This window comes from Arthrobacter sp. fls2-241-R2A-172, assembly GCF_030208885.1.
GTDB lineage: Bacteria > Actinomycetota > Actinomycetes > Actinomycetales > Micrococcaceae > Arthrobacter.
Genome location: NZ_JARVTB010000017.1, coordinates 1 through 56,626, shown reverse-complemented (window position 1 = coordinate 56,626; position 56,626 = coordinate 1). Strand labels below are relative to the sequence as shown.

At 60.1% G+C, this 56,626-nt stretch carries 54 protein-coding genes and 3 pseudogenes (1 of these 57 cut by a window edge); 25 read left to right on the top strand and 32 right to left on the bottom strand.

The features are described from left to right. Nucleotides 1-223: the 3' end of a tyrosine-type recombinase/integrase gene (locus tag QRM57_RS19775; protein WP_284987875.1), read on the top strand. 914 nt of this gene lie to the left of the window's left edge; the window shows 223 of its 1,137 coding nt (coding positions 915-1,137); its start codon lies beyond the left edge, outside the window; it ends in the stop codon at nt 221-223. Between the two features lie 437 nt (nt 224-660). Here the strand turns inward: QRM57_RS19775 and QRM57_RS19770 are convergent, their stop codons facing one another. Further along, a complete protein-coding gene (locus tag QRM57_RS19770) occupies nt 661-4,086 on the bottom strand; it encodes a hypothetical protein (RefSeq protein WP_284987874.1) in 3,426 nt (1,141 codons plus the stop codon). A gap of 530 nt (nt 4,087-4,616) precedes the next feature. Between QRM57_RS19770 and QRM57_RS19765 the strand changes: the two genes are divergently transcribed. Next, nucleotides 4,617-5,996: a GmrSD restriction endonuclease domain-containing protein gene (locus QRM57_RS19765; protein WP_284987872.1), complete on the top strand. Its 1,380-nt coding sequence runs from the start codon at nt 4,617-4,619 to the stop codon at nt 5,994-5,996. A 366-nt stretch (nt 5,997-6,362) separates the two neighbouring features. Continuing rightward, entirely contained in the window at nt 6,363-6,740 is a 378-nt protein-coding gene (locus QRM57_RS19760) for a hypothetical protein (RefSeq protein ID WP_284987871.1), read from the top strand. A 272-nt stretch (nt 6,741-7,012) separates the two neighbouring features. On the opposite strand, the gene QRM57_RS19755 is transcribed toward QRM57_RS19760, so the two are convergent. The 3 genes from QRM57_RS19755 to QRM57_RS19745 are packed head-to-tail and all read right to left on the bottom strand — an operon-like array spanning nt 7,013 to nt 10,300. Further along, nucleotides 7,013-8,236, bottom strand: coding sequence for a hypothetical protein (locus QRM57_RS19755; protein ID WP_284987870.1), 1,224 nt, complete (start codon nt 8,234-8,236; stop codon nt 7,013-7,015). Between the two features lie 31 nt (nt 8,237-8,267). Further along, the gene (locus tag QRM57_RS19750) at nt 8,268-9,905 is read right to left on the bottom strand and encodes a relaxase/mobilization nuclease domain-containing protein (protein WP_284987869.1); all 1,638 of its coding nucleotides are present in this window, start codon (nt 9,903-9,905) and stop codon (nt 8,268-8,270) included. 2 nt (nt 9,906-9,907) lie between these two features. Beyond that, nucleotides 9,908-10,300 carry a plasmid mobilization protein gene (locus tag QRM57_RS19745; protein ID WP_284987868.1) on the bottom strand — a complete coding sequence of 131 codons (393 nt, stop codon included), beginning with the start codon at nt 10,298-10,300 and terminating at the stop codon, nt 9,908-9,910. A 223-nt stretch (nt 10,301-10,523) separates the two neighbouring features. On the opposite strand from QRM57_RS19745, the gene QRM57_RS19740 reads away from it, so the two are divergent. Next, complete coding sequence (locus QRM57_RS19740; RefSeq protein WP_284987867.1) at nt 10,524-10,826, top strand: hypothetical protein; 303 nt, start codon at nt 10,524-10,526, stop codon at nt 10,824-10,826. Nucleotides 10,827-11,283: 457 nt separating this feature from the next. Here the strand turns inward: QRM57_RS19740 and QRM57_RS19735 are convergent, their stop codons facing one another. The 7 genes from QRM57_RS19735 to QRM57_RS19705 all read right to left on the bottom strand — a co-directional run bounded on the left by QRM57_RS19735 (nt 11,284) and on the right by QRM57_RS19705 (nt 16,190). Next, on the bottom strand, nt 11,284-11,649 hold the full coding sequence (locus tag QRM57_RS19735) for a transcriptional regulator (protein ID WP_284987866.1): 366 nt from the start codon (nt 11,647-11,649) through the stop codon (nt 11,284-11,286). Next, nucleotides 11,650-11,904 (bottom strand): ParB family protein, encoded by a 255-nt coding sequence (locus QRM57_RS19730; RefSeq protein ID WP_284987865.1) that lies wholly within the window; start codon nt 11,902-11,904, stop codon nt 11,650-11,652. Between the two features lie 397 nt (nt 11,905-12,301). Beyond that, nucleotides 12,302-13,159: a single-stranded DNA-binding protein gene (locus tag QRM57_RS19725; RefSeq protein WP_284987864.1), complete on the bottom strand. Its 858-nt coding sequence runs from the start codon at nt 13,157-13,159 to the stop codon at nt 12,302-12,304. After that, complete coding sequence (locus tag QRM57_RS19720) at nt 13,156-13,476, bottom strand: hypothetical protein (RefSeq protein ID WP_284987863.1); 321 nt, start codon at nt 13,474-13,476, stop codon at nt 13,156-13,158. Before QRM57_RS19720 ends, QRM57_RS19725 begins: the two co-directional genes overlap by 4 nt. Before the next feature lie 8 nt (nt 13,477-13,484). Further along, nucleotides 13,485-13,751, bottom strand: coding sequence for a glutaredoxin family protein (locus tag QRM57_RS19715; RefSeq protein ID WP_284987862.1), 267 nt, complete (start codon nt 13,749-13,751; stop codon nt 13,485-13,487). Between the two features lie 451 nt (nt 13,752-14,202). After that, nucleotides 14,203-14,550 carry a hypothetical protein gene (locus QRM57_RS19710; RefSeq protein ID WP_284987861.1) on the bottom strand — a complete coding sequence of 116 codons (348 nt, stop codon included), beginning with the start codon at nt 14,548-14,550 and terminating at the stop codon, nt 14,203-14,205. A gap of 278 nt (nt 14,551-14,828) precedes the next feature. Next, nucleotides 14,829-16,190 carry a ParB/RepB/Spo0J family partition protein gene (locus QRM57_RS19705; protein WP_284987860.1) on the bottom strand — a complete coding sequence of 454 codons (1,362 nt, stop codon included), beginning with the start codon at nt 16,188-16,190 and terminating at the stop codon, nt 14,829-14,831. Nucleotides 16,191-16,865: 675 nt separating this feature from the next. On the opposite strand from QRM57_RS19705, the pseudogene QRM57_RS19700 reads away from it, so the two are divergent. The 5 genes and pseudogenes from QRM57_RS19700 to QRM57_RS19680 form a co-directional block, all read left to right on the top strand. After that, a pseudogene (locus tag QRM57_RS19700) lies at nt 16,866-17,204 on the top strand (IS110 family transposase); the annotation flags it as partial. A gap of 10 nt (nt 17,205-17,214) precedes the next feature. Continuing rightward, nucleotides 17,215-17,637 carry an ArsR/SmtB family transcription factor gene (locus QRM57_RS19695; protein ID WP_284987858.1) on the top strand — a complete coding sequence of 141 codons (423 nt, stop codon included), beginning with the start codon at nt 17,215-17,217 and terminating at the stop codon, nt 17,635-17,637. Continuing rightward, on the top strand, nt 17,630-18,103 hold the full coding sequence (locus QRM57_RS19690; RefSeq protein WP_284987857.1) for an SRPBCC family protein: 474 nt from the start codon (nt 17,630-17,632) through the stop codon (nt 18,101-18,103). The genes QRM57_RS19695 and QRM57_RS19690 overlap by 8 nt, the downstream gene beginning before the upstream one ends. Next, nucleotides 18,100-18,915: an alpha/beta fold hydrolase gene (locus tag QRM57_RS19685; RefSeq protein WP_284987856.1), complete on the top strand. Its 816-nt coding sequence runs from the start codon at nt 18,100-18,102 to the stop codon at nt 18,913-18,915. The genes QRM57_RS19690 and QRM57_RS19685 overlap by 4 nt, the downstream gene beginning before the upstream one ends. Before the next feature lie 51 nt (nt 18,916-18,966). Then, nucleotides 18,967-19,680 (top strand): DUF998 domain-containing protein, encoded by a 714-nt coding sequence (locus QRM57_RS19680; RefSeq protein WP_284987855.1) that lies wholly within the window; start codon nt 18,967-18,969, stop codon nt 19,678-19,680. Between the two features lie 346 nt (nt 19,681-20,026). Here QRM57_RS19680 and QRM57_RS19675 read toward each other — a convergent pair whose 3' ends face one another. The 4 genes from QRM57_RS19675 to QRM57_RS19660 form a co-directional block, all read right to left on the bottom strand. Continuing rightward, nucleotides 20,027-20,335 carry a hypothetical protein gene (locus QRM57_RS19675; RefSeq protein WP_284987854.1) on the bottom strand — a complete coding sequence of 103 codons (309 nt, stop codon included), beginning with the start codon at nt 20,333-20,335 and terminating at the stop codon, nt 20,027-20,029. A gap of 62 nt (nt 20,336-20,397) precedes the next feature. Beyond that, nucleotides 20,398-21,306 carry a DNA-processing protein DprA gene (dprA, locus tag QRM57_RS19670; RefSeq protein WP_284987853.1) on the bottom strand — a complete coding sequence of 303 codons (909 nt, stop codon included), beginning with the start codon at nt 21,304-21,306 and terminating at the stop codon, nt 20,398-20,400. Between the two features lie 427 nt (nt 21,307-21,733). Further along, nucleotides 21,734-22,330: a recombinase family protein gene (locus tag QRM57_RS19665; protein ID WP_284987852.1), complete on the bottom strand. Its 597-nt coding sequence runs from the start codon at nt 22,328-22,330 to the stop codon at nt 21,734-21,736. Nucleotides 22,331-22,584: 254 nt separating this feature from the next. Next, complete coding sequence (locus tag QRM57_RS19660; RefSeq protein WP_284987851.1) at nt 22,585-23,571, bottom strand: LacI family DNA-binding transcriptional regulator; 987 nt, start codon at nt 23,569-23,571, stop codon at nt 22,585-22,587. 245 nt (nt 23,572-23,816) lie between these two features. Between QRM57_RS19660 and QRM57_RS19655 the strand changes: the two genes are divergently transcribed. The 11 genes and pseudogenes from QRM57_RS19655 (at nt 23,817) to QRM57_RS19605 (ending at nt 33,956) form a co-directional block, all read left to right on the top strand. Beyond that, a complete protein-coding gene (locus QRM57_RS19655; RefSeq protein ID WP_284987850.1) occupies nt 23,817-25,208 on the top strand; it encodes an extracellular solute-binding protein in 1,392 nt (463 codons plus the stop codon). Then, entirely contained in the window at nt 25,205-26,203 is a 999-nt protein-coding gene (locus tag QRM57_RS19650; protein ID WP_284987849.1) for a carbohydrate ABC transporter permease, read from the top strand. The genes QRM57_RS19655 and QRM57_RS19650 overlap by 4 nt, the downstream gene beginning before the upstream one ends. Continuing rightward, nucleotides 26,200-27,084: a carbohydrate ABC transporter permease gene (locus QRM57_RS19645; RefSeq protein WP_284987848.1), complete on the top strand. Its 885-nt coding sequence runs from the start codon at nt 26,200-26,202 to the stop codon at nt 27,082-27,084. The genes QRM57_RS19650 and QRM57_RS19645 overlap by 4 nt, the downstream gene beginning before the upstream one ends. A 50-nt stretch (nt 27,085-27,134) precedes the next feature. Further along, nucleotides 27,135-28,760, top strand: coding sequence for an arylsulfatase (locus QRM57_RS19640; RefSeq protein WP_284987846.1), 1,626 nt, complete (start codon nt 27,135-27,137; stop codon nt 28,758-28,760). A gap of 133 nt (nt 28,761-28,893) precedes the next feature. Beyond that, a complete protein-coding gene (locus QRM57_RS19635; protein ID WP_284987845.1) occupies nt 28,894-29,181 on the top strand; it encodes a GntR family transcriptional regulator in 288 nt (95 codons plus the stop codon). Beyond that, nucleotides 29,178-30,170: a formylglycine-generating enzyme family protein gene (locus tag QRM57_RS19630; RefSeq protein ID WP_284987844.1), complete on the top strand. Its 993-nt coding sequence runs from the start codon at nt 29,178-29,180 to the stop codon at nt 30,168-30,170. Before QRM57_RS19635 ends, QRM57_RS19630 begins: the two co-directional genes overlap by 4 nt. 18 nt (nt 30,171-30,188) lie before the next feature. Beyond that, nucleotides 30,189-30,359: pseudogene (locus QRM57_RS19625) on the top strand (YidH family protein); the annotation flags it as partial. Between the two features lie 219 nt (nt 30,360-30,578). Beyond that, the gene (locus QRM57_RS19620; protein WP_284987843.1) at nt 30,579-31,940 is read left to right on the top strand and encodes a hemolysin family protein; all 1,362 of its coding nucleotides are present in this window, start codon (nt 30,579-30,581) and stop codon (nt 31,938-31,940) included. Beyond that, nucleotides 31,933-32,973 (top strand): hemolysin family protein, encoded by a 1,041-nt coding sequence (locus tag QRM57_RS19615; protein ID WP_284987842.1) that lies wholly within the window; start codon nt 31,933-31,935, stop codon nt 32,971-32,973. Before QRM57_RS19620 ends, QRM57_RS19615 begins: the two co-directional genes overlap by 8 nt. 287 nt (nt 32,974-33,260) lie before the next feature. Continuing rightward, nucleotides 33,261-33,721: pseudogene (locus QRM57_RS19610) on the top strand (Y-family DNA polymerase); the annotation flags it as partial. Between the two features lie 91 nt (nt 33,722-33,812). Next, on the top strand, nt 33,813-33,956 hold the full coding sequence (locus QRM57_RS19605; RefSeq protein WP_284987841.1) for a hypothetical protein: 144 nt from the start codon (nt 33,813-33,815) through the stop codon (nt 33,954-33,956). A 35-nt stretch (nt 33,957-33,991) separates the two neighbouring features. On the opposite strand, the gene QRM57_RS19600 is transcribed toward QRM57_RS19605, so the two are convergent. The 12 genes from QRM57_RS19600 to QRM57_RS19545 form a co-directional block, all read right to left on the bottom strand. Then, on the bottom strand, nt 33,992-34,249 hold the full coding sequence (locus QRM57_RS19600; protein WP_284987840.1) for a DUF2188 domain-containing protein: 258 nt from the start codon (nt 34,247-34,249) through the stop codon (nt 33,992-33,994). Nucleotides 34,250-34,391: 142 nt separating this feature from the next. Then, complete coding sequence (locus tag QRM57_RS19595; RefSeq protein WP_284987839.1) at nt 34,392-34,823, bottom strand: SOS response-associated peptidase; 432 nt, start codon at nt 34,821-34,823, stop codon at nt 34,392-34,394. A gap of 108 nt (nt 34,824-34,931) precedes the next feature. After that, nucleotides 34,932-35,564, bottom strand: coding sequence for a copper resistance CopC family protein (locus tag QRM57_RS19590; protein WP_284987838.1), 633 nt, complete (start codon nt 35,562-35,564; stop codon nt 34,932-34,934). A gap of 25 nt (nt 35,565-35,589) precedes the next feature. Then, nucleotides 35,590-36,288 carry a DsbA family protein gene (locus tag QRM57_RS19585; RefSeq protein WP_284987837.1) on the bottom strand — a complete coding sequence of 233 codons (699 nt, stop codon included), beginning with the start codon at nt 36,286-36,288 and terminating at the stop codon, nt 35,590-35,592. Then, the gene (locus QRM57_RS19580; RefSeq protein WP_284987836.1) at nt 36,288-37,208 is read right to left on the bottom strand and encodes a cation diffusion facilitator family transporter; all 921 of its coding nucleotides are present in this window, start codon (nt 37,206-37,208) and stop codon (nt 36,288-36,290) included. The genes QRM57_RS19585 and QRM57_RS19580 overlap by 1 nt, the downstream gene beginning before the upstream one ends. Nucleotides 37,209-37,284: 76 nt before the next feature. Beyond that, nucleotides 37,285-37,599 carry a hypothetical protein gene (locus QRM57_RS19575; protein ID WP_284987835.1) on the bottom strand — a complete coding sequence of 105 codons (315 nt, stop codon included), beginning with the start codon at nt 37,597-37,599 and terminating at the stop codon, nt 37,285-37,287. Between the two features lie 3 nt (nt 37,600-37,602). Further along, a complete protein-coding gene (locus QRM57_RS19570; RefSeq protein ID WP_284987834.1) occupies nt 37,603-38,451 on the bottom strand; it encodes a cation diffusion facilitator family transporter in 849 nt (282 codons plus the stop codon). Further along, the gene (locus tag QRM57_RS19565; RefSeq protein ID WP_284987833.1) at nt 38,448-38,774 is read right to left on the bottom strand and encodes an ArsR/SmtB family transcription factor; all 327 of its coding nucleotides are present in this window, start codon (nt 38,772-38,774) and stop codon (nt 38,448-38,450) included. Before QRM57_RS19565 ends, QRM57_RS19570 begins: the two co-directional genes overlap by 4 nt. Nucleotides 38,775-38,856: 82 nt before the next feature. Further along, the gene (locus tag QRM57_RS19560) at nt 38,857-39,297 is read right to left on the bottom strand and encodes a DUF6262 family protein (protein ID WP_284987832.1); all 441 of its coding nucleotides are present in this window, start codon (nt 39,295-39,297) and stop codon (nt 38,857-38,859) included. Continuing rightward, entirely contained in the window at nt 39,298-41,433 is a 2,136-nt protein-coding gene (locus tag QRM57_RS19555; protein WP_284987831.1) for a tyrosine-type recombinase/integrase, read from the bottom strand. It abuts the gene before it with no gap. Further along, nucleotides 41,420-42,607: a tyrosine-type recombinase/integrase gene (locus QRM57_RS21080; protein ID WP_502868671.1), complete on the bottom strand. Its 1,188-nt coding sequence runs from the start codon at nt 42,605-42,607 to the stop codon at nt 41,420-41,422. The genes QRM57_RS19555 and QRM57_RS21080 overlap by 14 nt, the downstream gene beginning before the upstream one ends. A 161-nt stretch (nt 42,608-42,768) precedes the next feature. Continuing rightward, complete coding sequence (locus tag QRM57_RS19545; protein ID WP_284987829.1) at nt 42,769-43,110, bottom strand: SOS response-associated peptidase; 342 nt, start codon at nt 43,108-43,110, stop codon at nt 42,769-42,771. A gap of 782 nt (nt 43,111-43,892) precedes the next feature. Between QRM57_RS19545 and QRM57_RS19540 the strand changes: the two genes are divergently transcribed. Next, the gene (locus QRM57_RS19540) at nt 43,893-44,195 is read left to right on the top strand and encodes a phosphatase PAP2 family protein (protein WP_284987828.1); all 303 of its coding nucleotides are present in this window, start codon (nt 43,893-43,895) and stop codon (nt 44,193-44,195) included. A 168-nt stretch (nt 44,196-44,363) separates the two neighbouring features. Here the strand turns inward: QRM57_RS19540 and QRM57_RS19535 are convergent, their stop codons facing one another. The 5 genes from QRM57_RS19535 to QRM57_RS19515 form a co-directional block, all read right to left on the bottom strand. Continuing rightward, nucleotides 44,364-44,549, bottom strand: coding sequence for a DUF6766 family protein (locus QRM57_RS19535; RefSeq protein WP_416405517.1), 186 nt, complete (start codon nt 44,547-44,549; stop codon nt 44,364-44,366). A 394-nt stretch (nt 44,550-44,943) separates the two neighbouring features. After that, the gene (locus tag QRM57_RS19530; protein WP_284987827.1) at nt 44,944-46,164 is read right to left on the bottom strand and encodes an SIR2 family protein; all 1,221 of its coding nucleotides are present in this window, start codon (nt 46,162-46,164) and stop codon (nt 44,944-44,946) included. A gap of 1,372 nt (nt 46,165-47,536) precedes the next feature. Then, the gene (locus QRM57_RS19525) at nt 47,537-48,307 is read right to left on the bottom strand and encodes a ParA family protein (RefSeq protein WP_284987826.1); all 771 of its coding nucleotides are present in this window, start codon (nt 48,305-48,307) and stop codon (nt 47,537-47,539) included. Nucleotides 48,308-49,601: 1,294 nt separating this feature from the next. Next, a complete protein-coding gene (locus tag QRM57_RS19520; protein WP_416405519.1) occupies nt 49,602-51,527 on the bottom strand; it encodes a MarR family transcriptional regulator in 1,926 nt (641 codons plus the stop codon). A 111-nt stretch (nt 51,528-51,638) separates the two neighbouring features. Next, nucleotides 51,639-51,872, bottom strand: coding sequence for a hypothetical protein (locus QRM57_RS19515; RefSeq protein ID WP_018779737.1), 234 nt, complete (start codon nt 51,870-51,872; stop codon nt 51,639-51,641). A 529-nt stretch (nt 51,873-52,401) separates the two neighbouring features. Here QRM57_RS19515 and QRM57_RS19510 point away from each other — a divergent pair. The 4 genes from QRM57_RS19510 to QRM57_RS19495 form a co-directional block, all read left to right on the top strand. Beyond that, nucleotides 52,402-52,818 (top strand): hypothetical protein, encoded by a 417-nt coding sequence (locus tag QRM57_RS19510; RefSeq protein ID WP_284987825.1) that lies wholly within the window; start codon nt 52,402-52,404, stop codon nt 52,816-52,818. 98 nt (nt 52,819-52,916) lie between these two features. Next, on the top strand, nt 52,917-53,810 hold the full coding sequence (locus QRM57_RS19505) for a hypothetical protein (RefSeq protein ID WP_284987824.1): 894 nt from the start codon (nt 52,917-52,919) through the stop codon (nt 53,808-53,810). A gap of 537 nt (nt 53,811-54,347) precedes the next feature. Next, nucleotides 54,348-54,779, top strand: coding sequence for a hypothetical protein (locus QRM57_RS19500; protein WP_231745629.1), 432 nt, complete (start codon nt 54,348-54,350; stop codon nt 54,777-54,779). Between the two features lie 960 nt (nt 54,780-55,739). Then, the coding region (locus QRM57_RS19495) for a CHAP domain-containing protein (protein ID WP_284987823.1) at nt 55,740-56,626 on the top strand (887 nt) is incomplete at its 3' end.

Here is a 56,626-nt window from a genome sequence, read left to right as displayed (position 1 = left end):
ACTAACCAAGTCACCACGAATCCACGACCTGCGACACACCCACGCCTCCTGGCTCATCCAAGACGGAGCAATGCCCCTGTTCTCAATCTCGCGCCGGCTTGGCCATGCCTCCGTGCGAACAACCGAACAGGTCTACGGGCACCTCATGCCACAAGCCCTTCAGGACGGCGCAGACGCCACCGAGCGCTCAATTCAAGGAATCATCTTTCGCAATGACAGTTGAAGGTCCGGGTGAAATGGCTAGGCAAAAACGTCCCTGCGAAGTCCCTCGTACAGATGGACACTCCCTCACGTGAACAGTCCTCCCAACGAACCTTGGGCCTCGCTCCCCCGTCGGCAGCGCAACCTCCGCATAACAAACGGTCCCGCTCGTTTGCTGGTGGCGGTAACTAAGCGAAGCATACTGCGCGGGTCCGACATTGAAATTAGGTCGTTTTCCACGCTTTCCGTCAGTCGAGCGAAGCTTTCCATTTGGGTTTGGGCTCCTCCACGAAGTCCAGGAAGTCCACAAAGTCCACAACGTTCTCATGAGCGCGGACTGCATTGAGCCGTTCTGCTTCTCCCTTTGACGACTTCCGTGTCGGCGTACCAACACATCAAGTCGATCCGTTCGGACAGTAACTTGTCTGGGAAATCCAAACATCGCCGAAATCGGTCCCTCTACAGATCATCCAAGTCATCTTGGGTGATTTCACCCGTCATGACCTTGATGACTTCATTCTCAAGTTCCGCGTAGCCGTCCTCGCCCAACGCGTTCATCAACAGGACTGCTTGGCGCTCAAGATCGGGGTCTCCGAGCTGGCGTGCCTTTGCAATGACCATTGGGACAGCGTTGCGTGACAGATCCCAGACTGGGAGACCTGCTTGAGACTTCTTGGCCAGGAGCAATTTTGTTGTCTCGAAGGCTCCACGGGGATCAAGTTTCGCTGAACTCGCGATCTGTTTACTAATCATGAAGCGTTCCTTTGCCAGTTCCGGACTCAATTCCAAGGCTTCCTTCAGTCGAGGTAGCCACCACATTGCCTCGTACTGGTTGCTCCGAACGAACCAGTGAAACTCATTCAGTTCCAAGCTGTCTTCCGGATTGGCCCGGACGTGTTCCACCCGTGAATCCCAAATTGCGGCCAGGCGATCCCTGATTCTTTCGTCTAGAGAATCAACGTCTGTCATCGACCAAGCGATGCGCCCCAATGCCTGTCCTCGCAACTTGGGCGTCACGCGGGTGAAAAAGGCTTCAGCTACCGGATTTTCCAGGGTTTGGTGCCCGAGGATCACGGCAGAGATGACCCACTCCCCCACTCGCTGCAAAGGGTCCGTTCCCGACTTCCACCCAGCGGCCAGAGGTACTTGTGTTCGTATGGCTCCGATCATGGAATGCTCTAGGAGGGTGTATAGCTTTTGGTGATATCCATGGACTGATAGTGCTGTTGTTAAGGCGATTTGCTGGTTGCGTGTCAGTCCATCAGCGGTTCCGAACAAGTCTGAAGATCTCGTTTGGATCCAGTCGGGTGCTGCCAAGAGCAAACGTCCAAGCCCTTCACCTAAAATAGCCCGCGAGGCGCCGTGGACATCGTGCACCGCAAGGGTTTTCTCGAAAGCAGTCAAGGCGCCTCGAAACCACGGAACGTCTTCGCCATGCGCTATCAGATTCAGCAGACCGTGAACCCTAATCGGCCATCGGAAGTTAAGGGACAACGTTAGCGCGTCCGTCTCGCCCTCATACGATTCGTATTCAGCCCAAGCTGTCGCATCCTCCGCTTCACTCATCAGGAGTGAAGCGAACTTTTGAAGCGCAGCTTCTGGGACGGCTGGCGCCTCCTTCTTCTTAACGAGCTCCTCGAGAAGCCGCACAGCAGACTTCTTAGCGCCTCGGAAGTCACTATCGTCATCAAAATCGTTGCCTTCTTGTGGAAACTTGGACGCGTCTTCGTGAGTGAGCACCTGCTCGATCAGGTTGGCGACTGACACCCAATCGAGTTGTAGGCCTGCTTTTAGGGCTGCTTCCCATCCTCGGAGAATCGCCCGAACGTAGGTGGGCCGGAGTCTCTCGGCCAATCCACCAACACCATCTAGTAAACGTGGGGCCATCGTGAGTAGCGCCGACAGCTCACTGCCCTGGCCCTCGTGAGAGGGTGCGGGACCCGATGCATTGGACGCATGCCAAGTTGCCAAATGAGCCACCAGCTCTTCCGCATCCATAACTGACATCTCGTCTTGTGAGAGGGGACTGTTGGGCCCACTCCAAACTGTTGCGCTGTCCGCCTCCGCTAGCGGGGATTCGATAGCGCCCCATTGATCATCAAGTTCTACCAGTAGAGGCAACAGCTCTATGGGGAGAGCATCACGGCCAATTGCAGAGAGCCAACGATGCTTCCAGGTCGCGATGAGATCCTGTATGCGACCCTCAATTTGCTCGGGCGATTCGCCTGTGTAGAAACCCGCTATCCGGGCGCGTATTTCCTCAAATTTCATTTGCGGCCCCGTCTCAATGAAGGCCACAAGAGGTGCAAGTGCAGAAGGAGAATGCTTGGCCGCTTCCCGCGCTAACTCACCGAATTCGATTCGACAGGTGTCGTCCCTGAATTCGTCGGCGGCGAGGAACTCCCTCGCTGTATCCAGATGGTTTGGATCAACGCCGTTATCGGACTCAGCAGCAATTTTTAGTGCCTCCGTGACAGCGTACAGCGTTATTCTGCGGGTTAGGAGCATAGGTGACTTGGACAGCATCAATTTCGTTGCGTTTGGGTCTGTATCCATGGCCGTGACTGCAGCGTCGCGAATTTGGTCAACGAGCGCATGTTCCACGGAGGACAACCGATCCGTGCTTCTACGAATCGACGGCCGTGAGATGTGCGTCATCTCGAAGTCTTCAGTTAGCCGGCCTGCGGCATGTTCGTATTCCTCAAGCCACGGTACTGCGATTTTGAGCGCATCGTCGCCGAGAGCTTCGAAGATGGTGGGCAGGCACTCCTCGTACCAGTACTCATCAAGGGCAACCTCCGGTCTATGACTCCCCTCAGCTCTTCGGGGGCGGAATAAGAGGTTGGCTACTGCGATCCCTGCCTTGCGTTGACCGCCTTTGAGCAGGTTGGCCGCAAAGCCCACCATTTCATGGGGATTCGAACGCAAGCCAATTCCTGCGTCCTTCCACCCCATGATCAGAGGCTTAAGCCTCGCCGCTTCAGAAGCTCGGATGGAAGCCCCAATCCTAAATGCTGACGCGTACACCCAGGCGTTAGTGCTTCCACTGAGCTTTAGCAAGACATCTACAACATCAGATGGAACAGCAGGCGCCACCCGTGTCAGGTAATCAATCTCCGGCCAATAGCGGTCGCGGACGAGTCCCTCACCTGTTATTTCTTGCTCTGGTGGGTCGGTGAACATACCCTCGTTCGCCAGGGGCACAACCCAGTGAGGGTTATTGAGCCCCTCGAAGAAAGCTCGCCGCAGAGAAAACGTAGGGATTCGACGTAGAACTTCTTTTAGTTGGGCAGGGGTTGGCTGCCGGAACTCCGATAGCACACCCCGCCCGTCAATCACTTCATTAATTTCCCCGAGAAGATCTTCCAAGGCATGGAGGTTTTCAAAGAACAAGCCCGCCCGAACCTCAATAACGTCCTCCACGACTACAAGATGGCCTACCAGCTCCTGGTCCGGCGGAAGGGCCGCGCTCCGGCCGCCATTTCTGTCGAGATGAGTCCATCTAAGAAAAAACTCATGAGCCCTGGCCCACTGCTCAATGATTGGGTGGCTTGCAGACGGAGAGCCGGTCAATAGGGCCGCAGCATTCTGTCGATTTCTGCTCTGCTCCCTCGCGACGGTACTGATGACATCAGACAGTGCGTGGGCAAGCGCCTTTGGTACCGGCACCAAGTCTTGGTCTAATTCCAAATTGATTCCAGATTCCTGCGACAACAACAAGGGAAGCTTCTGCAGGAGAGCTTGCGATGAAGGATTGGGCCGGGGGATCAAATCCTCCGATAAAACTGAAGGTAGACCATTCATCAACTCGCGCATGCAGTGGCAGATGACAGAGATCCGGGCGTTCTCGCCTGCGTCCGCCGGTGGCGCGGCCAGAACGTCCACCGCCGTTCGGTACATACCCGCCAATGTCGGGCTTCGATCCTTTAGGAAGTCAAACACGCGTTGTCGGCGGTCGTCGAACATCTCTCATCTCCGGAATAGGCCTGTACCTCGAGAGCCAAATCTAATGGCAACCGCGCAGGCACTCGTAAGCCACACCATGATGATGAGGGATTAGAGTGGCCCAAAATCTGAAGTTAATAGCAAACTCACAGCCCCGGCTGGCGCGCCATGAGAACAGTTTCACCGACAGCGCGTCCCACTTCCGTGCGCAGGCGGCCACGGCGGAACTATCTCCTAAGGCTCGGCAGCTTCAGACCAGGACATCCTGCCGAGTGCTGCAGAACACGTTTGAGCGCTCTGTTTCGGGATTGGAGGTGCATCACCCGAAGTCCCGTGTGACTTTCGGTCTGCGATCAGGCGTGTCATAGTCGCGCCGCAAATAACAAACTTGTAATTCAAATACTAGGATCCCCATTGGATGCGGACACAGCATCCAGCGCGGGCAGCGATGGACGCTATCCGATATCGAAATGGGGATCCTTCTTTTGTCCAACCACATACCGCCCGGAACAGGTTCATTGCGGCTGCCCAAGTCCACCATCATCGTGGGCATCCTTGCCCTGGTCTTCGCCGTCAGTGGGGCGTTCTCATCCGGCTTCGGCGGCGTCTTGATTGTGCTGGCGCTCTTTGGCCTGGCGACAGGACTGTATGTCGTAGCCACCGGCCGCCGTTCCTGGGCGATGCTACGCGGCGGCCGCAAGGCCGGTGCCTTCCTTCTCGCAGCCGCTCTCGTTCTCATGTTCGTCGGCGCAGCCATCACGCCACCGAAACCGAAAGAACCACTCGAAGCCTCACAAACCGCTGCGGAAGCGCAGAAACTCGTCGCAACCAGCGCGAGCCCCACAGCCACGCCCACTCCAACTCCATCGGACACGGGCGCGCCACTGGACCCTGAGACCACAACCGAGCTCGCGAAGACAGCCACTTACACGGCACCCCGTTCACAGCCCGCTTACGCGACCAAAGCACTGGACCTGCTGGCAACCCTTCCCATCAAAGGCAGGGCACCGAAGACCGGCTACGACCGCGACCAGTTCGGCCAGGCATGGGCTGATGTGGACCGGAACGGATGCGATACCCGTAACGACGCCCTCAAACGCGACCTAACACAGGTCACGTTCACGAACAGCGTCCACTGCAAGGTCCAATCCGGTTCCCTCGCCGACCCGTACACCGCGAAGAGCATCAGCTTCGTTCGCGGATCAACCACCAGCACGGCCGTTCAAATCGACCACATCGTTGCCCTCAGCGATGCCTGGCAAAAAGGCGCCCAGCAGCTGACACTCGAACAGCGCACCGCCTTCGCAAACGACCCGCTGAACCTGCAGGCCACCGACGGTCCGACCAACACCCAGAAGGGTGACGGGGACGCAGCGACATGGTTGCCGCCCAACAAGAGCTTCCGCTGCGACTACGTGGCCCGGCAGATCTCCGTCAAGGCCACCTACAACCTGTGGGTCACCCAGGCCGAACACGACGCCATGGCAAACGTGCTGGGCGACTGCAAGGACCAGCCCGCACCCACAAACGAGAAAGCCCCAGCAACCCCTGCCCCCGTTGCCTCAACACCAGCAGCCGTTGAACCTGCCCCGGCCCAGGCGGCGGTCCCGACGCCGGCAGATCCCGCGCCGGCGCAAGCTGTCGTTCCCGCACCCGTCGCGCCAGCACCCGTCGTTCCTGCACCCGTGGCGCCAGCACCCGTCGCTCCCGCGCCGGCAGCACCCGCAGCACCCGCGCCGGCCCCGGGTGGAGGGGCCACGGCCCTGTGCAACGACGGGACGCTTTCCTACTCAGCGACCCACCGCGGCACCTGCTCGCACCACGGCGGCGTGGCCGTCTGGTACAAGTAGCGCCGACGCGCACCCGGGACGGCGTTCAACTGCCGTTCATCGTCCTCGGAAATCGATCTGCAGTTCACGCTGCCGTTCGACAGGGCACGTCCCAGCGAAAGTAGCGCTTGTCTGAAAACGGGACGTCAAGGTGGCGGGCGCCCAATAGGGGTGTCCGCCACCGCATCCGAAAGATGTGGGGCGACATACAGGGGCTCCATGTTCGATGGAACGCTTTGATACATTTCAGGTAGTCAGAAAGGGTCGCCTATGGGCTTCATTACCCGCCGCCTCGTCCCGCGTAAGGTTCGCAGAGCAGTTCACCCCGTTAGAACTGCCAAGCGTGCCGTCTACCGCGCCACGGTTCCGCGTAGCGTTCGCCGTACCGTGAGTACAGCGCGCAAGGTGGCTCATCCCGTCAGCGCTGCCGGTTACGCGGCCGAGAAGGCTATTTTTGGATCCCACCGACGTCCATCACGCACCGGTACCTCCGCTGTCTACGGCACCTGCGGCGTTCGACACCGCAGTCCCCGAACTGCGGCCAACTGCCGTAAATGCCGTCAGATTCCCCCGACGTTCAGCCGTTCCTCCACGCCCGCGAAGGGCTCGGGCAAGTCATCCCCACGAACCGGTGTCATGGCTGCAATGGTCGTCTTCGCGTTGATCGGTTTTTTGAGCGGTGGCGGAGGCGCCATCCTCGGGGTGTTTCTCGTTATCGCGGTCCTTGTTTGGGCACTCGCTGCTATCGCTTTCAGGGACGACTAAGCCACTGACGTCACCGTCACCGCTGGACCGTATCACCCATCGGCTGCCGTGACCGATCGAATAAGGGGCGAAGCTCCGGTCAAATAGCGGTTGATCGAAGGTTCGCCCCTTATTCTGTCGGGCTCAGCTGGGGTTTCGCTGGAAAGCAGACCATCCGTTTCCGTAGGCGTGGAATCACCGAGCGCTTCCGCCGCGTGACGCTGACTGCCTGATCCTTTCGGGCGGCCATGGAAATGGCCCGTATTCTGCTGCGCCGGAATGGGTCTGTTGGGTCAGCGGCTGGGGCCGTTCTTGCTTCGTTCTGCACCTGACGCGGCGCCGCGGCCGGTCTTGCGTGCTTTCGCTGCCTTGCTAGTGGTGACGGCGGCGTTGGGGTGTGTTCCTTCGCTGCGGGCCGCTGCGAGGCGGCCCCGGATTTGGGGTTCGGTGGCGCCGGTGTTGGTGAGGAATTCGGCGAATTTCTGGTGGTGTTCGGATGAGCCGTAGCCGGCAGCCGATGCGGTCTCTGCTTTGTGGGCTTGGTCTTTCAGGCGGTTGCTGTCGCCGGTGCCGGTGACGCGGTTCTCGATGTCCCGGCCGAGTCGTTCGATGCGGTCGAAGAGTTCCTTTTCGGCGCGTTCGTAGCGCTGTTCCTGGGTGGACCATTTGTCGCCGTTGAACCCGCCCTCAGCCAGCAGTCTGGCTTCGTGCAGGTTTTTAGCGGCGTCCACGAAGGCGGGGTCCTTGAAGTGTTCATCGCCTGCACCGTTGACGTTGGCGGTGGTTTCTCTACGGAGCTGATCGATGTCGGGTCCGTTGACGCCGTCCTTGCCGATGAGGAACATCCGCTCCTTGATTTCGGAGTCGGCTACCTCACGTGCCTTGGGTGTTTTCGCGTTGTGGGCAAGCTGGAGTGCTTTGGTCAGTTCGGGGTTGGCCAGGTACTCCACCGGCACCTGGTGGCGCTCCATCTCTGGGGCGAGTTTCGCCGCTTGTGCACGGAGTTCTTCGGCACGCGCGGCCGCGATGAGTTGCGTCGCTTTCTCATGCTCAGCATCGGCTTTTTTCTCTTCGTCCTGTCCGCGCTCTTGCTCGGCCGGGGCCTGCTCGGACGCCGCCGTTTGGATGCCGGATTCGAGCTCTGCACCGGCCACGTCACTGGTATCGATGCCGTATCGGTTGAGGACTTCCTGCCGGATCTTTTCCGAAGCGGACAACGCGGTGGGATCGTAGTCTTTCCATCCCTCGGCGACGGCATGTGCCGTGGCGATGTCGGAGGGTTGGGCGTTGTCCCACCACTGGTCCTTGTCCACCTGTGACAGGACCGCGTGGGCGGTGCCGCGTTCGGCTGCAAACCGTGCGGCTGCTTCGTGCGCTGCCTGCACGTCACGGTGTTCCTGTTGCCGCTGCTCTTCCTGCCGTCGACGGGCGAGGGTCTCGGCGATGCGGGAGGCAATCATCAGAGACTGGCGCAGTCCGCCGTCCAGCAAGTCATCCATTCCGTCTGATTCACTCATTGGTGTTCCCCTTGCACTAGTGGTGTGATTCTTATCGGTCGAGTCCCGGGCCGGTGTCGCTGCGGCTGGGTTGATATGTCTTTGCCGGAGTGGCGGTGGGTGTGCTCGGCACCGCGGATCCTGGCCGGATGGGAACCATGCCTCGGCGTGCGATATCAATTGCACGCGGCGGCACCGCTGCCTCTGTCGTTTGCTGCTGTCCCGCTTCCGCTGTGGCGGCTGTGGGCATGGTTCCAGTGAACGGTGCGAGCTGGTTCTCCACAACGGAACGGATGCGCTGGGCTTCCCGGGTCCGGCCGGAGTGCTGATGCATTTCGTACACCGCGAAGACGGTGTTGATCAGTTGCACCATGAGAGCTGTCTGCGCGGCTGTTTTGTTCTTGCTCGATGCTGCCATGAACAACATCGCGGTCCCGGCGATGGATGGCAGTGCGATCGGCTTGCTGTGCTCCCTGGGTGCACGGAGCTGGGCGCTGCGGGACAGTTCCGCAGCCGTAGCTGCCAGCGGTCCGGGCGTGGGTTCGAGACGGTGTGACCATGCAGCAAAGGCACCGGAAACTTCTCGTGCTGCCTTGGCCCAGGTGGCGTGATCGTCACGCGGAATGGACCGCAATTGCTCCGCCAGGGCTGTTGCGTTGCGGGTGTACTCCACCCATACCTGTGGTGAGGGGGTAGCTTTCTCAGGGCCGGTTCTGGAGACGGTGCGCTTGTTGCGCGCAGCGGCGTTCCACTCAGCTGCAGCTTCGGTGGCAAGGTGCGGAGAATCCATCCACGCTTCACGCAAAGCCCCAAGCTTCAAGTCTGAGGCGAGCGTGCCGCCACCGAACCAGATGGGACGCTCCCCGGCCTTGGGTCGTTCGGCCACCGAGTAGCCAACAATGACGTCGGTGGTGTTCTTCGCGTAGCGAGGACGAAGCAACATGCCGGTGTCACGGGCCCGTCGAACAAACTCACCTTCCGTTGCGGATGCGCTGGCGCTGGCGCGGACTTTTCGTGCCAGCGATGAGCGGTGCATTTCCCGTTCGTCCCGCACGGCCGTGGCCTTCTCGGCACGGTCGTAACCACGGGTGGCATACACGCTGGAGAGTTGTTCCAGGCCGTACTTAACTTCCAGTTCACGGCAGGTCTGCTGAGCCTTCTTGTAATCCCCGTGAGTGGATGCCTTGGTGCCATCTTCACGAACGAGTGAGACGGCGATGTGGATGTGGTGGTTACCGTTTTCGCTGGTGCCGTGGTTTACGGCTGCCCAGCGGCATTGGGCCTTTCCGCTGGCCGCGGTGAAGCCCATCGCATCCACAAAGTCATTGGCGATGTCGCCCCACTGCTGGTCGGTCAGCGCGCCCTCTTCGGCGCGCAGACTCAGCGAGCAATGCCAGACACTGGCGTCCTTGTATCCAACGTGTACGCGTTCCTTCTTGGCCGCGTCCCAGGCGAAGTCCTTGATCTGAACCGATACCCCATAAGCCTTGCGCGGCTGATCCAGATGCTTCGCGATAGCCAGGGCATCATCGCGGTCCAGTATCCCGTCGTCGTACCACGCCATGATCGCTGCGTCACCGGCCACCAAGTGAGGGTCGGTGTGGGCATTCTTGGTTTTGTCCGAGTCGGTCGATGCCAGATAAACCATGAGCCCGCCCATGCGCGAACCACGTGTGATGTTCGGAATCATCCTTACATCAGCCCCTCAATGGCACGATCAATCCTCATGGCCACGGAACGAAGATGCTTCAACCCTTCCCGGGCCTCAACAGGAAACTCGCCCGTGGCATTCGCTTGCCGTGCAAGCTGGTTGATGTTGTTCGAAGAACGCGCCAACAGGTTGTGCAACTGCATCAGTTCGGCAATGACGGCACGGCGCTCAGTCGGTGAGTCGGTGCGCTCTGCCAGGGCCGCCGAAACCAGCAGGTTTGGAACGGTCACTTTCTCCCGTTCGGCCCTCGCAACAAGCGCGGCCTCTTCTTCAACGGTGACCCACACGTCACGGCGCTTCTTCGTTCCTGCCGGAGTGTTGGCGCGACGACGGCGGGACAAATTGGGACGGTGAATGTTTTCCTCTTCCGACATCCCAATCCCTCCCTTCAAAGGCTCAGCGCAGCGACCCCGAACCGGGGACCACACTGACAAGTGTGCCGTACTCGACCGCCAGTGTCGAGGACGACAAGCCACTTACACCCGTGTAAGTGTATAGCTTGCTCCGCGTGCTCTGGTTTCTAGGTTTTTGTCGCCTTCCGTGTCTCTTTCGCAAAACGTCCGTCCGTGTGTCGGTGCCGCGGGCTAGACTGGCCGCATGGACATCAACGACATTACCGCTAGAGCGGCCGCGAAAATTGACGCTGCCAGGGACGCTAAGGTCAACGCCGTGAAGAACGCGGCGGCCAGCAGCGTCGAGCTCCAAGAAGCTAAGCAGCTGGTAGCTGCAGCCGAGCAAAAGTACGCCAAGGACTACCAAGCCGCGCTGCGTGCTGACTGGACCGAATCCGACCTTCGCGGCTTCGGTCTGGACACACCCGGCCGCAAGGCCGGCGGACGTCCTCGCGGTAAACGTCCCGCGCGCGAGAACGCCACAGCCCATGCATCTTCAGACGAGTAGCCCCTCGTCCACATGGGCACGGCAAAAGCTACAACCTTCGGGCTTTTCCCGCACCCATGTGGACGACAGGACCCACCTGACCGCCTGCACACAACCACCATGTCACCATTGGGACATGCCGCACCAGGGCGAGCGGTGGTCGTGCACAGCCTCCTTCCCAGGTGGGCCAGTAGCGGCGACGTTTCCCATGGTTCAAGACCGCCGCACCCGGTGCACCGGTCGTTGGTGGTTGGGTTCCTTTCAGCCTTGACGACATCGGCGGATTGCGTTCGGTTCAGGCCGGCGGGAACAGGAACCTGGAACTCCCGGAGGCATCTCAAGCGGCAAGGGGTTCCACACCAGGGTGTTGGAAGATTCTTCCAAGGATCCACCGCCCTCTCACACCCGCGACTACAGCTGGAAGACAGTCAGGGCCCGTACCTTTTGGTACGGGCCCTGACTGCGTGTTCATCAATTCTCAGTGTTGCTTCCCAGGGTCCTCGGTGAGGTGGGGAAACCTACCCTCCCAGAGTTTCCGGCACCTTACCGGGAGCATCAGCTGGGGCCAGATTCTGCAGAGAAGTCCGCCGTTGAGAAGGTTCGCCTGGTCTTTCCGGGTTCCCACGCGCAGCACCGCCTGGTACGCCTTGATGACATCCTCTGGCTGACTCAGATCACACACCGTCACTGGTCCCCAGTACACGTGAAGCGGCAAAGTCAGCAGCCCATCCGCCGGCCCCTGAAGATCATTGAAACTATCAGGGATCTCGTACGGCACGACGTCCTGAATAAGGACCCGTTCCACCGGCTCAGGCACGGCAGGGTCGGGCTCGGGCCGGATCATTTACCGGTCCTCCCGCGCGGCCGTTTCGGCACGGGTCCGCCGCCCAGGACGGAGTTCGCCCGCTTCCACTCCCGGCCACTTCCGGCCCTCGTTGTACTTGCGTTGCAGCCGCCGCAGCTCCCGGCGCGCAGCTGCTTCAACGAAATCCGAAATGGACACGTACCCTTCCAACGGACCGACAGCCTGGACCGCTGCCCTGATCTGCTTCAGGTCCTCTTCAGTGAAGTAGGGACCCTTCTTCTCACCTGACTTCATGGCTCAGCCCACCCTTAACGTGCATCTCTCCGGAAGCCATTCCAGCGCTGGGCCAACCTCTTCGTGATCTTCACCCCGACCCAAACCAAACCGGCGAACACTAACGCTCCAACCCCCGACGTAATGAGCCCCGGGACAGGATGGCCTCCAGCAAAGACAACCATTCCCCCAATCACCATCATGATGGAAGGCAGCGCCAAACCCAGCGCACACAATAGCGCTGTGATTCCTACGAGGGTCCCTACCCACCATCTGGTCGTATCTTCTTGCTCGTTCATCACAGTCCAGTTCTTCATCATCGGGTTCGTCCTACCGTTTCCCGGCAGCCGAGTAGCAGCGGTTATGTCGCTTCGTGACGTCGGGGCCATCCTAACGGCCGGCTCCGACACCATAGGTTCTAGAACGGGGGTTCGGAGTCTGGTCCGTTGCCCCAGGAGCCGGCGTTGGCTTGGGTGTTCGCTGCCGCCCATGGATCATCCCGCTGGGCGGGCTGGCTGGCGTTGCCCTGGTTACCGGACCCGCCCCCGTTTCCCCCACCGTGGTTGGTGCGTTGGGTGCGGTTGACCTTCGCGTTCGCGTACCGAAGGGACGGGCCAATCTCGTCCACCTCGAGTTCGATCACGGTCCGCTTCTCGCCCTCCTTGGTCTCGTACGAACGCGACTTCAACCTGCCCGAAACGATGACACGGGTGCCTTTGGTCAGCGACTCTGCGACGTTCTCCGCGGCTTCCCTCCACACGCTGGCCCGGAGGAACAGGGTCTCCCCGTCCTTCCACTCGTTGGACTGACGATCAAAGGTCCGGGGCGTTGAGGCGATGGTGAAATTCGCGACGGCTGATCCCGAAGGGGTGAAGCGAAGCTCTGGATCAGACGTCAGGTTTCCGATCACTGTGATGGTGGTTTCCCCGGCCATAATGGTTCCTTTTCCTCGTGTGCTGCGGGTGTTCTCGGTGTCTGTGCTGGTTTCGTTCTGAGGTTCGTTCCCACCCGGTTCGTCGTGGGTGAGTTCGTTGGGTTGGGACTGGTCTGCGGTGTGTTCGTCCCATAGGCCGCGCTCCCCTATCGGGGCCCTGTTGATGGCCGCCAGGTAACGGTCATCCGCCGTTGAGGGGCGGTCGATGAAGAACGGCTCGTAGGGGTCCGGGGCGTCGACGTGGATCTCCCCGGACGGGTTGGCGATGCGTCCGAACTCGTCCAGGTCCACGTACGTCCGGGGGCTGATCGTGAGCCCGTCCACCGGGTGCGGTTCCCTCACCGGATGCTCACCTCTTCGGGCGCAGTGCCGCGGAGAAGTTCGGCGGTGCGGATGTTGGCCCGGGTGCTGAGTTGCTCGACCATGAGGTTCCGGTTTTTGACCTCGTACCGTGAGGGAAAGTCACTGTCAGTGTCGGTGTCGTAGAAGACGGTGCCGGACTCGTAGAAACGTTCCTCGGCCAGGGTGGCCGGTGCGTCCAGGAACGCGAGCCCGTAGGCCACGGCCTGCAGTTCCGGGTCGGCGTGCAGTTCGGCCGGGACGCGGAGCCCGTCCAGGATGGCGGTGATGGTGCCGGCGGTGATCGGTGCGGTGGTCATGATGCCTCCTAGGCGTTTGTCTTGTTCATGGCGGCTTGGACGAGCTTGTCCCGGCGCAGCCCGGACCAGTGGTCCTGGTCATCGGAGTTGTTCACCACGACCGGTGCCTGGGAGTAGCCCAGCTCTGCGGTGATGTATTCCAGCGCTGCCGGCACCTCGGTAATGTCCACGAGAGTGTAGGTGATGCCCTTGGAGTCGAAGTACTCCTTGGTGCGCTCACAGTTGGGGCACTGGGGCTTGGTGTAGACCGTGTAATCGGTGGGTGAAGTAGTCATTTTCAGTCCTGCGTTTCGTATCAGTTTCAGTGAGGTTCGTCTGAGTGACTTGCTACTACTATTCTAACGTTTATCCACTCGAATAAAAAGGTTTTTGCCGCTTATTCTAGGGGTTTTTTGGATCTCTTTAGTATAAAACTGTGCATGTTTGAGAGGTGGGTTTGGTGTTCCACGAAGAAGCCCGGCGGCACTCCCCCGGCTTCTTTAAAAGCTGCCCTGGGCGGTGGCGATGGTGCCTTCGTGGGTTGGTTGGATGTGCCCCATGGTGTGGTCCCGGCTGAAAAGACCTGTCCCGAATCGGCGGTGGGCCGGCGGCGGGTGTCTTCTCCCATGGGAAAGGGTCCCGGTTTTGATGGTTAAACAATGCAGGACCGGCGCGGGCCGGTCCTGCATTGTTCCCTCGGCAAAAAGGAAATCTGTTGGTCAGTCTACAAGACTGAGGGCTTCAGTGTCAGAGCGTGTTTCGGGAGTGTGTTGCACGGGACCTGCGTAGGAGGAGGTATGTGGTCAGGGCAATGACCGCTCCGATCGCTGCGCCGGTGATCAGGCCGGCCACGCTGCCCGTTGTGTTCAGCAGGATCAGGGGCAGGGAGATGGCGGTGATGAAACCGAAATGGAACGCAATGGTGCCGGCATCGATGTCCTCCATTTTCGAGTGGGCAATTCCCCATTGGATGAAGAGGTAGACCACACCGATAGTCGCGAAGATCAACGCGCCAATCATCACTTGGTCCAGGATTGGTGGCAGGCCAGGGAAGATCTCAGTGAGCGTGACGCCTGGGGTTGTCTGTGTAGTCATGGTGACTCCTGTCTGTGCTGCCATGGGATGAGCCTAGCGGTGTACTCGGACAAAATTCTTCGGTGGTCAGTCGCGGGGGTAGCCGGGGAGTCGGCGACGCGCGGCTTTTGGTGGTGTTTACCTGGTGGCGTTTGATGGCGGTCCGCCGCTGGTGATTGGCTGCTGTGGTTCGTCCTGGGCGGCGGACCGCCCGACGTTTGGGGAGGTTCCGGGCCCTGTTCGTGGTGAGTGGCCGCGGGCCTTGCCGGGCGGTGGGGGTTCCGCCCGGCAAGGAGTTCTCAGGCCGCTTCGGTGCTTTCCGCTGCGGAGTCTTCCGCGGCTGGTTTGCTGCTGTCGATGATGATCTGCTCAACCTCGGACGGGGTGTATCCCCATGTGACGAGCTGGTTCAGGTAGTCCACGTGGCTTTGGAACGGGTTCCGCCACGAGTCCTTGGCGATGGTCTTTTCATATCCGGCGCAAACCAATGCGATCAGGGAGAACTCGGGACGGGCCGTGGACTTGGCCACGTGGTCCTTCAGCGGGTTCCACGCCCATGACTTTTCTCCGTCGGTTTTGGCGCTGACCATTTCGGCGGCAACTTCTCCGTCGTAACTCCGGGCGACGTCGGTATGGTGCGTGATCGCATGGACAGTGAAGTACTGCCAGCCCTTCGGTGCCTGCTTCTTCGCCAGCAGGGATTTCACGAATTCCCGGCGCACTGTCGTGGCCGATTCCATGGCCTTGTTGTTGGCGATCAGGGTTTTCCGTTCGGCCTTCTGTTCCTCGGTCATCGGCCCCTTGTTGGCCGATGACGAGTGGTAGGTGTACCGCTCGGTGAAGCCTTGTTCCTTCCACCCAACAATCACCGGGACGGTGGAGAACTCGCCACGGTAGTCCTGAAGGATGTAGACGGCGTTCGCGTCGTCCTCGGTGGCCGGTTCCCCATCCGCCCGCTTCAGGGACGTGACAGCGGCGGTGTCGTTATCGTCGTAGCCGGGCCTTTCAACAATGGTTTTCCCGGTTGCTGCGACTTCCGCGGTGTACGCGGCGAGGGCGGCGACGCGTTCGCGTTCGTCCCTCAGTTGCTGGGCAACATGGAACAGCTGGTCGGGTTCGTCCGCAATGACTGATTCCAGCTCTGCGGTCGCTTCCTCGTCCCCTTCGAACTCGGCCATGATGAGGGCTTCCTCGATGGTGTACCCCTTGCCCAGGGCGGCGGTTCCAGCATCGGATGCCTTGGCTTTCAACGCGCCCTCAACGGCGGCCTTTTTCCGTCCGGTCTTCTTCGCAATCGCTGCCGCCGAGACGCCCAGAAGGGACAGCTGGTGGTAGGCGTCGGCTTCATCAGCATCTGTCATCGCCGCGCGCTGGACGTTCTCCACGACCTGCGAGACGATCCGCTCGGCGTCCTGCGCGGAGGCGGTGATCATCACCGGGATCAGGGGGCACTGGGCTTCGACGGCACCAAGGGTGCGGCGCTGGCCCATCCGGACAGATACGGTGCCGTCCTCGTTGCGGTGGGCGATGACCGGTTCAATGACTCCGTGTTCTTTGATGCTGGCGATGAATTCCGTGGTCAGGGCTGCGTCTTTGCGGACGTTGATGTCCACGATCAGGGTGGTGGGGTCGAGCATTTCCAGTGTGGGTGCTGCGTTCATGGTGTTGTTCCTTCTTGTCCGAGAAGTTGAGTGGGTGGGGCGACCTTTGGTGACCGGCCAGCTCCCCGTCCCTCCCGATGCTTCTATGTCTTGTCAAGCGGTAGGAGAGGGCTTCGGGAAGTGGCCAACCAGCTTGCCTCTCCCGCCGTTGTTTTGGCTGCTGGCGAAGCTTGCGAGCTGTTCCCGTGGAAGCCTGTCTACCCTTGGGCAAGGGCCGAAAAATCTTGCGCGGTCCGAGCTAGCGAGGATCCCGGCTGAAGAATTTTCGGCCCGCAGGCCCCGGAGTTCACGGAGGGGCTAGACGGGCTGGAACGGGAACGTAAAATCCCTTGGGACAGCAGCCAAAACGGTAATACTGGAACAGTCCTTGAGCCGGCGTGACCCAGCCAAAAACTGACGTACCAGGCGGCACTGTCTTTCCGACGATCTGTCCGCCGGCTCAAGGTCCGTTAAAAGGGGTGTCGAGCCAGGCGGACATGACCTCATAGGAGCCTGATACGACCAGTCCCATTACCGTTTTGTCTGCCCACCTGGCCCGCGCCCCGATCAGTATTGAACTCGACTGAGGGGCAATTTCCATCTTGGCAAGCGAACCAACAAAAGTCATCGCGGGTATCGACACCCACGCCGACACACACCACGTAGCCGTGATCAACGAACACGGCAAACCCCTTGCAGACAGGGGAGGGAAAGAGCAAACGCGAAATCATGCGCTGCCTCAAACGCTACGCAGCCAGAGAAATCTACCGTCAGATCACCAATCCCCGGCCCGCACCCGACAACTCCGACCTCCGCCGCAGGCGGACAGACCTCGGCATGACCTTAACGACCGTCGCCGGCGAACTTGGTCAATGGGTTTCCATCATTTCGCGTCTGGAACGCGGACATATCCGCAACGATGCCCTGGCCGGCGCCTACCGGAAATGGCTCATCGACCAGGCCGAAATGCCACGCCGCACACCTCCGACGACAGCTGCAGCAAGGACAAATGCGTTACCGGGCGCCGTTAGCTGAGACTCAAGGCTTGACGCTTTACTCAAACCAGACTTACTCTAAAACCACAAAGTTATATAACGACAAGGTTATGGTTTTGATGGTTGATGAATTGAGTGCAGTGTTCGCGGCGTTGGCCGATCCGACTCGGCGGGCTATTCTGCAGCGGCTCGCTGACGGTGACGCGCAGGTGTCCGACCTCGCGGCGCCTTTCAGGATCAGCCAACCGGCGATTTCGAGGCATTTGAAGGTATTGGAAAATGCTGGCCTGATCTCCCGGAACCGGGTAGCGACTGCCCGGTTCAGTCATCTGGAGCCCGACCGGCTTAAGGAAGCGAGCGAGTACATGGAGCGGTACAAGAAGTTTTGGGGTGAGTCCTTCGACAAACTCGACGGCGCGCTGGCCTCGTTTCAGCGCGACACCCCACCTACGGGAAAGGGCCGAGATGTCTGAGGGGCGCCAGCAGGAAGTCACAGAACACGATGTTTTCATTTCCCGCTCTTTCGCCGCCCCCAGGGACACGGTCTGGCGGTTCTGGACCGAACCCCAACTCCTCGCCTCATGGTTCGGGCCTGAAGGAGTTCACGTACCCGTGGACAGCATCATCGTGGAGCTCGTGGAGCAGGGCCGGTGGGAGTTGACCATGGTCGACAACGCTACCGGGGCCGGCCACCCCATCCGGGGGCGCATCACCGCCTTTCAGGCACCGGAATCCCTCGAGATTCAACTGACAGCGCTGACCGAGGCTGGGCCCGTGGACGACGTCGTGCTGCGGCTTCAGTTCCACGATCACGGCGACCGGACGCGCATGACCCTCCATCAAGGCCCGTTCACCGACGAGATCCGGGACATGACCCACGCCGGATGGATACTGTCCTTCACCAAACTCGACACCCTCCTCGAAAGGCCCACAGCATGAAAACCAGCGCCGCCCAAAGCCAGGTCACCCAGATCACCTCAGCGGACGGAACCCCCATCTCCGTCGAACACATCGGCTCCGGCCCCTCCCTGGTCCTGGTTGACGGCGCCTTCTGCGGCCGGTCCTTCGGCCCGGCGCGGGCCCTGGCCACCACGCTGGCCGACTCCTTCACCGTGTACTTCTACGACCGTCGCGGCCGCGGCGACAGCGGTGATACACGGCCCTACTCCGTGGAACGCGAAATCGAAGACCTAGCCGCCGTCATCACCCATGCGGGCGGAGACCCCTACGTCTATGGCATCTCCTCCGGTGCGGCCCTCGCCCTCGAAGCAGCAGCGGCGGGTATCCCGATGCGCAAGCTCGCCACCTACGAGGCCCCCTACACGGGAATCGGGAACGTCGACGGAACGCCCGTCGACCACGCCGGGCACCTGAACTCACTGCTCGCCCAAAACAAGCGCGGCGCGATTGTCTCCTACTTCTTGGTCAAGATGATCGGCGTCCCTGCATTTGTGCCCCTCATGCTGCGGCTCATGCCAAAGATCTGGAAGAGCCAAAAGGACGCCGCCAACACCCTCCCCAATGAAATTGCCGTTACCAACAACTTCACCGCACCCACCGGCCGGTTCGCCAAAATCACGGTGCCGACCCTTGTCATGGTCGGTGGAAAAGCCGCCCCGGTCCTGACCTCAGCTCAAGCAACAACAGCCGCCGCGATCCCCCAGGCCCTTCACCGCACCCTCGAGGGCCAAACACACCAAGTTTCAGACGCAGCAATGGCAGCCGAACTCCGCGGGTTCTTCACCAACTGACCCGTTGACCACTCTCACCAAATTCATTTCGCCCACAGACCGGAATAGACCATGCCCAAAATCAGCTATCAGACCGAACATCAGGGATCCCAACGACGCCCGCCCGCCTCCTCTGCCACGCGGGTATTGCTGGCCTGTGGCATCACCGCCGGCCCCCTATACCTTCTGGTCAGCTATGCCCAGGCGTTTCTTCGCCCGGGCTTCGACGCGGCACATAACGACCTCAGCGTCCTAGCCAACGGCGACCTAGGCTGGATACAAACCACAAACCTGATCCTCACCGGCGCCCTAACCCTCCTGACCGCCGTCGGATTCCGTCGCGCACTCAACCCCGGACGAGGAGCCACCTGGGGGCCGGTTCTCGTCGGAATCTACGGTGCCGGATTAGTGGGTGCGGGGATTTTCACCGCCGATCCCATGAACGGATTCCCTCAAGGCGCACCTCCCGGACCCCCTACCTCCGGGTCCCTCCACGGGTTTCTTCACTTCGTTACCGCAGGGATTGGCTTTGCCGCCTTCATCGCTGCCTGCTGCGTTATGGCCCGCCGGTTCTACACATCCGAAAACCGGAGGCTCGGAGCATTCTCCCTTGCTACCGGAATCCTCTTTCTCGCCGCCTTCGTCGGCATTGCCAGCGGGTCAACGTCAGCCGTCATCGTTCTTAGCTTCACAGCAGCCGTAGTCCTCGCTTGGACCTGGCTGGCAATAACGGCCGCCCACCTACGACGCAGCCAACCCCTGCCTCCCACCGTCCGCACCAGCTGAGCGAGCCAACCACTAAAAAGCACGATCAACAGCAATTTGACGACTATAGGAGCATCGTCGTAGACAGCACAAGGTGGTGACGGGCAGGAGCTCTGCGACGGACCGGCGGCACCCAAACAGCCGGCCACGAAGTGGACGTCCTTTAGTGCTCGCCCGGCGAGCACCCTCCCCTGGTTCCCACGGGGGATCCAACGTCTGGAACAGCGCGGGGCTTGCCGCATGCGACCGGTGATCGGGGCGGTCCTGATGCGGCAATGGCGGTCCGCCGCCGGTGACCACCCACAGCCGCCGACCACCCGCGGCGGACCGCCCGCCCACCAAAGGCGAACGGCCCACTCTGGGTGTTCTAGTCGCCGATCATGTCGTGGATAGCGCGTTCGAGTGTTTCGTGCTCGCGCTCCAGTTTCTTGCGGTCAACGTCGTCCTCGGTACTTTCAGCCTTTTCGAGCAGGACCTCCCATCGGTCCATCGCGTCCAGGAGCTCGGGGGTGATCACCTCATCGGCCACGCCGCCGTACAGGCCGAAGTGATGGAAAGCGTCGGTCATGCCGGGGTACCCGGCCCGTTCGGCGGTAACGGCCGTCTTTTCACGTTCGATTGACGCGACCTGGGCTTCGTAGTCGAAGTCGCCGTCCTCGTTCCTAAAGTTCGTCATCGCCTCTGTCCTCCATGAAAGGGGTGGCCGGGACGTTTTCGGGGTCCCGGCCACCGTTTCGGCTAGCTGGCGAGCAGGTCTGCCAGTTCGTGGGCCTCGGTCACCAGCACCGCGCCGCCGTCCCTGATAAGGCGGTGGCAACCGGCGGAATTCGCGCTGTGCACGCTGCCGGGAATGGCGGCGACGTGACGAGCGATGGTCTCGGCTTGGTGTGCGGTGTGCAGGGCGCCGGAACGCCACCGGGCCTCCACAACGCAGGTAACCCCGGCGAGGCCGGCAATGATTCTGCCCCTGGCCAGGAAACGAAGGCGTGTCGGGGCGGAGTTTGGTGGCTGTTCGGAGACGACCAGCCCGTTCGCGCGGATCGCGGCCGCGAGGTCTGCGTTCCCTGCCGGGTAGTCCCGGTCGAGGCCACCAGCGGCGACGGCGATTGTCGCCGGGCCCTCACCGGTAAAGCCCGAGAGCGCGGCCCGGTGCGCGTGGGCGTCGATCCCGTAGGCCAGACCGGAAATGATGCAGATGCCCCGCTGGGCCAGATGGTGGGCGACGTCGCCGGTCACGGCGGCGCCGTAGCTGGTGGAGTCCCGGGAACCGGTCACTGCTACGCACTGCTGCGGGGCCGGGATCCCCTTGGCGATGTTTCCCCGGTACCAAAGCCCGTACGGGGCATCGGGCAGGTCGTCGAGACCGGCAGGCCAGTGCGCGTCCCCGGGGATCAGGAAGCCGCCCCCGAGGCGCTCAATGGTGGCCAGATCCCGCTCGGGGTCGACGTCGGGCAGTCGAGGTGCCCAACGCTGCAGCGCTGTGGCCAAGTCGGTGTCGGTGATGTGCCGGAACGTGTGGGCAGGTTGGTCCCCCGTGACCATGCGCAGGGCAGCAGAGGCGCCGAGGGTGCCAACGAGGGCACGGCCGGTGGCGTCTTGCGGGTCGAACAGGCGGGTCAATGCTGCGCGTGCGATGCGGTCGTTCATGTTCTGAGTCCTTTGCTGAGGATCCGGTGGGTGGGGCGCTCGTGGTGAGTGGCCAGCTCCCCTTCCCCGCCGTTGTTTTGGCTGCTGGCGAAGCTTGCGGAGCTGTGCCCGACGGAGGCCTGTCTACCCTTGGGCAAGGTGCGGGAAATTCCCGGAGGAAATCAGCGACGCAGGAGCGCCGCAGGGACATTTCCTGCACCGCGGGCCCCGGAGCTTGCGGAGGGGCTAGACGGGCCGGAGCGGGCACGTACAATCCGAAGGACAGCAGCCAAAACAAGAAAAGGGCTTTTGCAGCCCGAGCGGAGCGAGGTCCATTACACAGCGCCCGGCGCTGTGAGCCTCCGAGGTTCGCCGGCCACTGCCTCGCAAAGTTGGGCGCATTTCGGGTCTTTGAATGTTTGCTGTTAGGTGGCCGTCCTGGTAGGCCCTAGATGTCGCTCTGCTGGCCGTTAAGTGCTCGTGATCGCCGGTAGAAGGTCGCTCGGGACATGCCAAGATCGCGGGCTACCTGCGCTGCCGGCTCGCCACTCTGGACAAGGCGGACAGCGCTTCTCATCTGGCTATCGGTAACCCGGCGAGGTCGGCCGCCGAGGGCCTTGCCCGCTTCTCTTCGTTTGATGATGGAATCCGTGATGCGTTCGCGCTTTATTTCGTGTTCCATCTGGGCCAGGGCGGCCATGATCGTGAACAACATTGAACCCATCGGTGTTGCGGTGTCGACGTTGCCTCCGCCCAGGTTCAGGACCCGGAGGCCGGCGCCCTTGCTGCGGAGCTCCTCTGCGAAGGCGAGCATGTTTTGAGTGGATCGACCGAGCCGATCCAAAGTCGTGATGACGAGGGTATCGCCCTCGAGAAGGGCATCGAGTGCCTGATCGAGCTGCGGTCGTGAGGCTCGTGCTCCGGAGACACCGTGGTCGGTGTAGAGGTCATCGCGTCGAACTCCTGCAGCCAGTAGATCCACCTGCTGCCGATCTGTGGATTGCTGCCGTGTCGAGACTCGTGCGTATCCAATGAGTTTCGACATTCATCCCTCCGAGGTGTCCCGTAACTAATGCCTAGTATGCCGATGCTCGCCGAAGGTTTCGAGACATAGTTATGAGAATTGTCGGGGCGCGGGAAAGTTGCGCAGTTGCGCGAAAATCAAGACCCACCAAGACTGCTCGCGCACTTCGGGACGAGGCGTCTCGTATCCCAAGGGATACGAGACGCCTTCCTGCACGCTGCTTGCTCAGGCACCCAATTATGCTTTACCAAGTCATCGAGTAGCAAAATCTGGGCTCAGCGTCGAGGGTGCGGAGGCGCGGTTGTGGATCGGATGACGAGTTCCGGCTTCAACACCAGTCTTTGGTCGGTCGGAGTTTCGCCGTTGACCCGGCTGATTGCCCTTTGAATGGCCAGTTGTGCCATACGTGGGGTGTCCTGCCTTATCGTTGTCAGGCTCATGTGGGCAAGCCGTGCGAATTGGCTGTCGTCGTATCCGACGACCGAGACGTCGTCCGGGACAGATACCCCGCGCCGGAGGAGCATGTCGATGAACCCGGTTGCGGTCCTGTCGTTGACTGCGAAGACTGCGCTCGGCAAGCCTCGATCCGAGTTGAGGAGTTCGAGTGCGGCCTCGGCACCGCTTTCCTCTTCGGAGGTGGTGTCGTGGGTTACCACGTCGGGCTTGAGTCCGTACGAGTTCATGGCGGCCCGATAGCTCTGTTCCTTGTCGGCGGAGTCTCCGGAGACTCCGCCGACAAGGGTGATGCGTGTATGACCCAGATCTACGAGATGTTCAACAGCAAGGCGCACACCGTTGACCGCGTCGCTCGTGATCGAGTCCACACCTGCGACACTGCTCGGTCGGCCAAGCATGATCACGGGTGTTGACCTCAGCACTCTTTCAATGTCCTCGTTGCGTAGCTGCCCGCCTAGGACGATCACCGCCTCGCTGCGGTATCCGAGAAGAGCCTCGAGCGCCTTCCGTTCATCGCGCTGAGGTGCCATCGCGCTCATCACGATGTCATACCCGGCCTCCTCAGCCAGCGGGTACATGCTTTCGAGAAGGTCTACGTGAAAGGGGTTGCGGGGACGCAGGAGAAGCCCGAGGAGGCGCGTGCTGGTGCTCGCTAGATTCCGAGCGGCCTGGTTAGGCCGGTAGCCCAGTTCTTCCGCTACTTGGAGAATACGGGCGCGGGTAGCCTCGCCTGCTCCTGGCGCACCTCTGAAGACAGTGGAAACGAGCGCGCGTGAGACACCCGCACGGACAGCAATGTCAGCCATCGTTGGTTCCCTCTTACCGCGGGGCACCACTTTCGCATTGATCGACACTGATCCGTCCTCCTTTTGGGCTACCTCGGTAACTCCCACAGTATAGCCAGGAAGAGATGACGACGTGCATCAGTAGCGCGCTCTATAAATGATTTTGATCACAATTTTTTCTTGACACGTCACGGCATGAATCTACATAATGAAGTGGTTATATCGCGCTCTATAAAACTTGACTCCAATGAGGGAGAGACAGAAGCATGGAACCTACTGCAGCTCGCAAGGAAGCGGGCACTCGAACCATCAGTCGTCGCCACGCACTTCAAATAGCACTCGGGGCCGCCATTCCTGCGTTCGGCACTCTTGCCGGTTGCTCCTCAGGTGGTGGCGGCGCTCTCGGGGGCGGGGGCGGCGGTGGCAAGGTCACGGAACTGGTCATCCCCACCCATCGCTCGCCCTGGTTGAATGCTTACAAGGAAATCGCGGCCAGCTACGAAGCGGAATCGGGGATCAGGATTAATCTGCGTGAGTTCCCTTACGACGGACTGCGGACACAGATGGTCAATGCAATGCAGTCCAACAGTGGGGCCTTCGACATCTTCCAGATCGATGAACCGTGGACTGCCCAGTTCTTCACTCAGATGTGGGTAACACCGCTAAAGAAGATTGATTCTTCCTTCACCCCCGACGACCAGATCATCAGTTACTCCAATCTGGTTCGTTGGGACGCCACCTCCAAGACTTCCTCAGCTAATGGTGATGTCATGGGTCTTCCTCTGAACGGTAACGTGCACATCTTGATGTACCGGAAGGACCTGTATGACCAGCTTGGCCTGAAGGTGCCGGCGACTTGGGAGGATGCTTACGCCAATGGGCGGAAGGCGCAACAGGCCGGCGTGGTCAAGTACGGACATGCCGCTCGCGGCCAGGCCAGTTCCGGCGGGCAGTCCATAACGTATGATTTCATGCCCGTCTTCTACAGCTATGGCGGATCGTGGTTTAGGGACGAGGGCAAAGACTGGACGCCCACAGTCAACACTGATTCGGCTGTCGCTGCCGTGGAAATGTACCGCCGTTTGCTGCAGCTGGGCCCTGCCCAGCCCCAAACGCTGGGTCAGGCGGAAGTCGTGTCCTCGATGCAGAGCGGGGATTTGCTCCAGGTGCACAGTGTAGTCGCTTCGGCACCCCAGATGGAAGATGCGAAGGCTTCTCGCGTTGCGGGAAAGATGGGATACGCAGTCGTGCCGGCCGGGCCCGCAGGCGCCCCGGCCCCGACATCAGGAACATGGGTCCTGTCAGTACCCTCGGGGCTGTCGGCTGAACGTTCCAAGGCCGCTTCCGATTTCATCAAGTGGATGCTTTCAGTGGACACGCAGAGAAAGTTCACCCTCGGTACAGGTATCCCGACGCGGAAAGATGTGTACACCGCTTCCGAGGTTCCTGCAGCAATGCGCAGCTACTTGGATCCGGTGGCTGATTCCTTCCCCAATGCACGCCCCGCAGTCCGGTACGAGTTCGCCTCTCCCATGCTCGAAGTGGTGGAAAAGTCGCTCAGTGCCATTGTTTCCAACGACGATCCGGTTAAGCCTGCACTGGACAAGCTCAACCAGGAGATAACCGATGTGGTTCGTAAGGCCGGGTATCTGAAATGAGTTCTTCCCTCGCTCAGGTCGGGAACGTCGAGGCGGCAGCCACCGGCTATGTCCATGTCCGTCAGCCTGCCAAAAAGCAGCGGCTATCGCGGTTTGCCCTGCTCGCGGCGCTGCCCTTCGCCCTGTTCATGGGAGTCTTTGGCGTTCTGCCCCTGTTCCATCTCCTCCGGATGTCCCTCTCTGACGTTTCGGTACAGCAAGGCAATTTCACTTGGTCCTTCACGGGACTGGAGAACTACCTTTACATTGGCAACGATCCCACCGCAATGCAGTCCGTGGTGGCCAGCACAATCTTCGTACTGGGCGCGGTCCCTTTGACCATCATTTTCGGTGTCGGCCTGGCCGTGCTGGTGGACCGCGCAGTGCTTTTGACAGGTATCGCCCGTAATATGGTGCTGTGGCCGGCAGTGGTCACCCCAGTCGCCATCAGCCTCATGTGGCTTCTGATTCTGAGCCCCAGCATCGGTGCTTTGAACAAGGTTCTGCGCACCATCGGCATTCCCGAACAGGGGTGGCTGGGCGAAGCCGCCGGCGCAATGGCCTCGGTGATCCTGGTCGACGTCTGGCACTGGACACCCCTGGTGTTCCTTCTCGCCTACACCGCGATCCGCGGGATCGATACCGAAATCATGGAAGCCGCTGAAGTTGACGGTGCCAGCTACTGGCAGCGCTTCAGCCGTGTCATGCTCCCGATGATCTGGCCAGCTATCGCTGCAGCCACAATCATTCGCCTACTCATGTCCGTCAAAGCCTTCGACGAAATGTTCCTCCTGACCCATGGCGGTCCGGGTACGTCGACGACTTTGGTGAGCCTGCACATCCGCAACGTCTTCTTCGACAGACTCGAACTCGGCTACGGCGCAGCGTTTAGCGTCTCCGTCGTTCTGCTCATCGTCATCATCGCAGGCATCGCTGCCGGTATCCGCTCACTAATGTCGCGTCGGAACGCCATCCGTCTTGGCGCGAATTTCCAAACGCAAGGTTACATGAAATGACCACTCTGGCCCCCGTCCGCACCGAAGCAGCACCGCGCAAGTCGAGACTTACTTTTCGTGGCCGCAAGATCTACCCGCTGACAGAGGTACTCCTCGGCCTATCAGTCCTGATCGGGCTCATTCCCATCGCATGGATGATCGTCCTTGCTTTCCAGGACGGCCGCGACATCATCAACCGCACTTGGTCGTTCTCCTTCACCATGGACAATTTCGCCCAGCTTTTCCGCCCGGGAGAGCCCTTCGTCGCCCAACTCGTCAACAGCGTGCTCATAGTCGCTGGAACTGTTGTCCTTTGCCTCGTGGTAGGCGCGCTGGCCGGCTACGCCCTCTCCCAGCTGGCACTTCCCCGCTGGCTCACGCTCACAATGCTGGCACTCTCAGCGTTCCTGAGCATCATCCCTCCCATGACCCTTGTTCCTGGCCTGTACATCACCCTTTCCGGCCTACAGCTGCTAGGCTCTGTCGCGGGTTTGATCATGCTCAACGTTGTCTTCCAGTTGCCCTTCGCCACCCTTCTGCTGAAGGTGTACTTCGACGGCGTGCCCATGTCGCTGCGCGAGGCGGCGCTGGTGGACGGCGCCAGCGAGTCCAGGACCTTCTTCTCGGTGATGCTTCCCTTGGTACGTCCCGGCATGGCAGCTGTCGCGGTGTTCACCGGAATCATGGCTTGGAATGAATTCCTGTTCGGACTCGTCATGACCTCTGGCGGCCGGACCTCCCCGCTGACGGTCGGCATCGCCTCCATCGTCCAGCCCTACGAAGTGGCCTGGGGGCCCATGGCCGCCATCGGCTCTCTCGCCGCAGTGCCGATCATCATCATGGCCGTCATCGCTAACCGGCAGATCGTTGCCAGCCTTACCGCCGGAGCCGTCAAGGGCTAAAGCTGGGCCCCTTCCCTTACTAATTGGAACCACGAATTTAAGGACCAAAATTGAGCGATCAGAACTCAACCCGACCAAACGTCCTCGTTGTCCTCGCTGACGACATGGGCTATTCAGACTTGGGCTGCTACGGCGGGGAAATCAACACTCCCAACTTGGACGCACTCGCTGAGGGTGGGGTGCGGATGACCAACTTCTACAACACGCCCCGCTGCAGCCCCTCCCGGGCCTCCCTGCTGACAGGGCTGCACCCGCACCAAGCCGGTATCGGCATCCTCGCTATTGATGACAGCACCAGCGGCGGCTACAAGGGAACACTCAACGACAAGTGCATTACCATGGCCGAAGCGCTCAAAGAGGCCGGCTATGCTACAGCGGCGCGCGGCAAATGGCACCTCTCCAATGACGTGCACAACCCCAACGAGGCTTGGCCTCTGAACCGCGGATTCGATTCCTTCTATGGCACCCTCACCGGGTGCGGTTCGTACTTCCAGCCCGGGACTCTTACCCGCGACAACACCAATGTCGACGATGAGGCGCTCGATAAGGACTTCTACTACACCGACCGTATCACCGATGAAGCCGTCCGTTTCCTCAACGAACATCACCAGACTGCTCCGGAACGCCCATTCTTCCTTTACGTCCCCTACACCGCTCCGCACTGGCCCCTTCATGCCCGCGAAGAGGACATCGCCAAGTACGACGGCGTTTACGACGAGGGCTGGGATGTCCTGCGGGAACGCCGGATGCAGCGTTTGCTCGAACTGGGAATTCTGTCCGAGAACGCGGAATTGAGCGAACGTGATCCGGTCGTCAGCAGCTGGGAAGACGAAACGGAAAAGGAATGGCAGGCGCGCCGCATGCAGGTCTACGCCGCACAAATTGAAGTGATGGACCGTGGGATTGGCTGCCTCATGGATACGCTCAAGGCCAACGGCGAGTACGAAAACACCATCATCATCTTCCTCTCGGACAATGGCGCCGCGGCCGAGCCGGTCCCATTGATCGACCTTGAACGTTTCCGTAAGAGGGCCGACATCCTCAAACACCACACCAAGGACGGCCGCCGAGTCGTCATCGGCAATGATTCAGGTGTAATGCCCGGCGCGGATGACACCTACTCCAGCTACGGGCGGTCCTGGGCAAACCTGTCCAACACCCCATTCCGGCTCTTCAAGGTCTGGACTCACGAGGGTGGGATCTCCTCACCGTTTATCTTCCACTGGCCCAACGGCCAACTTGCCGAAGGCAGCATCCGCCACGGCGCTCATCAGCTGGTTGACGTCATGCCCACCATCTTGGAAGCAGCCAATGCACAGTACCCTGCAAAGCGCAACGGAGTCGCCATTTATCCGCTGACTGGGCAGAGCATGCTTTCGGATCTCCGGGGCGAAGACGGCAAGGCTCAGACCCTCTACTGGGAACACTGCGGAAACGCAGCCATCCAACGCGGGGAATGGAAGCTAGTGCGGCAGCACGGTTGGCCATGGGAGCTGTACAACATCAGTGAAGACCGCAGTGAGACCAACGACCTTGCGGACCAAAACGCCATTCTTGTCAAGGACCTCGAAGAGGACTGGTCGCTGTGGGCCGACTCCGTCGGCGTCATCCCGTTCGACAAAACGCTTGAGATCTACCACAAGCGTGGTCTGGGCTGGACCGACGCAATCGGCTGACGACTAAGGACGGCGGCCTGGTGCTGGGTGGCTTTCAGAAGTACACACTCCGGCCCGGGCCCGCCACCAGTAGTCCGTGCCACCTTCTGGCCGGGAAGAGGCAAAGACGGCATCCAACGAGAGGAGCCTGCACGTGGAAGTCCGCATACAGAAAGACTCGCCGATACCGCTGTACTACCAGATAGCGGAATCCTTCGAAGCTGAGCTGACCCGCAATCCGCCCGAAGAAGGACACAAGCTAATGACCGACAAGGGACTGGCCCGCCAGCTTCAGGTAGGGCGGGTAACGGTGCGTCACGCTATGCAGATCCTCGTTGACAAGCAGGTTATTACGCGCAGGCGAGGAGCGGGAACCTTCCTGGTCACCCAGGAGAAGGAAACGACCGAGTCTGCACAAACTGAGAAGATCGGTGAGGAATGAACCTGTTGCACACAACATCAGAGGCTGGGAACGTGGCGGTCGGCAATGGCAAGAGCTGCTGCACTCCCTCGCGCAAAAGCGGAAAGGATCCCAGGGGCACCACACGTCCTAGCCCCGTCGCTCTTTCCGCCCATCAAACCCATGACGACGTGTTGATCCCTGAAGGCGTCTTCCAGATGGGAGACGCGTTTGGGGACGGCTACCCCGAAGACGGCGAAACACCGGTACACGAGGTCTACCTGAATGCCTTCCGTGTAGACAAAACGGCAATAACGAACAGCCAATTTGCAGCATTCATCCATTCAACCGGATACAGAACCGAGGCAGAGCAGTATGGGTCTTCGGCCGTGTTCCACCTACTCTCCACCGCCACCGGAGAAGAAATTCTAGGCGCAGCGTCCGGCGCACCCTGGTGGCTGAACATCCGTGGCGCTGACTGGGCACACCCCACTGGACCGGCATCGGACTGGCAGGACATACCCAACCACCCGGCAGTCCACGTCTCCCACACCGATGCCCTGGCCTATTGCCGCTGGGCCGGGCGGCGCCTGCCCACAGAAGCCGAATGGGAGTTCGCAGCCCGCGGCGGCCTTGAAGGCATGCGCTATGCCTGGGGCAACGACCTCACCCCCGATAGTGAGCATCGCTGCAACATCTGGCAAGGAACATTCCCCCTAACCAACACACTCGATGACGGCCATCTCGGTCCAGCGCCAGTGCGATCTTTTCCTCCCAACGGTTATGGGCTTTACGAGATGGCGGGCAACGTGTGGGAGTGGTGCAACGACTGGTTCCTGCCCAAGTACTACCGCAACGCCCCAAGGAACAACCCGCAAGGACCCACGATCGGGGCCGGCCGCGTCATGCGCGGTGGTTCCTACCTCTGCCACGACTCCTACTGCAACCGCTACAGAGTCTCCGCGCGCACCTCCAATACTCCCGACTCGTCCTCCGGCAACTGCGGTTTCCGGACCGTCGCCATCGACTAGACGTGGAAGGACAGCGATGTGACAAAAGAAGCTAAAACTAGCGGAACCCGCAGCAACCTAGCTGCTAGGATCCTGCTCGGCGGAGAAGAACCGGATCCCCGGTTTACCCTCGCCAACGAACGAACCTTTCTGGCTTGGATCCGCACATCACTTGCGCTGCTGGCCGGTGGGGTCGCTGTGGAAGCCTTCATGGACCTTCCTCAGCTCGAGTGATACGGCAACGTTCCACCGTCGGCGCGCGCGCCCGGAGCGGCGCAGTTAACCGCTTTCGCCTACAGCGCACACGCCGCACGGTGCTCCCCGCGCCCCGTAGAGTTAAGTGCATTATGGATGACCCTCCTTCACATATGCCCAGGCCCCTTAACCTTCTGACCGGATCACCGGCCACCATGGGAGAGGGGCGCCCGAATGTATGAATGGATCATGCTCGGCATCGGCCTTGTCCTCACGGTCGGCACCGGATTCTTCGTCGCTTCCGAGTTCGCGCTGGTCAATCTCGACCGCAATGACCTCGAAGCCCGCCAGGCGCGCGGTGAGAGGCGCCTGGGGCCCACCATCAAGGCCCTCAAGATCACCTCAACGCACCTTTCCGGCGCGCAATTGGGCATCACGCTGACCACCCTGCTCACCGGATACACCTTTGAACCGGCCATCAGCTCCATGCTCCGCGGCCCGCTGATGTCAGTTGGACTGCCCGAAGCTGTAGTGCCCGGTATCGGCGCGGTGGCCGGCATTTTCCTGGCCACCATCTTCTCCATGGTCATCGGTGAGCTGGTCCCGAAAAACTTCGCCCTCGCCCTTCCGCTGGCCACGGCCAAAGTCGTCGTACCCTTCCAAACCCTGTTCACCACAGTGTTCAAGCCGGTGATCCTGCTGTTCAACAACACGGCAAACGGCATCATCCGCTCCTTTAGCATCGAACCCAAAGAAGAGCTCTCCGGTGCCCGCAGCGCCGAAGAACTCAGTTCCCTGGTCCGCCGCTCCGCCTTGGAAGGTTCCCTGGACCTTGACCACGCCGTCCTGCTGCACCGCACCCTGCGTTTCTCGGAGCACACCGCAGCTGACGTTATGACACCCCGGGTCCGGATGGCCGCAGTGAACGTCGACCACTCCGCCGAAGACATCCTGGCCCTCGCCACGGCCACCGGTTACTCCCGGTTCCCCGTGATCGGCGACGACCGCGATGACGTCCTGGGTGTACTGCACGTAAAGCAAGCCTTCGCTGTTCCCCTCGATGATCGCGGGACCGTCACCGCGCAGGCTCTCATGATCGATCCGTTGCGGGTCCCCGAATCCATGTGCGTCGATACTTTGCTGGGCCTGCTCCGCAAACAAGGCCTGCAGGTCGCCATCGTCTCGGACGAATACGGAGGAACGGCCGGAATCGTCACGCTTGAGGATCTGGTGGAAGAAATCGTTGGCGAACTGGAAGACGAGCACGACCGGGCGCGCGTGGGCGTGGTCAGGACCGGCCGCTCCATCACCTTTGATGCCTCCCTGCGGCCCGATGAACTTCTCGACCGGACCGGAATCGTGGTCCCTGACGGTGAGGAATACGACACTATGGCCGGCTTCATCACCGACCAGTTGGACCGCCTCCCCGAACTTGGCGACGAGGTCATCATCAACGGCGGAAGTTTGCGTGTGGAACGCGTCGTGGGCACTCACGTGGAACGGCTCCGCTTCACCCCTGGCGACAGCGGGGAAGCGCCAATGAGCGCCCACGACAGAATTGTTGAGAACCTCACGCAGGAGCTGACCCATGAGTGAATACCTTCCCGGCATCATCTGGCTCATCGTGCTGCTGGTTGTCAATGCGTTCTTCGTAGGCGCCGAATTCGCCGTCATCTCAGCCCGAAGGTCCCAGATTGAACCCAAGGCCGAGGCTGGGAGCAAAGCCGCGAAAACCACCCTCTGGGCGATGGAGCACGCCACCCTCATGCTCGCCACAAGCCAGTTGGGCATCACCGTCTGCTCGCTGGTGATCCTGAATGTCTCCGAACCGGCTATCCATCACCTGCTTGAAATCCCCTTGGGACTGACCTCGCTCTCCGGGGAAGCCATCGGCATCATCGCCTTTGTCGCGGCGCTGCTGCTGGTGACTTTCCTGCACGTGGTCATCGGTGAAATGGTCCCGAAGAACATCTCCTTCTCCGTTCCTACCCGCGCCGCGCTGATCCTTGCACCTCCCCTGGTGGTGGTCTCCAGAATCGTCAAGCCTGTCATCTGGACCCTAAACGGGATCGCGAACTCCATCCTGCGCCTGTTCAAAGTCCAACCGAAGGACGAAGCAACCAGCGCCTACACCCTGGATGAAGTGGCCAACATCGTGGAGCAGTCCACCAGGGATGGGATGCTCAGCGACACCACCGGCGCCCTCACTGCGGCCTTCGAGTTCACCGCCAAGAAAGTGGCGGATGTCGAAGTTCCCATCGGCGATATGGTGCTGCTGCCCGCATCGGCCACCCCGGCCGACATCCAATCAGCCGTCGCCGAGCACGGCTATTCCCGCTACATCCTCACCAATGACGACGGCGACCCATCCGGTTACCTGCACCTCAAAGACGTCATGGACCTGACTTCCGCGGAGAAATTCACCACCCAGGTGCCCTCGAAGCGCATCCGACGACTCGCATCCGTCTTCAGCGGCAGCGACCTCGAAGACGCGCTGGCGACCATGCGCCGTACAGGTTCCCACGTAGCACGGGTCTTCGACGCCGAAGGCAACACCACCGGCGTGCTCTTTCTCGAGGACATCATCGAAGAACTCGTCGGCGAAGTCCAGGACGCCACCAGCGCCTGACCCCACGGCGTCGTGCTGTCGAAGGCCGGCCCCCGCTAACAGAGCCAAGACCCCGCCCGGAACGCTCCCCGGGCGGGGTCTTCGGTTAACGAGCCATCGACGCCGGATGCGCCGATGCAGCACGCGGAACAATGTCAGAGGCCGCCCCTAGAGTCCTGGGGAGAAGAACCATCAGCATCGCTATCGGAGCCACCTTGCCTCGCATCATCGCCCACCCTGAATCGGTCTCTAAAGCCCCGAATAGCGCCAAATTGAATAACCCTGGTTACCGATATAAGCCCGCGGTGATGCGCCGGATGCAGGAGATCGCGCACGTGGATGTGAACTGCTTTTACGCCTCGGCTGAGCGCGCGTTCAACCCTTCCCTGGAGGGCAAGCCGGTCATCGTCCTGTCCAACAATGACGGCCGCGCTGTCACCCGCTCTCCTGAAGCGAAGCGACTGGGCATTGCCATGGGGGATCCGTGGTTCAAGCTCCGGCCCCGGGCCAAGGAATGGGGTCTGGTGGCTTTGTCGAGCAACTACGAACTGTACGGGACATTTCGGCCCGGGTGATGGAGCTGCTGGGCCGCTACTCGGCGTGGGTGGAGGTGTACTCCATTGATGAGGCGTTCCTGGGCGTCAAGGGCGAACCGGACGAGCTGCTGGCCCTTGGCCGGGAAATGAAGGCCGCGTGCCGGCGGCACGTCGGCGTGCCGGTCTGCGTCGGGATCGCACCAACGAAGACCCTGGCCAAGCTGTGCAATAAGTGCGGTGGACCTTCGTGAGCGCCCCGGCGCCTCGGCGCTGCACGCGGATCTGGAACGCACCTTCACAGATGCGGCGGCCTAAAATATGGGCGTGAACGTAACCCTGACCGTAGAGGCCGCCGACGGAAAGCTAAGCCACGTCGACGCCGAAAGCGACACGTACGAGGAAGCCAAAGCAGCAGCCGAAGCGCTGATTCCGGAAGGCTCGAAAGCCATCGCCATCCGCACGAACTAACACCTCCCTACAGGCCAGCAAGCCTTTTGGCTGGGTTAGTGTTTGGTGTCCTTGGCCGGTGACTCATTCTTGGATCCCGAGTCGCTGTCGCCGAACTTGCCGTCCTTGTTCTGGATGCGGACTTCGCCGTGGCCACGGCCTGTGTTTTCCACGATTTCCTTGGCCCTTTTCTCGGCGGCCTTTTTCGTGGGTTCATGGGCAGAGACTCGTTTCGCGTCTTCTTTCTTGACGTCCCAGCCGCCCCGGTCGCTGTTGGGGACCACGTACCGGTCGTTGTCGTTGCCTTTGGCCATTTCGATCCACTCCTTCAATGAGGTGAATTGATGTTGCGCCCAGCCTAATAGCCAGTGCAGAAACTTCCCCACATACCAGTGCCGGCTTGTCGGCAATCGTGACGCGAAAACTGAAAATTCTTTTTGAGGGGCTCTCTGTCTGTCACTCCGCCGGTTGGATCAGCTCGGGTCCGTTGTTGCGGACGCTGTTCACCCTGGTGCTGACGATCCGCGGTGTCAGGGTCGGTTCCGGCAGGGAATCGAGCAGGTGTTGGACCTCGGCTTTGTCGGTCAGGTCCGGGTCGAGCCATTCCGCGAACCGGTCTTTCGGGATGATGACCGGGGAACGATCATGGACGTGGCCCAGCGCGTCCTGGGTGACTGTGGTCAGGACCGTGCACGTCAGCAGCCACCGTTCAGGATCGTCCTCCGGCAGCTCAGGGTCGGGCCAGAACTCGTACAGGCCAGCGAAGCCCAACAACGGTTCCTTCTCGGAGAACAGATAGTTCGGGATCTTCTTGCCATCCTCGGCCTTCTGCCACTCGTAATAGCCCTCAGCCGGCTTATCCGGTGTTGCGGGTGCCGGTCCTGACATTTCCGCAGGTCAGTTCATTGAGGACGCGTCTTAAACGACCTGTAGGCGACATGCTTCAGGCGCCGCCCTGCGAACGACGCTTGCTGCCCGGCTGCTCACGGTCACTCCTTATCGTTCGGGCCGGCGGGACCTCTGGGAGAAGAAGAACCCGGCGGCAACGATCAGGATCACGGCTGCGGCGAGGGCCGCGACTATGGGTCCGTTGCTGTCTTCGGGGCGGACGCTGTCTGCTGCGGCTTGCTGGGTGGCCGTCGTCGCTGGTGTGGCCGTCGTCGCTGGTGTGGCCGATGCCGATGTCTGCCCCGGTTGGGCTGTTGCGGTGGGCGTGGGGGTGGGGTCCTGGACTGTGAAGGAGTAGCTTCCTTCGATCGGGTGCCCGTCGGAGGACACTGCCCGCCAGAGCACCGTATAGGGGCCGTTCGCGCCCTTGGTAATGGTGGTGGAGAGCGTGGCTCCGGAGATGGTGACCTTGCCGTCGCTGATCGTTGCCCCGGTACTGTCGGTGACCTTGATGACGGACGTCTTCAGGCTCGCGGCGTCGGTCGGCGGCTCGGACAAGGTCAGGGCCACGGCGGTCGGGGCGGTCGCGACAGTGGTGTCCTTCTCCGGTGTGGTGGAGGTCAGGGAGTCGTGGGCCTGAGCGGGCGCTGCGGAAAGAGCCGCGAACATGGTTGTTGCTACCAAGGCAAGGGCGAGGCGGCCCCTGCGGTGCTGGATGGTGGTCTTGGTGGGGTTGTGCACTGTAGCTCCAGTAGCTTGTGGTGGTCTATTTGGCGGCGTCGTCGAGGAGTTGGCGGAACTGCTCCTCGGTGTTGAGAGTGAGCTTTTTGCCGTCGAGGAAGAATGTCGGGGTTCCGGTGACGCCAAGGGCGGTGCCGTCGTCGACGTCTTTGCGGATCCGTTCTTTGGTTTTCTCGTCCGCAACGTCCGTATCGTACCGGGTCATGTCCAGGCTGAGTTCCTGGGCGTAGCTGCGGAACAGGGCGGCTTGAGAGTCCTGCTTTTCGCCCCACTCTGCTTGGGTTTCGAACATCTTGGCTACCATCTGCTCGTACTTTCCCTGCTGGGCTGCGGCTTCGACGGCGAGGGCCGCGGTGCCGGAGTTCCGGTGCCCGGGGAGCGGGAAGTAGCGGTGCACGAACGTAATCCGGTCCCCGTACTCCTTCTTGAGTTCTTCCACCAGCGGGTATGCGGCCCGGCAGGATTCACACTCGAAGTCCAGGAACTCCACGAGCTGTGCCTTCTCCGTCGCCGGAGTGGTGATGCGGTGGCTGTCCTCGCGGACCAGCTGTCCCCCATCCACCGGTGCCGACGCGGGCCCAGGTGTTGGTTTGGTGGCGGTGAACACGGCGTACCAGATCACCCCTGCGGCAACGACGACACCGATCAGGATCCATATGACGGTGCGGATTTTCCTTCCCGTGTCGGGGGCGGGCGGCTGGGGTTTGGGTGGTGCTTGTGTCATCAGTGGTGGATGCTTTCCTGGTCGCGGTGGGCGGCGGGTTCGATCTGGAAGGTGGAGTGTTCGATGCTGACGTCGAAGTGCTCGGCCACGCAGGACTGCAAGTCAGCGAGGATGGTGGCCGAATGCCCGTCGCGCATGCATTTGTCCTGAACGGTAACGTGCGCCGACAGGACTGGAGTTCCCGAAGCGACCAGAGAGGCGTGCAGGTCATGGACGTCGATCACGTGGGGCAGGGCAAGGATGTGCTCGCGGACTTTCGCCAAATCCAGACCTGGCGGTGCGTTTTCCATCAGGACGTTCACGGTATCCCTGAGCAGTTTCAGCGTGCGGGGAATGATCAGGGCGCCGATCAGCAAGGACACCACGGCGTCCGCCTGGGTCCAGCCCGTCAGGGCGATCACGATGGCCGCGACGATGACCGCCACTGATCCCAGTGCGTCATTGAGCACCTCAAGGAACGCGGCCTTCATATTGAAGTTGTGGTTCCGGCCCGAGGCGAGCACGAGCAGCCCGACGGCGTTGCCGGCAAGGCCAATGACGCCAAACCACAGCATCGTGGACCCGCCGACTTCCGGGGGCTCCAGGAGCCTGCGAATGCCTTCGACGATGACGAAACCGCCAACGCCCAGCAGGAGGGCTGCCTGGCCTGCCGCGGCGATGATCTCAGCGCGCTTGTAACCCCATGTGCGTTTCAACGTCGCGGGTTTCAAGGCCAGGGACGCAGCTATCAGTGCGATCAGCAGCCCGGCCGAGTCGGTGAACATGTGCCCGGCATCAGCCAGCAGCGCCAAGCTCCCCGTCAGCACCGCACCGACGATCTCGGCAACCATCACCATGAACGTGATCGCGAAAACAACGACGAGTTTGCCGCGTTGGCTAACAGCGTCCGAGCCCCCGTGGGAGTGGTCGTGTCCGCTCATGCCGATACCTCCTGGAAGTGAGTGAATGGGCAGGGCCTGCTCACTCGCGGGGGGCCCATCCGTGACTGCGGACCGCTCATGCTCCTGAGCCGAACTCACGCACGGCAGTGCGCAGCAGCTCGGTGGAGGGCAGGCCAGCCATGCTGCCTTCCGAGCGATAAACGCGGCAGGTCAGGGCAGGCGCGGATTCGGCGGGAAACAAGTCCCGTCCGTCCGCTATGAATGACGGCGACCCATGGAAACGGAGCGCTTCAGCGTCCTCATCGGTCCATACTTCGCGGACCTTTACGTCCCGGGTGTCTTTCCCTTCGGCGGCGAGGACTTGAAGGTACAACTCCAGGGCCGGACCGCTGTTTAGGCAGCCCTGGATAATGCGTAGTTCGTAGTTCACGGCTCAGTCGTTCCTGGGGTTCAGCGAGAGGCTGAGAGGCCTCGGCTCGGGAGTGGAACCACAGCCTTCACAGCAGCTGGAATTCTTGCTTTCCTCAGCGTTCCTGTTCAGTGGTAATGGTGCGTCCGAAGCAGCTTCACCGCTGTCCTGGCTCGCCCCTTCCTTCGTTCCCGGTGCAGAGCAGCACTCGTCCGCCGCAGCGCCGTGGGCTTCCGTGCCCGCTCGGGGGACGGTGCAGCACACGTCCCCGCGCCAGGCGTTGACGCCCTCACGGACCGCGATCGCTGCGATGACCAGCGCAGCGCCTGCGTCTGCCCACCACCAACCCAAGGTGCTGTTCAGGACCAGGCCTAACAGCAGCACCGCTGACAGGTAGGTGCACAGCAGCGTCTGCTTGGAATCGGCCACCGCCGTTTTGGAGCCGAGCTCCCGGCCTGCCCGCCGCTGGGCCCAAGAGAGCACCGGCATGATGGCCAAGCTCAACGCGGCAATCACGATGCCGGGTGTCGAATGCTGGGCTTCTCCGGCACCGGTCAATGAGCGGACAGCGTCCACGGCCACGAACGCGGCCAACGCGAAGAAGGAGATAGCGATGATCCGCAACGTCAGGTGCTCCCGTCGCTCCGGGTCCTTCGCGGAGAATTGCCAGGACAACGCAAGAGCCGAGGTCACCTCAATGACCGAATCCAGTCCGAAGCCGATCAGCGCTGAGGAGTCAGCGACTCCTCCAGCCCACAGCGCCACAACTGCCTCGATTACGTTATAGGTGATGGTCGCCGCGGCGAAGAGCCTAATCCTGCGGCTGAGGACCGCGCGGCGATCCGAGGTCGGTGCATTCACGAGGGCCGTCATGCGAAGCACTCTCCGTCCGGGGCGCAGCAGGCAGGGTCCACTGCCAGGACCACACCGAGCAGGTCCTTGATCGCATGCCCCAGACGTGCGTCAGCCAGTTCGTAGCGTGTCCGCCGCCCATCCGGGACCGCGACCACAAGCCCACAGCCGCGCAGGCAGGTCAGGTGGTTGGACATACTCTGCCGGGACACCCCGATCGAATCCGCCAAATCGGACGGGTAAGACGGGGCCTCCGCGAGGGCCAGTAGAACCTGGGCCCTGGTCGGGTCCGAGACCGCATAACCGAACCGGGCCAGTACCGGGGCGTGGGTGAGAGTTTCCATGATCCCAAAGTACAGCGCAGGATGTATTCACGCAATTATGTACCACCCAGTTTTACCGCAACCTCTGGCAAGGCGCCGGTCCCTACCGCGGCCATGTCTGTTCTCCGGAAGTCAGGACGGGATCCTGCCGTCGCAGCTGCAGGATTTGGCCGTGAGCTACGGCGAGAGCGGCTTCGAGTTCGGCGATCCTTTTCCGGCTCGTTGATCGTTCATTGGTGAGTTTGGCAGTGAGGGTCCTGACGATGCTGCTTGTGTCGGGATTGGCGGGCTCGTTCTGTCCTGCGGCGCACGTCGGCGCGGTGGCGGGCTTCGTCTTGTCGCGGAGGTCCATGATGCGTTCACGCAGCTCAGTGGTGCGGTAGAGGAAGTCTTTGGAGACCCCCGCCTCTGCTGCCACGGTCTGGAACGTGATCTGGTGTCCGGTCTTCAGGAGCCTTCGCAGCCCCTTTTCAGCTCGGGCGAGTGCTGCTTCGCGTTTGTCCTGCGCAGCCCGCCGGAGGTTCTCGGTGTTACCCCCGGCCATCTAGCCTGAGACCTGACGGGGAGCGCGTTGAACGTCGGAGTCCGTCCTTGCCGTTGTGCCAGCTGCTGCCACCGGGGCTGTGCCGCGCGCGGGGTCTTTTATGGCGTCGACAATACTTTCCAGGGCTCGCTGTTCGCGGCGACGGAGTGTCAGCCAGACATGGTTTTCGCTCATCGGCTCACCGGTTCGCTGTCGGTGGACTTCCTGACGTTTGTCGACGAGGGCGTCCAGCGCAACCAGCTCGCCCTCGTGGACGCCGAGGAATCGTTCGTCGGTGACGAACAGGTCGCAGGTGAGGCAAGCGTTGCCTTTGCCGCAGGTCTGCGCTGGCGGGAGCGTGCACCATCCGTTGGGAAGGACGCGGTCGGTGCGGGCGTCAAGAGCCAACAGCTCGTAGAGATCGTCGGAAGACATGCGCGGCTGACCGCCCACCGCGGTGAGCTTCCTGTACTTGATGAATTCTGCCTTGGCCGTCGCGTCCAAGGTTTGGGCGTAGTGCATGGTCATCTCGGGGGTGGTGTGGCCAAGGTATCGCTGAACGACATGAAGGGGGACGCCGGCGTTCAGGAGGTTCGTTGCCTTGGTGTGCCTGAAGTTGTGCGTTCTGGCCAGTTTGAGTGGTTGATCGTTTTCGTCGCGGATGTCGGCGAGGTCGACCAGTTTGCGCAGCTGCGTGCGGAAAACATGGCTGCTGTAGGGGCGTTGACCGTGCAGGTTGTTATGGCTCCGGATGAACAGGTACCGGGGCGGCTCTGTTATTTGGTTGCGGTGAAGGTGGTCTTTGAGCCAGCGCTGTTGTTCGGCGATGATCTCCATCGCCTCCGAATCAATAAAGATCGTTTCGGGTGCTCCGTCGATCTTGGTCTGCTGGTATCGCAACTTTGCGACCCTCTCCGAGCCTGGGTCTTCCGCTCCAGGAACCGGTATCAAGGGATTGACGTCGATCATGCAGATTTCGCTCGCGCGGCGACCTGTCGCGATGAGCAAAAGGAGGATCCGCATCGCTTGGGGATCTCCCAGACCTCCGTCCGTCCTTGAGGTCCCCAGTAATGGTGCGTGCTGGGCGATTTGGGACATCGTGTGCTCGGAATACAGCCGGGTTTCGTCCAGCGGCTCTTTCTTCGACTTCCGCGGGAGGTCACCTGGTCGTATGAGGCGGAGATAGTCCGGGGATAGAGTTGCCCAGCGGGCATCGATTCCGTTCTGTGCCGCGTCACTGCCCTGATCGACCATGAACTCATACATGCCCCGAACCGCCGCCACTATGGAGGAAACGCCAGAGAGCTCGCGTCGGCTGCCGCTTCGGGTTTTGAAGGCGCTCTCCGAAAGGAAGTCGAGCATCAGGGCCCGCCGTTCCCGGACGTCCCGGGCCAGCAGCGGAGTGTCGACACCTCGATGGGTGAGGAACCTGCCGAAAACTTTGATCCCGTTGTGTCTCTGCAGTACCGTTCCCCACGCGATGTCACCTCGTTCCAGTTCGGTCTTGACGAAGAACATCCCGCCCTGCCTCAGCCAGTCTGGTGCGACTTCGTGCCAATGGATGGCGGTTGTCTTGGGTGGGACGTTCCGTCCCCGTGGGATCCGGGCGTCCAATTCCAAGGACCAGACTTCCCGTTTCCACCAAGGGCCGTCGTCGTAGGCAAACCACAACAACTTCGAGGCACGGTCCAGCGGCCCGGTAATGGTTCGCCACGTTGAGGGGTTGGGCAGCGCCCGGGTTCTTTTCGCCCAGGAACGGCTGAGTTCTTTCCGCCATTGGGATGGCGTGCGGTCCATCAGGCTTTCCCCCTCCTGTCCCTCTGCTTTCAGCCGACGGAAAGTCTCTGCCAGTTCCCTGACGAGCAGTCCCAGCGGCGCGCAGGGAACACGGCCGCCACCTTGAACGATGCGCCAGATGACGTACTGCATTTCCCGCTGCATTGCCGGTGGGAGCCCGTCGAGATGAATGTTGCCGATCTTGGAGTGGTAGTAAGCGAAGGAGGGCAGATACTGCGCCGGGATCGTGGTCCGGGTGTAGTGGAGCAATCGCATCTCCGGTGGAACCTGGTCGCCCAGCGTTTGGTTGGCCTCGATAGTGAATGGGTTCCGGCCATTGAGGCTCAGCGCCTCAAGGGTTCTCGCGTCAGCGGATTTCATCCTGGACCCTCCATCGATTCGTTAGTCTTCGCCAGTCGGCGAGGGAACGGAGTTCCTCGTCATCGGTGACCCAGGCATACAGATCCAGGGTTGTCTGGACGTCAGCGTGTCCGAGTCGCCGGCTCACCACGTGGAGCGGGGCGCCGGCCAAGAGCATCGCCGTGGCGTGGGTGTGGCGGAACCAATGGGGCGTCCAATCAGGTGGCACAGCAGAGCCCAGGTCCCGGCGAATGCGCCCGACGCGTTTGTAGATGGTTTCCGCCCGCAGGGGCTGGAACTCATGCCCTGCTCGGAGGTTGACGAACACATATGCCTCATCCATGGATGGCACAGCGAAGTCCATGCCGGCTTCGCACAGCTGCCAGACGTATTCGGCGTAGAGCCTGTCCAGGCCATCGGAGATATGGACCTTGCGGTATCGCGAGCCTTTGACCCGTAACCCGTACGGGTGGTCATCGCGAGGTGCGACCTCAAGATAGGGGTTTTCCCCGCGGCCGGCATGCCAGTCCTGATGCTTTAAAGACAGGGCCTCGCCCAGCCGGAGCCCGGTCTCCTCTAACAAGGTGAAAAGCAAGAGGTCCCGGACAGACCCGTTCCACTCCCCTTCTTTCGGATCGAACCGACCGCAGTGATCCTTGATCGCGTCGATCTGTCGAACCGTCAAGATAGGAGCGCTGGACCGCCGCCTCGGCACGCTGACCGACGCACTGCGGCGCAGGCCACGGCTTGTATGCCCCAGAAACGGCATATAAGGACTCCGGGAGGGGCGGTCGGAGTAGATGATCGCCCCGAAGTCGTACCCGCGCCACTGATGAAAGGCATAGAAGGAGCGCACCCCCTGGATTCTCAGGGCAGCTGTTGAGGGAGCGATCTTAGAAGCCTTGTCGGCCACATTGAGGGAAACCACGTCTGGGGGAATCCCGGTACGAATCCATGCCAGAAAGGCTGACATGTCCTCGAGTTTCACTTGGGCCCAGGTTCGGCCGCGAGCTTCAAGGAAGTCCCACCACAAGCTGAGCGATCGTGAGTAGGACTTAATGGTGTTGGGTGAATGGCCGGTCTGTCTCAAGTGCTCGAAGTAGAGCTCTATCTCTGGAATCGGAAGGAAATCGCCTCCGAGAACTGTCCACGTGGTTTCTGCACCATCGACTTGAACTCGCTGAACTCTCGCCATTGGTCAGCTCCCCTCCTCCATCAGCCTCGCGTGCGGAAGCCAACTGAAGTGGGATTGGAAGTGAACGATGAACGGAATCCCGGGATCTGCCCGGTGAAGACGAATACCGGATAGCGCTGTCTTCGACAGTTAAAACGCGCCATCAGTTCCTGTCGAAGACGTTAAAGAACAGTCGGAAGCTGTACCAGATAAGCCGGCACGATGGCTCTGCGTTTGACCGCAGCCGACCGGAACGAGGGCTTCTCCAGGATTGATTCGCTTCTGGCATTGATGAGCTTGGAACCGATCTTCGCATCCTTCGCCCAAGACGGCACCAGACCCCATTTTGCAATCAGCAGCCGCCGGTCAAGGGTGCCCTCATCCAGGCGCTCAGCCACGATCGGCACGTTCTGAGTAGGTGCAACATTCCAGCTCGGCCCCGGAGGGCTGCCCTCCACCTCCTTGGCCTCGAAATGGCTCAGAAGATCGCTCGTTGCCTTGGACATCACGTATCTGCCGCACATATGCCTATTCTGCCTACAAAAACCGGCACATCGGAGTCCCGGTGCCCCAAGGTGGGCACTCTGTGACACCACGACTCTGGGGGATGTAGCGCCGAGCCAGCTACCGGTTTCGGATTAGGGCCGGACAGCGGCGCCTCGGTACCGCTCATTTTCGGCCCTGCCCTTGGAACCGAGGGCCTTCCAGGCCGACGTGAGGAACTTTAGGCGTTACATGGGACCGCGGAATCCAGGAATCCCGCTTACCGACCCAGACGCACGAGTAGTTGGTACTGATCTTTCAACCCTTACCGATTGCCAGTTACTTACCCTGAAGTGCACGCAGAGTTGTCGGGGAGAATCGGCTTGTTCAAGAAGCTTGGGTGCCGCTTCCCGAACGACGATCGAACTAGTCCCTGAGGATGAGCGCATTTAGTTCCGCGGATCGATGATTTGACTCCCATGACCGCATAAGTTCGAGAGAATGAAGACTTTGATTGCCCGCGAGCAGCGGCTCCCTCTAGCAATGTTCGCTTTGCTTGGCGCGATGGTCCTTATCGTCCCGTTCCCGGGGAGCCTTAGTGTTGTGTGGACCCGATTCCTATCGTCCTCGTCAAACATCCCTGGCGTTGAGCTTCTTTCGGAAGGGTTGCTCCTTCTGTTGGCTGCTGCAACGGTCACAGCGATGGCCTTCACGTGGCGGCCCTACCCAGATCGGCGGTTGGCTATGGCCCCTGAGCGGTCGGTGTGGCCCTAGCCTACCTGGTCTCCGAGAATATCAAGCTTCTCATCGCTCAACCGCGGCCATGCCAGCTTTGGTCCCTCCAGGAGAGTGCCCGTCGCACGGGGACTGGTCTCTTCCCTCAAATCACGCCGCCCTGGCCTTGGGCGCCGTGTGGGTCATCGCTCTTGCGACTCGCCGTGCCGGAATTACCTGGCTTGCATTCGGTGCTGCTGCACTTGTGGCGCTGGGACGGGTCCTGCAGGGCGTCCACTACATCCATGATGTCGCCTTTGGAGGGGTCTTGGGTTTAACGATTCCCGCGGCCCTCTCATTCGTGGTCCTGACGCTGCGGGAACGTGCACACACCCAGAACGCACAAAACTAACCTGACCCTGGCCGCCTGTGCCGTTCACGATGCCTTGGCCGCCCTCATGGAAAGGCTAAGAAATTGCCCGACGCCGAGCTCCTACAGCACTGAATCCGTCTCTCGTATCCAAACCGGTCTTCGCCGCATCGCCCCAGGGGCGCTCTTCTACGTATTGGCCCTTGCTGGTCAGGCGCCTGTTTCGTAGTGGGGTTCGGCGACCGGCTTGGACTCGGCGGAGCGACGTTCGCGCAGGTAGACGCAGGCCCCGACAATGACTGCGACAGCCAAGAATTCGCTTTGCCAGTTTTGGAACGATTCGAACCAGAACTCCTCAACCTGAGTCACCCCTGTGGTTCTTATCAAAGGATCCATTGATGAGATGGTCACAGAGAGTCGGCAGGTTGCAGGACTCCCCCGGCCATCGTGCATTTAGTGCATTTCATCGTACGGCTCCTACATATGTCATGGCGGCCAAATACACGAATCTTGGATGAGGGTGGGATGCTGACAGGCCCGATCATGCCGCTCTCGCTCAGCCGGCCATCGGTGGTGGTCCCCGACAAGCTCGAGCCCGCCCTCATGCTCCTCGAGAAGGGAATACCCATGCGGGAGATCACGGCAAAGACTGGACTGGCCCGTACGACCTTGCATCGGCACCTGCCGCCCCGTGAGGACTGGCTGAGGGCCGAATCTGCAGCTACCCCTTGGGAACAGGGCAGCGTTTGGGAGTCCCTCCGTTGCGTGAGTTTCATAGCTCAAAATCTATTTAGGAGACGCCCTCTAGGGACTTGGACCATAGGTCAGATGCCGACAAGCCTTGAGCAGCCGTAGTCCTCAGAACTCGCAGGTTCAACTTACTGGTCTGCTGGCCTCCTTCGTAGTGGCGCGCAGCGGACAGCAGCTGGCTCGAAAAATTATCACGGCCGTAAACCCGAGGGTCACTGTTGAATGCGGGGTCAATGACCGTCACATTCCTGAAGGGAGCGGCGTTGATCCAACGGGTTAGAGCTACGTTGATATGCGCGTCGCGAAACGAATAGCCCACTACCAACAGCCGATCCGCCCGGGCCAGCATGTTCTCGAACTCTCGCAGCATTGAAAGAAAGGGGCCGTCCGCCCGCAACTTTCCGCGTGCGCCGAAAACCACTCCCGGCAGGGACCTGAGATCCTTAGATTCAGATTCGCCGACGCTTATGACCTTGGTTTCGTAGAGGCCGCCGAGCCCTCTTTCTTCATGTATCTGCCAGTCGATTGACCCGTGAATCTTGAGCAGACGCACTTCTGCATCGTCATCCCAGTGCCAGTCGCTTCCGCCGCTCCAACCCGCGATGCCCGTATCGAGTCGAACGCCTCGTCGCTCGCATAGAAGCTCAACTGACTGGTCGTAGTTAAGGGTGGCGATTTCGACGGGGCCCTGGGTCATCTGGAGCAGTGGGTGGAGGTAATCCACATCTTTATCCGTGACGCTTACGAGCTCGGTCAGCGCCGTCAGAAGTTCCTCCTGCAGACGGGTGTATAGCTCATCCGTGGCGGCAGAATTACTACCCGTCAGCGCTTCCACCGCCTTCTTGATCATCTCGCCAGGCCCATTAAAGGCTCGCTTTTCCAAGATGCCCGCTCGAAAATCATCGTCGAAAAATGCTGGCATCGAATCGCCACCCTGTCGGACGCCCGCGAGGGAGGGAGACCATTGAACGAACGGTGCGATCTCCAGGGATTCGCGTTCCGCCAGCATTTGGACTGCCGAAAACAGGTCTTCCACATCAATGCCAGCGTAGACACTAGCTCCGTTGGCCGTGCGATGAGCAATCATCGCGCCAATCGCGTAATTCACCGCATGCGTTATTCCGTAGTACCGATTTCGCGGTGTGTCTACGGCATCCACGATCTTCTGCGTCATCGCCGTTGAACCAGGTACCCCAGCATCCATACTTGCACCCGCACCGAGCAACGCTAGAGTCTTCATCTGGTTCCCGAGGTCTGCCATGTCTGAAGTGTAGCGATTGCGAGCATAGACCTGAGTATTTGGGGAAATGAGTGATTAGCGGAAGATCCACGCGCACAGATCACACACTATCGCTCGGATGGTGGTCGATCAGGATGACGGCCGACAGCCTTGACTCGAAAATTGAAGACCGCCAGCAGAACTTTTCACGGCATCTAGAGCTCAACATCAGGGATGTGATCGAGAAGGTCCTCACTGACTCGTCACTCTATGACCACCGTAGTAGTTTGCCCGGTTATGCCGACCCGGATCTGGTCACGGATGCCAAGAAAGAATCCCGTCTAACTCCTACTGGTAGACGTTCAATGGTTGCTGAATACCTATGGCTTGTCACTCCGGCGCACTATATCCGGGCTGTCCCGCGGGGGATCCGTTTACGATCTACTCAAACCCAAAGGACCGCGGGGATCCTGAACGCTCTCGAAATGATCGCTCAAGAATGTCATATCCTGCCCGTAACCTTCACTCATGACGAAGATGAAGAAGACGTGCCCACTTTGCCACGGTCGAGCAGGACAACCTGAACCCGGATGGTGGATGTGTGACGACTGCGGAGGTTTATGGCCAGTCGGCAAAAGCCCTGTAGCAATGTTGCGAGCCGCCAGGACTCGGGAAGTGGGACCTTCAAGGCCGAGAACCAAACTTCGACCGTCGTAAGTTGGGGTGTCCACGTCGAGGGCGATCACGTGACTCAACAGCGCAGTCTGGGGAATTTCGAAGTCCATTATTAAGAGCCTGGCCTTTAGTCAGAAACGCTCCCAACGTCTTATGACCACTGTTAATACCGGACATGGTTGTGACCTAGCCCGGAGGCCCTGCTTTCAGATATCGGGGACACTGATTCTGGAGAGGTCACGCCATGGACTACTCCCCCCCGTGCCTCTTCTGGTTGAAAGGTCACGCTAGCGGGGATTCCCCTTAGTCGCCTGTCACAGGACTCCTGTCCGATGTCCGAGGTGAGCGGATCGACGTATGAGAGTGGCGTCAGGAATAATTATGTCCAGACAGATTTAATTGCGGCGCAGCCTCTCCCGTAAGGCTTCGTCCAGTAAGTCTGTAATGGTGATGCCGTATCTCATCGAGTAGGCATCCAATTCATCGCGAAGGCCAATCTCAATCTTTGACGAGAAGGGTTCCATGCGGCGCTTACTCCTCGGTCTTCCTGGACCCGGACGCCTCGGTTCGAGGCCAGTTGTGGCGGCCGGTTCCTCTTCGACTTGTGCGTTCGCAGCGGTGGCCTGGGTAACCTCCCCCGGTTCCACAGTTACAGTTCGCTTCTCCGCGGATGTCAGAACGTCCACAACGTCGGCGGCTGGTGCTTTGCGGATTGATGATTTGCGATCCAAAGCCATGATTAATTCACCCCGTCCAGATAGCGTGCATGCGCAACAAATTTTTCGGTCATGATCGCCGCTCCCCGTCCGGCTAGCTTCGTGAGTGGCGAGCGTGTACTGACGGAGTCCTGCATCGCCGTTCGGAGAGGAAGATAAGGCTCTCTTACGTCAGTGCCGTAGGTATCCTCAAGCTCTCCTATTTGGAAGGAGTGTTCGGAAGTGAGGGGTGAACTCGTCTTATTGATGATGATGCCCAGGAATTCCAGCTGAGGATTCAAGTGCGGAAGTGACCTGACCTTCTTCACTGTGTCGAGGAACTCCGTCACGCCCTTCACAGAGAACGCTGCTGGTTCAGTGACGGCAAGTACACGATCCGCCCAAATGAGTCCGTTCAACGTCAGTCGCCCGAGGGCCGGTGGAAGATCTATGAGGATATGGTCGTATTGTTGAAGCTCGTCCGCCCCATATGCTGCAGTCTTGAGCCGCATCTCGGGCGTCAAGAGAGCTTCCGACTCAAGTCGTGCCAGGGACTCAGAACTTGGAATCAGATCAATACCCGGCCATGTAGTTTGGGTGATGGCTTGCCCGAGTGTCCCAGCTTCTCCCCCGTACAGCACATCGAACACGTCAAACTCTCCAGCCCCTTCAAGTGCTTCCGTGACGTTCGATTGAGGGTCGAGATCGATTACCAGCACGCGCTTTCCAATTAGACGCAGGCCTGTAGCTAGGCCCAGTGTCACTGACGTCTTGCCCACACCGCCCTTGCGGTTACCTATAGCCGTAACTCTCATACTGGCCCTCCAAAGCTTGCCGGGTATTGATGAAGATCAGTCAATACATCGTTCATTCAATCATTCGATCCAGACATCAATCTATCAAGCAATCAATACATCTCGCAATCCATCAATACATCTATCAATCCATCAATACATCTATCAATCTTTCTGTCATGACATAATTATTTATTAGCAGACTATCGCTTCGCCCAACGTGGCATGGGGTGAGAGACCCTATGAATAGCCAGCTAGTCCTATTGCGGCCGCAGCTTCCCGGGCTGAGGCAGAGGTGCACAGGGCCCGGTGTGATCTATCAATCTTTCTGTCATGACATAATTATTTATTAGCAGACTATCGCTTCGCCCAACGGGACATGGCGTGAGAGACCCTGGGCAGTTGCCATCCGACTCCTTGGGCAAACGACCAGTTAGCCCCATTGCGGCCGCAGCTTCCCGGGCTGAGGCAGAGGTGCACAGGGCCCGGTGTGATCTATCAATCTTTCTGTCATGACATAATTATTTAACGGTAGTTGCATCAACTACTCCTGAGTTTCTAAGGGGCTCTAGGCCGAGGCGTTAGTTGCGGCGCTTGCGGGCGAACAAGTAGCAGCGCCGGTTATCCGCGGCAAGCTGTAGCGCCTGAACCCGTAAAATGGGGGATCGTCAACAAAACCTGACAGATAGGACGCCGCATGGAATGGGATCTGGGAGACGGATTCCACTGCGGACGACTTGGAGTCCTTTTAAACGATGGTCGGCTGGGATCCAGCCACCAACATGACGGGACGATCAGCGTCCAAGGAATCACTGGCCGACACAAACGAGACCCGCACAGGCCGGGCTACGAACTGGTGGCGGAAAGCGCAGCCGCAGGTTGGCAAGGTAGCTGCGAATGCGGCTGGACTGGTAGAAAGTGGCAACGTGTCCTTGGCGCGGGCAGTACCGACATGGCGAGATACCGAGCAAAAGCACTGATCGGATCACCAGCTATACCGCCCCTATCGGTAGAAGAAGCCATCATGAGCGAATGGCAGAAACACGTACAGACCTGGGCACTGCAGATGGCGGCTCGCAGTTATGACCGGGCAGCCGCCCGTCTCAACGAGGCGGTCGACGCCGCACGAGACTGTGGTCTGACATGGGCCGATATAGGCGCAGAAACTGGAATGTCACGCCAAGCAGCACATCAACGATGGAACCGATCGAAGTAATCCTCCTCAGATAGAGTACACGACCTTTACAAACAAACGGCGTTGTCTCCATTTGAAAACGGTCTCGTCGTACCGAAGCTGTGATCCTCCCGCTCAGGGTCACATCGCTCTGGTGAACGCCATATCAGCAAGGGTCCATTCGTCAGGTGGTCCTTCATAGGCTTCCCAAGGGTAATCTTCGGTGGGGGATAGGAGTTCCGCTATCGTATTCACATTTTTTGAAAGCCACTCCCGCCAGATGACCCGCTCGATGCGGTACCTCTGAAGCTGGCCGACCACAGACTCGAGAACTCCAAAGTACTCAGCAAGTTCGTGGAGGGACGTCGAAGCGATGACTGTCCAAGATCTTCCACCATTCCTTGACACCATGTTCCAGGCTGCCAAGGTCTCCAGACTTTCGCTCACCGCCGTCCTGGACAGTTTTGTCTGACCCACCAACTCCGTGGTGGTCAAACCGGGAGTGCGCTCCAGTGCTTCATAAACAAATGCTGCAGGCAGGCCCAGTTCCCTGAAGACAGGTCTGAGCGCATGCATCTTCCCCTTTCGCCAGGACAAAGCTTCGGCACCTGGCCGAAGGCCTTCAGGAATTGTCAACATGTATAAGTCGCCCTTGGTCCCTCGGCCGCGCTCCACCAAGGTCACTAGAGGATCCTTTTCAGAACGCAGAGCCCGCAGGTGGGAGCCCACGGTTGTGTGGTCAAGACCTGTCGCAACTGCGATTGAACGATCACCGAACTCAACGAAACGAGAAGCAGACATGTGAGCGGCTGCTCCGAGAGCTCTTAGAACCATCCGCCTAGCCAGACCAGTGCGGGAGCTAGCGTAAGTGGACTCCCTTAGTCGCAGCGCGTTTTCCCAAGTCCGCAGATAGCGGTGCTCGCTGGCGGCATCTAGGTTAGACGCAGTTCCTAGTGGGGGCTGTGTATTTGGCTGGCTTGTGGGGGATTTACGTACATTGTTATTCCCTTCACTGTTGGTCTGGTTTTTTCGTAGGTAGGTGATCGCGTTTTTCCAGTCCCGCTTCAGAGCGGGAAGTCTGTGGCTGGAGGGGTAGCGGGCATAGAAAGACGCGAGCCCGGGCCAGACACCCTGAAGGACCCGCCGTTCTACATCGATGAGTTGTATGCCAGCAGCGGCCGCAGCGGTCAGGACAGCCTGGCGTGCCTCTGAATCTGATGCGTACCGGTTGGCGTCGTATAGGCCCGATAGCGCCATCTGCTGCATGGGCCTGGACATCCGACCTGCCATTTGTGGTAATTCATACGCTTCGTTGTCTGCCGACAGTGGCTGCGCGAGTCTCAGCCTTCGTACGCCGGCGAGTTCGTCCTTTAGGTCTGCGCGAATTGTTGCCCATACTTGTTCCTTGTTTGGGCGTCTCGCAATGTCGTAGGCCGTGCTGAGGCTCATGGCGAGTTCCTGGTAGCCGCCACGCTTGTGCGGTGACCCTGGGGTCCTCATGCAACCGTGAAGCATGTTCTGGTGCGGAGTCTTGTCCAATGTGCGGTACCGGGTGCCTAATGCCTCGACAACATCTCGTGCTTCAGAAAAGGCAATCCGTTTTTCCAGTGGGATGTATACGTGCCGTCCGCCATTTGGCGAGCGATCTTCAATCCACCGAGCCCCACAGCTGTGCAGCCACGTTTGAAGTGATTTCACATCGGCTTCGACCCAGTCGATGCCTGCAATCGACGAGTCGAAGTCAAGGAAGATAGCCGAGCAACTGCCGTCTTTGCCGAAGATCCGGACGGCCGCAGGAAAAGTGGGGAGGGTCTCAGTCAGAGCGCGTTCATGCTTCTGGGGATAAGTCTTTCCCCCGTCCCGGGAGAGGCGGACGCGGGGTTGACCTGCGAGAAGAGGTGTCAACGCAGCCCACGCCTGAGCGGCGTTGGAGGTCTGGGATGGCTCCTGAGACACGCCAGTAGCGTCGGCTGCTGGCAGCACGGGAGCGTGCTGTTGTACGATGATTTTGTTCCTGTTCAGGGAATGACGAAGGGCCGATCCTGCCAGATCGGTTTTGTTGCACAAATGAAGGCCTGTCAAGGACTTCCATACGATTTACGATCTGTCTGCCGGCAAGCTATCCGGATCGTGAATCTTCAGCTTCGAAGGCCCGCTTATGGCGGGCCTTCCTTGTATCTATGAGGCCATACGGATCGGGAGTTCATCCTGCTGAGTGAACTGACCAAGCAAGGCCAAATCTTCGCGCAAGGATCGGTCGACTGCAGAGGCAACATAGTCGGTGACAGTCATGCCTTTTGCGGCGGCGATCATGTGAACGTCCTCCGCGGTCTTGGCCGGCGTGCGGAAGCCAATGTATTTGCGGAGGCCCTTGCTGGGGCGACCGCCTCCACGATTGATTACTGCGCTCATTTGTCAGGTCCTTTGAATCTCGCACAACCAGGGGTTGTAGCTGGTTCATCGTTGGTGCCACGTGCAGTCGATCGGATTTCTGTTTACAGCTATCGACTGAATCGAACCTAGCACCGCGCAGAGTCCCATCTGGGGATTTGTTTACAGAAAACGGCTCCGCGTGTCGCCCTCTAGGATCCTGCCGAGTCTCGGTGCGGATGCTCCCTGCATATCCGCTGGACGCTACGGATGGCCTGGCAGCAGCATTGGCGGAGTCGGTAGGTGCGGGTCCGGCACTCACCATATCTTCCAGATCACCCTTCTGCATGACAAGCGCCGCCTCCGTATTGCTGGTATATGTGGACAGGGCCTGAGGGCCCGCCGTGACATGATCTTGCATACGGTAAGTAGTCTAATCACACATGCGTGAAACATGTGTGAGCTTGTTGTAGTGGAGTACTTAATGCGAAGAAGTTGGGACCGAAACAGCAACCTGGAGTGCCCACATCGAACGCCCAGCACCGCCGTTCATCATCTTCAGTTGCCAGAGATGGTTTCTTTTGATGACCTCCTGGCCGCCGTGGAACACGCGCACGGCAAGCCCATCAAGATCAGCCTGGTTCCTAGCGATACCTTGCCGGGGTTATCCGGCCTGTGGCTAGAGACAGATATGAAGTCCCACATTCTTGTTCCAGAGAGTCATCCAAAGCTGCTTCGCATGCACGTCATCTGCCACGAGTTCGGACACATTCCCTTGAGGCATCAAGGCTGTGAAGGGCTCGTATCGCCAATGCCCTCGGTCTTCAAACATCTCGGGGGGCAAAGGGGTATAAAGCGCATGCTGGCCCGTTCCCCGCGATGGAACGAACTTGAGAAGGCCGCGGAAGAAGTGGCGTACTTGCTTTCAAGCTTTGTCATGCAAGGGGCCCCAACTCCAGCCAGCAACTTTGAGAAAGTCTTTGGATGAGCCTTCTACAACTGCTCCCCTCCCTTGTCTTGTGGGCCGTAGTGCTGACTAGGATCGTAGGGCTGCGTTTCGGATGGAAGCCTGGAATCCTCACGGCCATGATCTTGGTCGCGACTGGCACCACTCTCAACATCGACGCTGTCTACACCAGCGTGGATTACTGGCTGGGCAACAGGAACGTTTTGAACCTCGTCGTGCATGTCGTTCTGGGGCTCGGCATGACGGAACTAAGCCGTCTGGTTGTTGCAGCCACAGGGGCATCTCGCACACGATGGCGCCTCTTGGTGCTGGCCGGGGTGGTAATGGCGGGCGCCCAGGCTGCCCTGCTCCTGGCCGCTCACACGCCCGGCTCCGCTACAAACTTCACTGATGTTTTTGCTGCGGATCCGTCCATCGCCTGGTACCAGGGCCTGTTTTTCGCCTGGATCGGATTGATCACCGCTTACACAGGAGTCGAGTGCCTGCGTCGCACTCGTGTCGGGGAATCAGAATCGTTCCGGATCGGCTTCGACATAATTGCGGCGTCGTGTTTCGTCGGAGTCATGGCCGTGGCCATCAAACTACTTCTAGTTGCCCAAGAAGCGACAAAGTCAGTCGCTCATCAGCCGGAGGTGCTCTACGTCGGCTATAGATCTCTGATCGCCCTCACTCTCGTGGGCTTCTCTATCGGCTTTGCACTTCCGGCCTATCAGCGTGCCCGGCAGCAGACGACCGCCCGTGTAAGACGGCGTGACGCCATTGAAAGGCTCCAGCCAATTGTCACTAGGCTCCTAAAGACTGACGCAGGACAGCGAGCAAGGGAAGCCGCAGCACTCAGTCTGCACCCGCGTTCCACCAAGGAACAGTTGTACCGGTGGATCATCTTCGTTGACGACATAAGGGTTGAAAATCCCGACCTTCTATCCGCTGATGAAAGCAAGTTTCTAGACGATATTGAGGCATCAATTGCAGAACCAGGTCCGATCAATGTACCGGCCCCTGTGGGCAACTAGTTTCTCAAAAATTTTCACTCCTGCCCCGGTCCTGCTGGTGGTCGTCATACTGGCAGGCATAAAGGGCGGCATTGGCATCCTCGGGGTTCTGCTCCTTGCAGTGGGAATCATCGCGATCCCGGGGCTCGCGTACAAAAGATTCGCTTCCCTGGCACAGATATTGGGCTGGCCGACGAACCTGCGGACGAAGATCGTAGCTCTACTGACCATTGCCGGAGCTGGTGCGTGCATCCTGCTCGACGCTCCCCAGCCCATTCCGGCCACAGTCATCGGACTAGTAGCGGGCAACGCGTGCCTCGATCTCGCGCGACGACGGCTGAACGCATCAGCGCACGTTTCAGTTCTGACCTTCAGCGTCCTATGGGCAACGGACGTTTTCGGTCCACCATTTGCGTGGCTCTTGGTACTATCACCGATGATGCTGTTCAGTCGAACCGCCCTTCGTGAGCATACGTGGGGCGAGGCTCTGGTCGGTGCGCTTATAGGACTCGTCACCTTCGGATGTTTTACCGGAGCGAACAATTGGAGCTGGATCAGTTGAGCGATTTTGATCTCTCGCCGCATCGGGCGGCCGGCATCCAGCGTGCGGAAACGCTCGCTCGGAAGATCAATCTCCTCCTGGACGTTATCGTTTCGGATACAGGGAAACCTTTCGATTACCCCGCCATTCGCGACGGGGCCCAGAAGGCTGGATATTACCTCTCGCGTACTCGATGGTCTCTCCTGAAATCGGGAAAGGAACAGGTAGTCCCCGAGGAAGCACTCCGCGCCATAGCTGCGGTTTTCGACGTGGACCCGGAGTACCTTCTCCAGGAGGGCGGCAAGCTCCCTGAGCGAGTGGAAGCAGAGCTGGAGCTCATTCGCAGTATGAGGCGAGCCGAGGTTAGGAACTTCGCAGCCAGAGCGCTTGGCCCAGTCGATCCAGAAGCCTTGAAGGCTATCGCGAAAATCCTGGACGAAGGCGTTTAGGCGCCACGCCCCAACAGCAGTTGGTCTGTCCTCATTGCGCTGCTATCGTCTTAGCAGTACTCACACATGTGTGACACGCGCGTGAAGATAGGGCGATGGATGGATATAGACCTGCATCTACGAACCATGCGGTTCGGACCTAAACGTCATGCCAGACAAGAGTGCTGTCCGCCTGACACTGGGGGCAGGCGGGCGTCATGGCTCCTGGGCACGGACATACCCCGCCATCAAGCTCAAGAGGTGGTCCGCGCGGGACTGGTCGAGAGTATAGGTCAGCGCCCTGGTAGATCGCTCTTCACGTGGGAGGTTCACAAGAACGACTCCCGTCGCTTCGAGCTTATTGAGGCTCTGGACCAGGAGTGGCTGCTTGATGCCCGTAGCCTGCTCCAGTTGATAACGCATTAGAGGCCCCGAGACGCGAAGGTGTCTCATGATCTGCATGCGCACTGGGGTCCCATATGCGATCGCAGCTGCATCAAGATCGTCGGACCAGGCTGGATCTGCTGGGCGCACGGTCTTAGGCATGGAACCCATTGTGCCGAACCTTTCTTCAAGTGGACAATTTCCTATCGTGATTTACCATTTAAAGTACTAAATTATATATCTTAAGTTTGTAACGTAGGGATAGGTCACGTGCGAAGCCGGCCTGGACTAATGGCTGGGTGACTTTGAACTTGGCAGGCCATAGAGAGGAACACAATTGCAGAAGCTGTCGCTGCTCTACACGCAGGAGTCGCAGGATGATGAGCGCCGACAGCCGGCCAGCCGACGTCCAGCCGTCCGTCGCCTGGATGTGAAGCATCCTGATGCTTCTTTGAAGTACGACCTCAGGAAGCAATCGATCAGGTCCGATTCCATTACAGAGTCGGTTCTTGTGGCCGGCGGTCACTCATGAACGAGGGGAAACAGCTTGGATCGGTATCGTTCCTAGCTGTTCCCGTCCTGCTTCTAAGTCTCCTGATGGCTTCATTACTGCTGCTAACCCCCACTAAGCCGGCTGCAGCTGACTGTGAACCTGTCTCCGTTGTCGTGGACGGCAACACGAAAGTCGAGGGGTATTCCGCGGAACAGTTGAAGAACGCCGCCGCTGTCATGGGGGCCGGTAAAGCGCTGAACCTCTCCGTGAAGGGCCAGACGATCAGCATCATGGTGGCCCTGGGGGAGTCAGGTCTTCGTGTCCTGGACTACGGCGACGGTCCCGGCCCGGACTCCCGTGGGTTGTTCCAGCAGCGGGACAACGGCGCGTGGGGCTCCTACACGGACCGTATGGACCCGACCATCAGTGCAACGAACTTCATCAAGACGCTCCAGGCCGTGCCGGGCTGGGAGCTGCTGGAACCGACCATCGCCGGGAACAAGGTCCAGCGCAACGCCGACCCCTACCACTACCAGAAGTACTGGCCCGAAGCGGTCAAGATCGTCCAGGCGCTCTCGGACGGCAAGTTCTCGGTCGAAGGCGGCGACTGCGGGATCCTGGGGAAGTCCGGGGCCGGGGATGACTATCCGTGGAAGGACTCTCCGACCTGGTTGCAGGTCGGGGCAGGCTCCGCTGCTGCCTCGCCTTTGGGCATGTTCTACCGAGAATGCGTGGACTTCGCCTTGTGGCGGGTCAACCAGCAGATGGGTTCGACCAATGCACCGTTCAAGTTCCTCAACGGCAATTTCCGCCCGGACGGGCAGGGCCTCGGCTCGGCTCTAACGTGGAAGGCCGGCTGGGACGCCAAGGGCTGGCCCTCCGGCAAAACACCCCGCGTTGGTGCAGTGGTTTGGTACGCCCCGGGCACCGGGGGATCGGACCCGCAATACGGCCATGTCGCCGTGGTCAAGGAAGTTAAGGACGACGGGAC

What these genes read in the sequence shown, in the direction of transcription:
- QRM57_RS19765 (WP_284987872.1), top strand. Translation starts at nt 4,617, where the DNA reads ATGGGGATCCTTCTTTTGTCCAACCACATACCGCCCGGAACAGGTTCA.
- QRM57_RS19755 (WP_284987870.1), bottom strand. Translation starts at nt 8,236, where the DNA reads ATGAGTGAATCAGACGGAATGGATGACTTGCTGGACGGCGGACTGCGC.
- QRM57_RS19750 (WP_284987869.1), bottom strand. Translation starts at nt 9,905, where the DNA reads ATGATTCCGAACATCACACGTGGTTCGCGCATGGGCGGGCTCATGGTT.
- QRM57_RS19745 (WP_284987868.1), bottom strand. Translation starts at nt 10,300, where the DNA reads ATGTCGGAAGAGGAAAACATTCACCGTCCCAATTTGTCCCGCCGTCGT.
- QRM57_RS19740 (WP_284987867.1), top strand. Translation starts at nt 10,524, where the DNA reads ATGGACATCAACGACATTACCGCTAGAGCGGCCGCGAAAATTGACGCT.
- QRM57_RS19735 (WP_284987866.1), bottom strand. Translation starts at nt 11,649, where the DNA reads ATGATCCGGCCCGAGCCCGACCCTGCCGTGCCTGAGCCGGTGGAACGG.
- QRM57_RS19730 (WP_284987865.1), bottom strand. Translation starts at nt 11,904, where the DNA reads ATGAAGTCAGGTGAGAAGAAGGGTCCCTACTTCACTGAAGAGGACCTG.
- QRM57_RS19720 (WP_284987863.1), bottom strand. Translation starts at nt 13,476, where the DNA reads ATGACCACCGCACCGATCACCGCCGGCACCATCACCGCCATCCTGGAC.
- QRM57_RS19715 (WP_284987862.1), bottom strand. Translation starts at nt 13,751, where the DNA reads ATGACTACTTCACCCACCGATTACACGGTCTACACCAAGCCCCAGTGC.
- QRM57_RS19710 (WP_284987861.1), bottom strand. Translation starts at nt 14,550, where the DNA reads ATGACTACACAGACAACCCCAGGCGTCACGCTCACTGAGATCTTCCCT.
- QRM57_RS19705 (WP_284987860.1), bottom strand. Translation starts at nt 16,190, where the DNA reads ATGAACGCAGCACCCACACTGGAAATGCTCGACCCCACCACCCTGATC.
- QRM57_RS19690 (WP_284987857.1), top strand. Translation starts at nt 17,630, where the DNA reads ATGTCTGAGGGGCGCCAGCAGGAAGTCACAGAACACGATGTTTTCATT.
- QRM57_RS19685 (WP_284987856.1), top strand. Translation starts at nt 18,100, where the DNA reads ATGAAAACCAGCGCCGCCCAAAGCCAGGTCACCCAGATCACCTCAGCG.
- QRM57_RS19680 (WP_284987855.1), top strand. Translation starts at nt 18,967, where the DNA reads ATGCCCAAAATCAGCTATCAGACCGAACATCAGGGATCCCAACGACGC.
- QRM57_RS19675 (WP_284987854.1), bottom strand. Translation starts at nt 20,335, where the DNA reads ATGACGAACTTTAGGAACGAGGACGGCGACTTCGACTACGAAGCCCAG.
- dprA (WP_284987853.1), bottom strand. Translation starts at nt 21,306, where the DNA reads ATGAACGACCGCATCGCACGCGCAGCATTGACCCGCCTGTTCGACCCG.
- QRM57_RS19665 (WP_284987852.1), bottom strand. Translation starts at nt 22,330, where the DNA reads ATGTCGAAACTCATTGGATACGCACGAGTCTCGACACGGCAGCAATCC.
- QRM57_RS19660 (WP_284987851.1), bottom strand. Translation starts at nt 23,571, where the DNA reads ATGGCTGACATTGCTGTCCGTGCGGGTGTCTCACGCGCGCTCGTTTCC.
- QRM57_RS19655 (WP_284987850.1), top strand. Translation starts at nt 23,817, where the DNA reads ATGGAACCTACTGCAGCTCGCAAGGAAGCGGGCACTCGAACCATCAGT.
- QRM57_RS19650 (WP_284987849.1), top strand. Translation starts at nt 25,205, where the DNA reads ATGAGTTCTTCCCTCGCTCAGGTCGGGAACGTCGAGGCGGCAGCCACC.
- QRM57_RS19645 (WP_284987848.1), top strand. Translation starts at nt 26,200, where the DNA reads ATGACCACTCTGGCCCCCGTCCGCACCGAAGCAGCACCGCGCAAGTCG.
- QRM57_RS19630 (WP_284987844.1), top strand. Translation starts at nt 29,178, where the DNA reads ATGAACCTGTTGCACACAACATCAGAGGCTGGGAACGTGGCGGTCGGC.
- QRM57_RS19620 (WP_284987843.1), top strand. Translation starts at nt 30,579, where the DNA reads ATGTATGAATGGATCATGCTCGGCATCGGCCTTGTCCTCACGGTCGGC.
- QRM57_RS19615 (WP_284987842.1), top strand. Translation starts at nt 31,933, where the DNA reads ATGAGTGAATACCTTCCCGGCATCATCTGGCTCATCGTGCTGCTGGTT.
- QRM57_RS19600 (WP_284987840.1), bottom strand. Translation starts at nt 34,249, where the DNA reads ATGGCCAAAGGCAACGACAACGACCGGTACGTGGTCCCCAACAGCGAC.
- QRM57_RS19595 (WP_284987839.1), bottom strand. Translation starts at nt 34,823, where the DNA reads ATGTCAGGACCGGCACCCGCAACACCGGATAAGCCGGCTGAGGGCTAT.
- QRM57_RS19585 (WP_284987837.1), bottom strand. Translation starts at nt 36,288, where the DNA reads ATGACACAAGCACCACCCAAACCCCAGCCGCCCGCCCCCGACACGGGA.
- QRM57_RS19580 (WP_284987836.1), bottom strand. Translation starts at nt 37,208, where the DNA reads ATGAGCGGACACGACCACTCCCACGGGGGCTCGGACGCTGTTAGCCAA.
- QRM57_RS19570 (WP_284987834.1), bottom strand. Translation starts at nt 38,451, where the DNA reads ATGACGGCCCTCGTGAATGCACCGACCTCGGATCGCCGCGCGGTCCTC.
- QRM57_RS19565 (WP_284987833.1), bottom strand. Translation starts at nt 38,774, where the DNA reads ATGGAAACTCTCACCCACGCCCCGGTACTGGCCCGGTTCGGTTATGCG.
- QRM57_RS19560 (WP_284987832.1), bottom strand. Translation starts at nt 39,297, where the DNA reads ATGGCCGGGGGTAACACCGAGAACCTCCGGCGGGCTGCGCAGGACAAA.
- QRM57_RS19555 (WP_284987831.1), bottom strand. Translation starts at nt 41,433, where the DNA reads ATGAAATCCGCTGACGCGAGAACCCTTGAGGCGCTGAGCCTCAATGGC.
- QRM57_RS21080 (WP_502868671.1), bottom strand. Translation starts at nt 42,607, where the DNA reads ATGGCGAGAGTTCAGCGAGTTCAAGTCGATGGTGCAGAAACCACGTGG.
- QRM57_RS19545 (WP_284987829.1), bottom strand. Translation starts at nt 43,110, where the DNA reads ATGTGCGGCAGATACGTGATGTCCAAGGCAACGAGCGATCTTCTGAGC.
- QRM57_RS19540 (WP_284987828.1), top strand. Translation starts at nt 43,893, where the DNA reads ATGCCAGCTTTGGTCCCTCCAGGAGAGTGCCCGTCGCACGGGGACTGG.
- QRM57_RS19535 (WP_416405517.1), bottom strand. Translation starts at nt 44,549, where the DNA reads ATGGATCCTTTGATAAGAACCACAGGGGTGACTCAGGTTGAGGAGTTC.
- QRM57_RS19530 (WP_284987827.1), bottom strand. Translation starts at nt 46,164, where the DNA reads ATGGCAGACCTCGGGAACCAGATGAAGACTCTAGCGTTGCTCGGTGCG.
- QRM57_RS19525 (WP_284987826.1), bottom strand. Translation starts at nt 48,307, where the DNA reads ATGAGAGTTACGGCTATAGGTAACCGCAAGGGCGGTGTGGGCAAGACG.
- QRM57_RS19515 (WP_018779737.1), bottom strand. Translation starts at nt 51,872, where the DNA reads ATGAGCGCAGTAATCAATCGTGGAGGCGGTCGCCCCAGCAAGGGCCTC.
- QRM57_RS19510 (WP_284987825.1), top strand. Translation starts at nt 52,402, where the DNA reads ATGGTTTCTTTTGATGACCTCCTGGCCGCCGTGGAACACGCGCACGGC.
- QRM57_RS19505 (WP_284987824.1), top strand. Translation starts at nt 52,917, where the DNA reads ATGATCTTGGTCGCGACTGGCACCACTCTCAACATCGACGCTGTCTAC.